The sequence below is a fragment of the Enterobacter cloacae complex sp. P24RS genome, from assembly GCF_014982165.1.
Taxonomy (GTDB): domain Bacteria; phylum Pseudomonadota; class Gammaproteobacteria; order Enterobacterales; family Enterobacteriaceae; genus Enterobacter; species Enterobacter quasihormaechei.
The window spans coordinates 57,672-113,197 of record NZ_JADCKU010000011.1 but is presented as its reverse complement, the minus strand read 5'-3'; the positions used below and the strand labels follow the sequence as shown (position 1 = coordinate 113,197).

Here is a 55,526-nt window from a genome sequence, read left to right as displayed (position 1 = left end):
ACCCTTCACCCGGCAGCGGCGCCAGCGCACAATGCTCGATGAACGGCTTCACGCGGATAATGGCGTTGTGGCCCCAGTAGTGAGACTCGCCCAGCTGCCAGAAGTGCAGACCGGCGGTAAACAGCGGCCCGTAGACGCGGGTCGCAAACTGCTGGCAGCGCGCATACAGCGTGTCCATACCGGAGGCTTTTGGCGAAGACTGAATGATACCCGCGTTCGGGTTAGCTTCCATCAGACGCACCAGACCGCTCAGGCAATCGCCGCTCATGACGGAGTCTGCATCCAGTACCACCATATAGCTGTACTGGTTACCCCAACGACGACAGAAGTCATCAATGTTCCCGCTTTTACGCTTCACGCGACGACGACGACGACGGTAGAAGATCTGTCCTTCGCCCTGCACTTCGGCAATCAGCTCCATCCAGGCTTTTTGCTCTGCCACGCAGATATCCGGGTTGTAGCTGTCGCTCAGGATGTAGACGTCGAAATGCGCCGCGTTACCGGTCGCCTTCACGGACTCCCAGGTTGCACGCAGCCCTGCGAATACGCGGTCAACGTCTTCGTTACAGATAGGCATGATCAGCGCGGTACGGTGCTCGGGATTCAGGGGTTCATCCCCGACCGTTGACGCGGAAATGCTGTATTTGTCACGTCCCATCAGCAGTTGCAGGAAGCCCATCAGCGCGGTCCAGAACCCGGCGGAGACCCAGCAGAACAGCACGGCGAACAGCAGAAGGATGCCGCTCTGTAAAATGTACGGCAGCAGCTGCATGAAGGAGACCCAGATATCCTGGCCAATCATGTCAGCAGGGTTAATCAGCGCCCAGCCCTGGTACGGCAGAATGGTTTTCATGTACCAGGTGGCGACGACCGTTTGCGCCAGCGTCAGCAGCAGCAGAATGTAACGACGAATCGTTCCCACGGTACGCCATTTCTGCTCGGACGCCTGCTGTTCTTTGGTCAGACGTGACAGATAGCGCGGCGTTACGTCACGCCCACGCAGGCGATCCCAGAAGCGGCCCACCGGGTTGGTGCGCCACGGGTCGGGGAACATAGAGGAACGCGTGGCCTTCGGCATTGCCTGTAGCTGGTCACGCCCTTCGTCATCCTTGATCAGCTGCCCTTCAGCCAGCGAGTCCGGCCATGCCTGCTCCAGACGTGCCTTCACTGACCCCAGCGGCGTATCATCATCACGGGAAAAGTGACGGTGTTCGCCATCCAGCGCGGTGTGAACCGCGCGGATGTCGCTCGCAGGGAGTGCCGCTTTTTCAATGTCCGTCAGCGGCATGGCATCAATATATTCAGATGTATTATTCATTGGCAGGTAGCTGATAGCTCCAGGTTTCACTCAGCGGCTTATCGTTACTGACCAGCGCGGCGCGCATTTCAGTGGTCTGTTTCGGATCTTTCACCTTCACGCGCAGGGTCAAACGCCACCCTTTGGTCACCGGATTGTAGCGCACGGCGTTCTCAACGATTTCACCGTTATCGCCAATGCTCGCCTGTGACGTCACGGCAGTATCCGGCGCCAGTTTTTTCATATCCTGCCCGGTGAAGTCCACGATAAACGCCAGCGTGCCATCCGGCTGACGAATCAGGTTGGACTGCTTCACGTCACCCGTCGAACGACGCGTCTGCATCACGTACGCGTTATCCGGCGCGTGCAGTTTGTCTTCGTCACGGCTAAAGGTGATCGCATACTTGAAGTTCATCTCTTTACCGGCTTCCGGCAGCTGATCCGGTGTCCAGTACGCCACGATGTTATCGTTGGTTTCATCGTTGGTTGGAATTTCAACCAGCTCAACCTTGCCTTTACCCCAGTCGCCTTTCGGCGTAACCCAGGCGCTTGGGCGCAGATCGTAGCGGTCATCCAGATCTTCGAAGCGGGAGAACTGACGGCCACGTTGCAGCAGACCAAAGCCCTGCGGGTTTTCCATCGCAAAGCTGCTGACCGCGAGGTGTTTCGGGTTGTTCAGCGGACGCCAGATCCACTCGCCGTTACCGGCATGGATGGAGAGGCCATTAGAATCATGCAGTTGAGGACGGAAGTTGGTTGCCGGAGACGGCTGATTCGGCCCAAACAGGAACATACTGGTCAGCGGCGCAACGCCCAGCTTGCCCACTTTATCGCGCAGGTAAACTTTAGACTGCACGTCAACCACCGTGTCACGCCCAGGCATGATCACGAAGCGATAAGCGCCGGTCGCACGAGGGGAGTCCAGCAGCGCATAAATTGTCAGACGTTTGTCGGTTGGTTTTGGACGTTCGATCCAGAACTCGCGAAAACGAGGGAATTCTTCACCTGATGGCAGCGCGGTATCAATCGCCAGACCGCGCGCAGAAAGCCCGTACACCTGCCCCGCGCCAATCACGCGGAAGTAGCTGGCGCCAAGCATGCTGACGATTTCGTCGTTTTTATCTTTGCTGTTAATCGGATAAAGCACCTTGAAGCCTGCGAAGCCGAGGTCTTTCACCGTGTCTTTATCGTGTTGCACATCGCCAAAATTGAAATAATCCGGGCTGTACTTGATTTTGCGTACCGCGGTCGCCGTCACTTCATTGATGGCAACCGGCGTGTCGAAGTACATACCCTGGTGGTAAAATTCAAGCTTGAACGGGGTTTTAATATTGTTCCAGTACGCTTTATCGTGATTGAACTGGATCTGCTGATAGTCCGCGTATTTCATGTCGCGGAAAACGGAGGGCAGGTTACTTTTTGGCGCTTCATAGCTCTTGCCCGCCATCGATTTTGCCTGTTTTGCGACATCATCGATGTTAAAGGCCAGTGCAGATGAGGTATACAGTGACAACAGCACTGCAACACCCAACCAACGCATTTTCATCATTTGTGGTTTATGTTTCATAATAAGTAAGCACTTCCCCCTTTGTGTGCTTATATCGATCCGATCCATTTTAATGGAAACTCAGGCAATCCGACAACATTATCACTGCTTTGTTCAGCTCGCTGGCTCATGGATTAAGCAAATGAAAGAACCCGCTTTTCACTTTGCGTGCTTATCCTGGAGACAGGGTGTCGGTCTTGGTGTAGGGTTGGCTCCGAATGTAACCATTATGAGCCTTAGGGATAAGGCGAAAAGTCTGAGAATGCGCAAAGTTATATGAGCACAACCCCTGTACAACGTGAATATTTCCTCGACTCGATCCGCGCATGGCTCATGCTATTGGGGATCCCTTTTCATATTTCACTGATTTATTCCAGCCACACCTGGCACGTGAACAGTCAGATGCCTTCCTGGTGGCTTACGCTGTTTAATGATTTTATTCATGCCTTCCGCATGCAGGTGTTTTTTGTCATTTCTGGATATTTCTCCTACATGCTCTTTTTGCGCTATCCCCTGAAGCGTTGGTGGAAAGTGCGCATGGAGCGCGTGGGCATACCGATGTTGACGGCCATCCCGCTGCTGACGCTGCCGCAGTTCATTATGTTGCAGTATGTTAAAGGCAAGACGGAAACCTGGTCGAATCTCTCCCTTTATGAGAAATACAACACCCTGGTCTGGGAGCTGATTTCCCACCTCTGGTTCCTGCTGGTTCTGGTGGTGTTAACCACGGTGAGCTTGCTGATCTTCAGCCGGCTGCGCCAGCGCGCAAGTTCAACATCCTCTGCCTTTTTCGCCAACATCACTCTGGGCAAGCTGTCGCTGCTGTTTCTTGCGCTGGGGATTGCGTATGCCGCCGTCAGGCGTACCCTGTTCGTTGTCTATCCCCCTGTTCTGAGCGATGGGCTGTTTAATTTCGTGGTGATGCAGACGCTGTTCTACATTCCTTTCTTCCTGATTGGCGCGCTGGCGTTTATTCATCCGCGGCTTAAAGCGCTGTTTACCACCCCCTCCCCCTGGTGTGCAGTGGGTGCTGCGCTGGCCTTTGCAGCCTATCTTCTCAATCAGCGCTACGGCAGCGGGGACGCGTGGATGTATGAAACCGAGAGCGTGATAACGATGCTGATGGGCCTGTGGATGGTGAACGTGGTGTTCGCGCTGGGCCATCGCCTGCTGAATTTTAAATCCAGCCGCGTAACCTATTTCGTTAATGCTTCGCTGTTTATCTACCTGGTTCACCATCCGCTGACGCTGTTTTTCGGGGCATACATTACGCCACATATTGCCTCGAATGCGCTGGGCTTCTTCACCGGTCTGGTCTTTGTGGTTGGCATTGCCATCGTGCTGTATGAAATCCACCTGCGGATCCCGCTTTTGCGTTTCCTTTTTTCAGGCAAACCTCAGGTTAAAGCGGGATAACAAAACGGCGCCATCAGGGCGCCGTTTTTGCATCTCAGACATCAAAATAGCTGGCTGCGCTCGGTTAAAATCCGCTGATAGAGGTCGGCGGTGTGCTCATCGAAACAGACAAAAATAACTTTTTCCGGCATGGGCTTAAGGGAAAGGTAGTGATAAACGGTATTTACGGCGATATTTGCTGCCGCTTCCTTTGGATAACCGTAAACCCCCGTGCTGATGGCAGGAAACGCCATGGTCTTATAGCCGTTATCGGCCGCAAGCCGCAGGCAGTTACGATACGCCTGCTCCAGAATCTCAGCTTCATGATGGTCGCCGCCGTGCCAGACGGGGCCAACGGTATGGATCACCGCTTTGGCCGGGAGATCCCCCGCCAGCGTAATGACGGCATGCCCCGGGGGGCACTCTCCCTGCTGCTGGCGCACGGTTTTGCATGCTTCCAGAAGCTGTGGGCCTGCGGCCCGGTGAATGGCGCCGTCCACTCCCCCTCCGCCCAGCAAGGAGGAATTGGCTGCGTTGACGATCACGTCAACGTGCACCGTCGTGATATCGCCATGAATAACGTCGATTTGCGGTCTCATAAACACCCTCTGCAACCCGCCCTTTTCTTAAGTGTATCGCAGAGGGAGAGGGAGAAAAACCGTCGTGAAAGATACGACTGCTAGCGGTAGTCCACCTGAACAACCGCGAGCGTTTTCTCTTCATTCAGGTATTTCATGGTGACAGCGGCCAGGTTTGAATGAGGATGATGTCCCCGGAGCGCCTCGTCATAACTGATGGTATGCGTTTTCATGCGGTTATTTTCCGGGCAGGAAATCGCAAACTGCTGATGCTGAGGAGCGACTTCGCACGGATCGGCCACCACCGCGCCACGAAAATGAATAACCCCACCATTTTCAATGGTTGCGGAATAAGCCGGAGAAAAAAAAGAGGACAGGATCAGTCCCAGACCAGAAATAATACACGCTGCGGATTTGAACATTATTTGTACTCCTCAATGAAATTCGTCCATGAGGGGTAAAAACGCTCCGTTATGACCTGTGAAGTATCAATTCAAGCAACCCGATTACCGGGTTCTTGATATCAGCATAGCTTACCTGCGCAGCGCCGCCACTTTAATAAATGATTGATTTCATGAATGATTAAAGCGTACTGGCCGGTGCATTCCACTGCTGCGATAAATGGAGCGAATTTTCATCAGAAACGGTGACAATCATTTTTACCGCATCCCCTGAGTGAATATTTAAACCGATCCGCGTTAAATCAATCGGCTGATTAACGGGTATAAGAAGGGTATTTTTCTGCCGCGCCGCCGCCGAACTGTTTTACGTTGATCGACAGTGCAACAAAAAGGCGAGATTTCCGTCTCGCCTTTTTTTATTCACTTACCGCCGAAACGTTCTGGCTCTTCTCGCGTCGGGCTGCCAGCCAGAGGCCGCTGTTCTTCATGGCATAGCCAAACAGTAAACCCAGCATGAGTGAAGGAACCACCAGCTTCCAGTCCCCCTGCCCTGCAAAGGTCGCGCAGGCGCCCATGAACGTGCCGGGCACAAAGGACAACAGCAGATGTTTTGCCTGAACGCACATCAGGAAGGCCACAATACCGGTCATGACGTAACCCAGGATTTCCATATGCGGTGCCAGCGCGCTGCCTTTCATAATGACCAGCGCCCAGACCACGCCACTTAGCAACGTGCAGCCTGAAATAAACAGCCCTTTGAGACCGCCCTGCGGGCAGGCGAAGTAGGCCGTGCAGCCAAGGAAACCGGCCCAGCTCAACAAACCGAGCGACACCGCCACCCAACCCCAAAGGCCGGAAAGGATGCCAGTCGTGATTGCAATACAAAGTAATATATTCATGGTGCGCATCTTAGCAGATGCGCACCCGGGAAATGAGATCGGAAGCACATTACGTGCAAGTTGAAATGTATCGTTGCAGGATTTTTGTGATCTAAATCACTCTTCGTTCTCTTCTTCCAGCTCATCCCACATGGCAGCGATAGCGTCACGCGTCAGCGGAGCCAGCGTTCTCCAGAATGGTGACGTTGCGTGCGCTTCCACTTTGCCCAGGAAGGTTCCAACCCACGGCAGGAGATACGTTTCGAACAGGGTTTCAATCGCCTCGTTCTCATCGTCACCAGCATTATCTTCAATCCAGGAGGCCGCCAGCAGCAGCGTACCGATATGATCGGCTGGCATATCCGTCAGCGGCATACCGCGTTCTGAGAGAAATGCCCGCACTTCCGCTTCGGTTGCCCCTTCCTGCCAGGCAGAACGATACGGTGACACGCGACACTCTTCTCCCACGAACAGCGCGTTGTAATCGGTGGAAATCTGCTGCATATCGCAGCTTTTTTGCAAGCGTTCCAGCAGCTCATCCTGTTCCAGCGGCCAGTTCTGCGCCAGCTTACCTTCACGGATCAGGGTAAACAGCGGAACCAGAAGCGGATCCTGCGGCTGGCGGTAATATAAAGTGCCCAGCACGCGGCAAAGGATGGAAAACTCATTCATGTTTTTATTCCATTAGTCATTAAAGATCGGCAAATTCATCAATCGGCGCCATGCCGCGCGACTCAAGGAAGTCGAGCATACGACGCGGCGTGACGTTCAGGATGCGTTCTTCCGGGAAATTCACGTCCTGCAATATTTTCAGGCATTCGCTGAAATCACCCAGTGTAAATGCCGTGTGAGAATCAGAGCCCAGCGCCACCATTCCGCCCGCGTCACGCACGGCAGCCGCCACGTCGCGACAGTTGGCTTCACTGCCCTTACGCGAGTGCACGAACGAAGAGTTGTTGATCTCCAGCGCCACGCGGTGCTTCGCCGCCGCCTGCGCCACGGCCTGAATATCAATCGGGTATTTAGGGTTACCCGGGTGGCTGATAATGTGCACGTTGCCGCTGGCGATGGTGGCAATCATCGCTGCGGTGTTGGTCTCTTTATCCTGGGGCGCAAAAACCGGCTCATGGAAACCGGCGAGGATCAGATCTAACGAGGTCAGCATCGGGCCGGTGCAGTCAATTTCACCGTCGGTGTTTTTGATGTTCGCTTCGATGCCGCGCAGTATCCCGATGCCGTCCACCAGACGTGGCCAGATACGCATATTCACAAAATGCCAGTAGTGCGGCGCATCCGCCATATCCGGGCCGTGATCGGTGATCGCAAACAGTTTGATGCCTTTCAGCTTCGCCTGAGCGATATAATCATGGAGGTTACTGTAAGCGTGAGTACTGGCGACGGTGTGCATATGCAGGTCAACGGGATACATCTTTCTCTCCTCTGCGATTTTTCCAAAGGATAGCAGTTATCAGCGGCGAATATTAGCAAAAACCCGGCGAACGCCGGGTTTATCTCAGTAGCCTCGCTGTCTGTCGACCTGCCCGGTCACCGCGTTGCCCTTCTCTATTTCGCTGATGGTATGCGAGATGTACGCCACGGCCTCCGCCGGTCGCGTTACGGCCGCAATATGGGGGGTCATCGCCACGCGAGGGTGAGCCCAGAGCGGGCTTTCTGTCGGCAGCGGTTCGCGGCTATAGACATCGAGCATTGCGCCTTTAAGCTTACCGCTGTCCAGCGCTTTCAGCAGATCGTCTTCCACCACGTGCACCCCGCGCGCCAGGTTCATTAAGTAGCTATCGTCTGCCAGCTGGTTGAGGAGCGCGCCATTGATTATGCCCACCGTTTCCGCGGTATTTGGCAACAGGTTAATGAGTACCCGTGTCTCTTTCAGGAACGCCGGAAGTTCGTCCATTCCCGCAAAGCTCTCGACGCCCGGATAATCCTTACGGCTGCGGCTCCAGCAGCGCAGCGGGAAGCCCCACGGGGCGAGCGCTTCTGCAACTTTCGAGCCCAGGACGCCCGCCCCGAGGATGCCGATGGTGAAATCTTCGCGCTGATAATCCGGGAGCGGTTCCCAGTGGGATTGCTGCTTAAAGGCCTGATAATCGTCGAAGCGGCGGAACCAGTGCAGCACCTGACTCACGGCATATTCCTGCATCTGCTGTCCCATACCGGTATCCTCCAGTCGGAACAGGGGAATAGTTTCCGGCAGCATTTCAGGGTGAGCCTTCAGCTTGCTCAGGATGGAGTCTACCCCCGCACCAAGGGCAAACACCGCCTTCAAACGGCGCCCCTGTAGCATTTCGACCGGGGGATGCCAGACCAGCGCGTAGTCGGCATGTTCATTATCGCCCCGCTTCCATTCGCGAACGCGTGCGCCAGGCAGTGCCGCCGTGAGCGCGTTGATCCAGTAAGCCGTATCAAAAGTGGGGTGATAGAAGATAATATCCATAGTCATTCCTGCCTTTTATTGCGCTGTTTTATTTTCATTTTCAACTGGATTGCCAGCATAACAAATTTATCAGCGAACCGCGTTGCTGATAAAAGAGGCGCTTTTCGCACATTTCGGAATCAGGTTGCCTGAAGTTTGTATAAACGCGCTAAATTATTGAAAAAGTGGGTTGACGGCAGTACGGCTTTTCCTTACATTAGCGCCCGTCCCGGCAACAACGGGATGACAATATGGTGAGGTGTCCGAGTGGCTGAAGGAGCACGCCTGGAAAGTGTGTATACGGCAACGTATCGGGGGTTCGAATCCCCCCCTCACCGCCATATTCAAGATGAGAGCTCGTACGAAAGTACGGGCTTTTTTCTTTTATATTCTCCGCAAGGGGATTCGAACTTTGCTTCCTCTGCGGTGAATGTGTCGGGTGGCGCTTCGCTTACCCGACCTACAGGGACTTTACTCCTCCACCATCCGTGCGTACTCTTCGGTGAGAAAATCCACCAGCGTCCTGACCGACGGCAGCAAACCTCGTCTGGAAGGATACACCGCATGGATCACCTCCCGTTTGGGTTCCCATGCATTTAGCACTCGAATAAGTTCACCTGACGCCAGCTGATCCTTCACCATCAAAATGGGCAGCTGCACCAGGCCTACCCCCGCCATCGCCGCTTCCCGCAGCGCCAGCATGTCAGTGGTCACCAGGCGCGGCGTGAAGTGAACTTCTGCTTTCGCGCCTTCCGGCCCGCTTAACTCCCACTTATGCAGATACTTACCCGCACCCATACTTAAACCCGGCCATGCGCTGAGTTCAGAAGGCGCCGTCGGGTTGCCCATCCGTTCCAGCAGTGCCGGCCCGGCAACCAGACAGTGTCCCCTGTCCGCCAGTACCCTTAATACCAGATCGCTGTCATCAAACGGGCGCGGACGAACGCGGATCGCCACGTCCACCCCCTCCGCCACGAGATCCACCCGGCGGTTGGTCGCTTCAAGCTGGAGGTTGATCCCCGGATAGCGCGCCATAAATCTCGCCAGCATCGGCCCCACGTGAACATGCAGCAGGGTCACGGGGCAGGTGATCCTGACCATACCGCGCGGTTCAGCCTGTAAAGCCGCCACCGCCTCCTCCGCCGCTTCGGCCTCAACCAGCATGGCTTTACAGTGCTGGTAGAACGTTTGCCCCACCTCCGTCACCGTAAACTGCCGCGTGGTTCGCTGTATCAGCCGAACGCCCAGGCGTTCTTCCAGCTGCGCGATCCGACGGCTTAGTTTTGACTTAGGCTGATCGAGCGCCCGACCTGCCGCAGCAAAGCCGCCATGCTCCACCACCTTCACAAACCATACGAAATCATTGAGATCCTGCATACGCCTCCATTGTTCCATTTAAGGAACAGTGAATGTCATTTTCGCTATCTACCGGGATATTAACCGTGAATATAAGCTAATTACATCAACAGAACATCAGGAGTTAATCATGAAAAACGTAACAGGCGTCTATACCGCCCCTCGTCCGCACTGGGTCGGTGACGGTTTCCCGGTTCGTTCAATGTTTTCTTACCAGACGCACGGCGAACCGCTGAGCCCGTTCCTGCTGCTGGACTATGCCGGTCCCTACACCTTTCCGGCGGACGGCGCGAAACGCGGGGTGGGCGAGCATCCTCATCGTGGTTTTGAAACGGTGACCATCGTCTACTCAGGTGAAGTGGAGCACCGTGATTCCACCGGCAGAGGCGGCGTAATCGGCCCGGGCGACGTGCAGTGGATGACGGCAGGCGCCGGCATTTTGCACGAAGAGTTCCACTCCAGCGCGTTCTCGCAGAAAGGCGGTGAACTGAAAATGATGCAGCTGTGGGTCAACCTGCCCGCCAGGGACAAAATGGCGACGCCAGGCTACCAGAGCATCACTAAAGCAGATATCCCGGTGATCTCCCTGCCGGATAACAGCGGAACATTGCGCGTGATTGCTGGCCGCTTTGACGATGTCACCGGCCCGGCGCATACCTTCTCACCGCTGAACGTGTGGGATCTCGCGCTGCACCAAGGCAGCCACCTGACGCTCAATCAGCCCGAAGGCTGGAGCACGGCGCTGGTTGTACTTGAGGGGAGCGTGACGGTGAACGGTACCACGCCCGCCGGTGAGGCGCAGCTGGTCGTGTTGAGTCAGAGCGGTGACAAACTGCATCTCGAAGCCAGCAGCGATGCCAAAGTGCTGCTGATGGCCGGTGAGCCGCTGAATGAACCGATTGTGGGCTACGGCCCGTTTGTGATGAACAGTAAAACCGAGATCGCCGAAGCTATACGCGATTTTAACTCCGGCCGCTTTGGCCAGATCTAAACCTGATAAAGGAGAGCATTATGTCTACACCTGCTAACTTCAACGGTGCGCGTCCCGTCATTGACGTTAATGATGCCGTTATGCTGCTTATCGATCACCAGAGCGGGCTGTTCCAGACCGTTGGCGATATGCCGATGCCTGAGCTGCGCGCCCGTGCGGCGGCGCTGGCAAAAATCGCCACGCTGGCGGAGATCCCGGTGATCACCACGGCGTCGGTTCCACAGGGGCCGAACGGCCCGCTTATTTCGGAGATCCACGCCAACGCGCCGCACGCCCAATACGTTGCACGCAAAGGTGAGATCAACGCCTGGGATAACCCGGAGTTTGTGGCGGCGGTAAAAGCCACCGGGCGCAAAACGTTGATTATCGCCGGTACGATCACCAGCGTCTGCATGGCATTTCCGTCTATCAGCGCGGTGGCGGACGGATATAAAGTGTTTGCGGTGATTGATGCCTCCGGCACGTACAGCAAAATGGCGCAAGAGATCACCCTGGCACGTGTGGTACAGGCAGGCGTTGTGCCGATGGACACGGCAGCCGTTGCCTCCGAAATTCAGCGGACATGGAATCGTGAAGATGCGGCGGCGTGGGCGGAAGTCTACACCCATATCTTCCCGGCCTATCAGCTGCTGATCGAAAGCTACGGCAAAGCGCAGGAGGTGGTGAAAAACAGCGAAGTGCTCGATTCGCAGCGTTAATCCTGCGCGGTGCGCCATAAGCTGATTAAGGCTTAACCGAACAGGCACGAATGCAGAAAATCTGCTTGACCGCTTTCGCGCAACTCCCTATAGTAGCGCCCCGTTGCCCCCCAAGCGGTCAGGCAGCAAAACAATATGGTGAGGTGTCCGAGTGGCTGAAGGAGCACGCCTGGAAAGTGTGTATACGGCAACGTATCGGGGGTTCGAATCCCCCCCTCACCGCCATATTCTAGATAAGAGCTCGTACGAAAGTACGGGCTTTTTTCTTTTATATTCTCCGAAAAGGGGGGATGAGAATCCCCGACCGGGGTTAGACAACTGGCGCAGCCAGTTGGACAGACTGAGAGTGAAGCGAACAGGCTGCCCGCAGGGCGAGCGAAGCGAGTCAATCCCCCCCGGGGCAGACTGAGCCGCCTCACCTATAAAAGAAAGCCCGTACAAAGTACGGGCCCGTCTTAACCATTCCTCAGCTATTCAGCTTTCCAGCCGGTTGCTTTCCCTCGGGAGCAGGACTCTGGCCGCTATTCAGACCCTCTTCATCCCTGCGATCCTCCAGCCAGTAATCGGCATTTTTTATCCCAAGCCGAACCGGGTCAAACTGGGGATCCAACCCCTGCGCGTTCTGGGTTTCATAGTCTTTCAGGCTGGCAAACGCTTTTTTATGCAACAGAACAATGGCGATAATGTTGAGCCATGCCATCAGCCCTACCCCAATATCGCCTAATCCCCATGCCAGATCCGCAGTGCGGACGGTGCCATAGACGGTGGAAGCCATCAGACATAATTTCAGCAGGAACGTCAGCCACGGGCGGTGAATTTTACGGTTGATGTAGGCGATATTGGTTTCAGCGATGTAGTAGTAGGCAATGATTGTGGTGAAGGCGAAGAAGAACAGCGCGATGGCAACAAAGTAATTACCAAAGCCAGGCATCATACTTTCCATCGCCGTCTGCACATAGCCAGGACCGGCCGCCACGCCAGCAATACCGGTATAGAGGGCAGCACCATCGACACCCTGGACGTTATACAGCCCGGTAATCAACAGCATAAAGCCGGTCGCGGAGCAGACAAACAGCGTGTCGATATAAACGGAGAACGCCTGAACCAGCCCCTGCTTCACCGGATGGCTTACGGCCGCCGCGGATGAAGCATGCGGCCCGGTACCCTGCGCCGCTTCGTTAGAATAGACGCCGCGCTTCACGCCCCACATGATAGCCTGGCCCAGAATAGCGCCAAAGCCAGCTTCAAGCCCGAAAGCGCTTTTCCAGATCAGCAGAATAACCGCGGGAAGCTGATCGATATTGATAGCGATAATCACGCAGGCGACAATAATATAGCCCAGCGCCATAAACGGAACCACCATACTGCTAAAACTGGCGATCCTTTTCACGCCACCAAAAATAATAAAACTTAACAACAGGGCAAGTAATGCCGCCGTGACGTTCGGACTCAGGCCAAAGGCAATATCCAGACTCGCACCAATAGAGTTTGCCTGCACGCCTGGCAGTAATAATCCGCAGGAGAAAATGGTTACGATAGCAAATAACCATGCGTACCACTTCACGCCTAACCCTTTTTCAATATAAAAGGCAGGGCCACCACGATATTCGCCGTTAATTTTTTCTTTATAAACCTGACCTAAGGTGGATTCGACAAAAGCAGAACTGGCCCCTAAAAAAGCCACAACCCACATCCAGAAAAGCGCACCCGGTCCACCAAAAGTAATGGCGGTTGCTACCCCCGCGATATTCCCCGTCCCCACGCGACCGGCCAGCGTCATCGTCAGCGCCTGAAACGATGATACGCCTGCCTCGGTAGGGCGTCCCTCAAACATCAGGGTAATCATATGTTTAATATGGCGTAATTGCAGAAAGCGACTGCGTAGTGAGAAATAGAGGCCGACACCCAGACATAAAAATATTAACGCCGGGCTCCAGATAACACCGTTAATTGCACTAACCAGTTCGTTCATATATGACCCTCAGCGTGATGTTCCAGAGGAAACGATCCCCCGGCGTGTTTCTTGTTAGAATTTTGTTTGAACAAGTACGAAACATAGATAATTACCCAGAAGACACCAACTTAATTTTTGCTGCTTAGTCATGTTCTGTGACAACATTCACGTTTGATTTTAACGAACAATTAGCGCGATCATTATATTCATAGATATTTTGTGGGTATTATAAATACATATCACACTTTTTCTTTTTGTATAAAAAACGCGCATAACTAATGGGCGGTAATATTATTAATACCGCAAAACGATTTCTAAATCCCGTTGAATGCTATAGGAAATAAATATGATTCAAACAAACGTCACTGTTTCAGTGGGAATAAACGAAGCTTCCCGGCATGACGCCGGGAAGAAATGGCTTAAAAAGAATGATCTTAATCGGAATAGACTTCCAGCGTACGTTGACACAGCGCTGAGCGGACGCAGTCTTCTTTGGTGAAGCGGACCACCCCAATCATCTCATCTTCCGCAAAACGTGACATGGCATCGCTGAGGCCAGACTTCACGCCCGACGGCAGGTCACACTGGGTAATATCGCCGTTGACGATCACCGTCACGTTCTCCCCGAGGCGCGTTAAAAACATCTTCATTTGCGCAGCGGTCACATTCTGAGCCTCGTCGAGAATAACGACCGCATTTTCAAATGTACGTCCGCGCATATAGGCGAACGGCGCGATTTCCACCTTGCCAATCTCTGGTCGCAGGCAGTACTGCATAAAGGAAGCGCCCAGCCGCTTCACCAGCACGTCATAGACGGGCCTGAAGTATGGGGCAAACTTCTCCGAAATATCGCCGGGCAGGAAGCCCAGATCTTCATCAGCTTGCAGTACCGGACGGGTAACGATGATCCTTTCCACGTCCTTATGAATCAGCGCCTCCGCCGCTTTGGCGGCACTGATCCAGGTTTTCCCGCATCCGGCTTCACCGGTTGCAAAGATGAGCTGCTTACTCTCGATAGCATTCAGGTAGTGCGCCTGAGCCTCATTGCGCGCCGCAATTGGCGATGCGTCGCGGCTGTCCCGCGCCATGCCAATGGATTCTACGCCGCTCAACTGCACAAGCGAGGTGACCGATTCTTCTTCACGCTGTTTATGGCTACGTGAATCCCGTCTCAGCACACGTTTTGCTTCACGACGAGCTTTGATCACTGCTTTTTGTCTTCCCATGGATAGCACCTTGAGTTGTTGGTATTCATCACACGCGCCAGCATCGGCACGATTATGCGCACGAACATCAGAGGGTTGGCTTCCTTGTAAGCCATTGCTTGCATTACCGGATGACGATACAGAACGGCTACGCGCACCGCTATGCACGTCGGTCGAAACAGGTTCTTGAGGAGAAGGAGAGAATTTAGTGGTGAGGAAATCGCTGCCGGAGTCTGAGCCTCCGCGCCGGGTACTGCGGTTGTTGTGTTTACCTTGTCCAGTACAGGACGCAACCATTCGCGATCTCCATAGTGAGTAACATCACTGCCGGGAACTACCGCTGTCTTAACTTAAGTACATCAGGGATTATCATAAATGCAACATTTATTTTACCTGAATGCAACTTTTCAGACTGCCCCTACATGGAAAATCAGTCTCATATAGAAATATTACAGAAATATAACAATAAGATAGTCCAGGAAAAAAATAATGTCCCCGCGAACTGTCGCAGGGACGATTATCAGGCTTCTATCAGACCCTGAGCGAGCCAGGCGTTCGCGTCGCGCGCTCCGGGCAGAGCAAAGAAATAGCCGCCGCCGATGGGCTTAATGTACTCCTCCAGCGCTTCGCCGTTCAGCCGCTTCTGAACGGTGAGAAATCCTTTTTCCAGGTCATGCTGATAGCAGACAAACAGCAGCCCCATATCAAGCTGACCGGAGTGGGTCACACCCAGCGAGTAGCTGTAACCCCTTCGCATCATCAGGCTGGATTGCGTCTCCCGGGTGCGAGGATTGGCGAGACGAATATGGCTGTCCAGGGCGATGACATCGCCGTTTGGATCGCGCGTGTAGTCGGGTTCATCGTGCTCATGCTTCATGCCGAGCGGCGCCCCGGTTTGCTTATCGCGACCGAAAATTGTCTGCTGCTCTTTCAGCGGCGTGCGGTCCCAGAACTCCACGTGGAACTGGATAATGCGCACCGCCTGGTAGCTGCCGCCCACGGCCCAGGCCGGTTCGCCCTGATCCGCCGTCACCCAGACCACGTTTTTCATCAGCGCGGCATTGCTGCTGTCCGGGTTGGCGGTGCCGTCTTTGAAGCCCAGCAGGTTCACCGGCGTCTCTTTCCCTTTACTGCGCGCGGCGTGGTCAGAGATAAATCCTTCCCGCTTCCAGCGCACGCTGAGCAGATCCGGCGTGTGCTTGATGATATCGCGCAGGGCGTGGATCACCGTATCCTGGGTATTGGCGCAAATCTGCAACAGCACATCGCCGTGGCACAGCGCCGCGTCGAGAGAGTCATTGGGAAAACGGGTCATTTTTTGCAGCGCTTTCGGCTTCTGCTTTGCCAGGCCGTAGCGGTCATCAAACAGCGATTCCCCCACCGACACGGTGATGGTCAGGTTATCGGGAGCAATAAACGCCCCAAGGATCCCGGAATCCATCGGTGGCAGGCGCGGATTTGGTGTTTCCGGCGCCGGACCGCCCGCGGTGAGGAAGGCAATACGCGTGGTCAGCAGCCTGAACAGACGCTCCAGGTCGGCTTTATCGCTCGCCAGCGAATCGAAAGCCACCAGCATCATCGAGGCCTGCTGCGGCGTCAAAATCCCTGCCTGGTGCTCGCCATAAAACGGCTGCGTCTCCCTGCGCGCATCCGGCGACAGCGTGCCGGGCGCGCTTTGCGGTTTTGCCGCGTGCGCCACCGGGCAGCCACCTGCCAGGGCAAACGCGCCGCCCAGCGCCCCTACCCCTTTTAACAACCGACGCCGTGAAGGCTCAGCGACGTCGTACTCGTCATGCTTGTTCATCGTGCTTAATCCAGACCCAGAACGCCGCGCAGCAGGGAGAGATCTTCCGCCAGCGTTGTAATCGGGCCTTTCAGCGCGTTACGGTCGGCGTCGGTCAGCTTGTCGTAGGTTTCGAACCCGTCTTTGGTGCGGTACTTCGCCAGGATGGTATCGACCTTTTTGAAATTGGCATCCACTTTCGCCAGCAGCTCGCCGTTCTCTTTTTGCAGCTGAGGACGCAGCAGATCGACAATTTTCTGCGCGCCGTCAACGTTCGCCTGGAAATCCCACAGGTCGGTGTGGCTGTAGCGATCTTCCTCACCGCTGATTTTGCTTGCGGCCACTTCTTCAATCAGGCCCGCCGCGCCGCCCACCACTTTCGACGGCGGGAAGGCCAGCTCGCTGATGCGCTTTTGCAGCTCCAGCACGTCGGTGTTCAGCTGAGCGGCATATTTCTCCATTCCTTTGGTGGAGTTATCGCCAAACAGCGCTTTTTCCAGACGGTGGAAGCCGGTGAATTTCGGATCGGCGGCCTTCTGCTCGTAGTCGTCTTCGCGGGCATCAATGCTGCCGTCGAGATCGGAGAACAGCTCGGCAATCGGCTCGATGCGCTCGTAGTACTGACGGGTAGGTGCATACAGCGATTTCGCTTTTTCGATATCGCCCGCTTTCACCGCGTCGGTAAAGGCTTGGGTGCCCGCCACCAGGTCCGCCGTCTCTTTAGTGACGTAGGCTTTATAGGCGGTAATGGCGTCGCCAAGGCTTAACAGCGCCGTGCCTTTGGCCGCGTCTGCCGTCGCTGCGCCTTTGACGATCAGCTTACCTTTCGGGTTCGTCAGCAGGCCGCAGGTCATATCATATTCGCCCGGCTGTAGATTAGCGGTCATCTTCTGGCTGAAGCCCGGCGCGATATTTTCGCGCTCTTCCACCACCATCACGCCTTTCAGGATCTCCCACTCCAGCGCCTTCTGGCTGTGGTTCTGAATAATAAACTGGGTTTTACCGCTGTTAACCGTAATGGTCATCGGCTCGCACTGTTTATCGTTGACGGTGACTTTTACCTGCGGGATATCTGCTGCCTGAGCGGCGAAGGCAGACACGAACAGCGCGGCAATGCCTGCGCCTGACGCACTACGACGGAACTGACTGGTCATGACTCTTCCCTTAAAAAGTATGTTGTAACTAATACAGCACTTACGGCGCAACGCGCGACGCCTGCGAGCCGGTACGCGGCGGCATAGCGAACAGGATCAGCGCCGGAACCAGATAGATAAAATAAACTGCCACTTCGCTGACGGTCGGCGTTTCCTGGTAGCCGAAGATCCCTTCAAGCAGGGTGCCGGTCAGCGAATGGGTGGACAGAACGTTACTGAGATCGAACGCCACGTCCTGGAAATGGTTCCACAGGCCCGCCTCGTGGAAGGCGCGGATCGCCCCTGCCGCCAGGCCCGCGGCCACCAGCAGAATAAACAGGCTGGTCCACTTGAAGAACGCGCCCAGGTTAAGCCGAATGCCGCCCCAGTAGAGCAGGAAGCCAAGCACAACCGCCGTGACCAGCCCGAGCATCGCGCCCAACGGCGGCCAGATGCCCACATCCTGCTGAAACGCCGCGAGCAGGAAGAAAACGGACTCCAGACCCTCACGCGCCACGGCGAAAAAGACCATCAGGATCAGCGCCCAGCCGTGGTGGTTGCCTTTTTGCAGGGCGTTATCCACCGCCTGCTCCAGCTGCACCTTCACGTTACGGGAGACTTTGCGCATCCAGAACACCATCCAGGTGAGGATCACCACGGCTATTACGGCGACAATGCCTTCAAAAAGCTCTTGTTCTTTCTGAGGAAATTCACCGGTGGTTTCGTTGATAAGAATACCCAGCCCCAGGCACAGCGCCGCGGCAAGGAAAACGCCAACCCACATCACGCCGATCCAGCGACCGCGCTGGGTGCGCTTAAGATAACTGGCGATAAGGCTCACGATCAGGGCCGCTTCAAGGCCTTCACGTAACATAATGAGAAAAGGAACAAACATGCCGACACCTTAAATGTTTATCGCGGTCAACTGATGCAAAGAAACGTAAATTCTAGTGATAGTGATTATCATTACAGCACAAAGAAAAACAAGCGAAATATGTGGAGTTTTGATGACCAGATGTAAACGCATTGCGGAGTAATAATTGCCTGAGTAACCGTTACGTTTATAAGGTATAACGAAAATGCCCATTTACGGTTAACCGGGGCTGTGGCTAAATGTCCGCCTCGAAAACCAACTGAAAATAACCCATGTTTAAAATTGTTCATTTCCTGCTGGCGCTGGTGATTATTCTTGCGCTTGCCTGGCTGGTGAGTTTCGACCGCCGAAAAATTCGTATTCGTTTCGTCTTGCAGCTGATTGTGATTGAAATCGTGCTGGCATTCTTTTTTTTGCATGCGCAAAGCGGCCTGTTCATTATTAAATATGTCTCAGGTTTCTTTGAGTCTCTGCTTAAATTCGCTGCCGAAGGGACGAATTTTGTCTTTGGCGGGATGGGTGAGAAAGGGCTGGCGTTCATTTTCCTGGGTGTACTCTGCCCCATTATTTTTATCTCGGCACTGATTGGTATTCTTCAGCACTGGCGCATTCTGCCGATTTTTATTCGGGTTATCGGAACGCTCCTGTCAAAGCTCAACGGCATGGGCAAGCTGGAATCCTTCAACGCGGTGAGCTCGCTGATCCTCGGTCAGTCTGAAAACTTCATTGCTTATAAGGGCGTGCTGGGCGATCTCTCCTCGCGTCGCCTGTTTACGATGGCCGCAACGGCGATGTCGACGGTTTCGCTGTCGATTGTTGGCGCCTACATGACCATGCTCGACGCCAAATTTGTCGTCGCGGCGCTGATCCTGAACATGTTCAGCACCTTTATTGTTCTTTCGGTCATTAACCCGGCCCGCCCGGAAGCCGAACCCGATATCAAACTGGAAAAGCTGCATGAATCCCAGAGCTTCTTTGAAATGCTGGGCGAATATATTCTGGCGGGCTTTAAGGTGGCGATGATTATTCTGGCGATGCTGATTGGCTTTATCGCCCTTATTAGCGCCGTTAACGCCCTTTTCTCCAGCGTATTTGGCATGAGCTTCCAGCAGATCCTGGGTTACGTATTTTATCCGCTGGCGTGGCTTATCGGTATTCCACTGAGCGATGCCTTAAACGCGGGGAGTATTATGGCAACGAAACTGGTGGCGAATGAATTTGTGGCGATGATTGAGCTGCAAAAAATAGCCCATCAAATGTCCCCGCGCGGTCTGGGTATTTTGTCCGTGTTCCTGGTGTCGTTCGCTAACTTCGCCTCGATTGGCATTGTAGCGGGGGCAATAAAAGGCCTGAACGAGCAGCAGGGCAACGTGGTGTCGCGGTTTGGTCTGCGCCTGGTATACGGTGCGACGCTGGTGAGCCTGCTGTCGGCGAGCTTTGCGGGGTTAGTGCTCTGATGCAATGCCGGGTGGCGCTTCGCTTACCCGGCCTACAAAACAACAACGGCGGGAATTCCCGCCGTTTTCATTAAAACTGTACGCACACCGGCTGGTCGACCCGCATCACCGATTCCTGCGCGAAACGAGACTTATAGATCCCGCGCAACGCTTCGATGTTCTTCTCGCTCTGCGCGTCTTTACCGTGGATGAGCATTAACGCTTTGCTGGGTTCACGCGCCACTTTTCCGTCGTTCCCCAGCCACTGCCCGCGGGCATCAACCACCGTTAAGCCATCGCGAAAACGCGGCGTCACGTCCTGGTCAACAAACTGCTGCCACTCACTGCCGGTAATCTGTGCCCCTGCCGGGCGATTCAAGCCAAAATAGAGCGTGGTCTGCTGCATCTGGTTATCCGCTTTGCAGGTCTCCAACGCCGCATGCTGCGTGGGAGCGTTACACCCCGCCAGCAGCAGTAATGCTGCCATCATCAACCCTGTTTTAATCATCATTCTCATCTCGAACGGGTGAACGGTCTGTCCCCTCTCCCCTTTGGGGAGAGGGTTAGGGTGAGGGGAAAATTACTCAGCCTGAAGCTTCGTTGGCGGTGCAGAGTGATAGTGCGCATCCGCTTCCGCAAAGCGTTTCTGCATAGAGGCAGACGGCGCTTTACCCAGCAGGCTGAACACCACGATACCGAGGCTGCCGAAGATGAAGCCCGGGATGATTTCGTACAGGCCCAGCCACGCGAACTGTTTCCAGACGATGACGGTCACCGCACCGATGATCATCCCCGCCAGCGCGCCGTTGCGGGTCATGCGTGACCACAGCACGGAGAACAGCACTACCGGACCAAACGCGGCGCCAAAGCCCGCCCACGCGTAGCTTACCAGCCCCAGCACGCGGTTTTCCGGGTTGGCCGCCAGCGCAATGGCAATCAGCGCCACCAGCAGCACCATAAAGCGCCCTACCCACACCAGCTCTTTCTGGCTCGCGCCCTTACGCAGGAATGCTTTGTACAGGTCTTCCGTAATGGCGCTGGAGCACACCAGCAGCTGGCAGCTCAGGGTAGACATCACCGCCGCCAGGATCGCGGAGAGCAGGATACCGGCAATCCACGGGTTGAACAGGATCTGCGCCAGCTCGATGAACACGCGCTCGGCGTTCTGGTTCACCGCGCCAGCCTGCGCCGGGTTGTTGTTAAAGTACGCAATGCCGAAGAAGCCAACCGCGCAGGCGCCCGCCAGACACAGGATCATCCACGTCATGCTGATGCGACGCGCGTGAACGATGGTATGGTGAGAATCCGCCGCCATAAAGCGGGCCAGAATGTGCGGCTGACCGAAGTAGCCCAGGCCCCAGCCCATCAGGGAGACGATGGCCACGAAGTTCAGCCCTTTCAGCATATCGACGTTTTCAATGCTCTTCTGCTTGATCACTTCCAGCGATTCGCCAAAGCCGCCGACGGTGAAAATGACAATCACCGGGGTCAGGATCAGGGCGAAAATCATCAGGCTCGCCTGCACGGTGTCGGTCCAGCTTACCGCCAGGAACCCGCCCACGAAGGTATAAAGGATGGTCGCCGCCGCACCGGCCCACAGCGCCGTTTCGTAGCTCATGCCGAAAGTGCTTTCGAACAGGCGTGCGCCCGCTACGATGCCGGAGGCACAGTAGATGGTGAAGAACAACAGGATCACCACCGCAGAGATAATACGCAGAACGCGGCTGTTATCCTCAAAGCGCCCGGTGAAGTAGTCCGGCAGCGTCAGGGCGTTGTTGTTGGCTTCGGTATGCACGCGCAGACGGCCTGCCACCAGCTTCCAGTTGATCCACGCGCCGACGGTCAGGCCGATGGCGATCCAGCTTTCGGAGATACCGGAGATGAAAATCGCGCCCGGCAGCCCCATCAGCAGCCAGCCGCTCATGTCGGATGCGCCCGCAGAGAGCGCGGTAACCATTGGGCCTAAGCTGCGCCCGCCAAGGATGTAGTCGTCAAAGTTTTTAGTAGAACGCCATGCCAAAAACCCTATCAGGATCATGCCAAAAATATAAACGAGAAATGTCACCAGCATCGGTGTGCTAATAGCCATTCAAATTCTCCAAAATGTCGAGCGACAACCGTCCGGGTTGCCTTGTTATGTCATCACCGGAACGTAGTGATGTGTGTATGTGTTTCCGTTGGGCGCGCTATCCTGCCGTATACGCTTCCCACTGACAAACGATTTAACACTGCATTTACATGAATTTCATCCCTGGTTTTATACGTCTTTCCTATAGGTTGCACTCGCTCACGCTTTTACGGGTTGCACCTTTAAAAAGTGTTAAGCACCGCATAAAAACTGGCTTCGTAAACCGCTGCGCGTTCTTTTTCTGAGCTAACTAATCGTTAACAATCCATTCATTTTCCAGCTTGCAGCCCAAGTCACATTTAACACGGTTGCACAAAGTTGCAACATGGTGGATATTTCACGCTATCAACAGAACGCTATTACAGAACAACAGGAGTTTTGGCATGGGGATGACCACCATGGGGGTTAAGCTGGATGACGCTACCCGCGAACGGATTAAAACCGCTGCGACCCGCATCGACCGCACACCGCACTGGTTAATCAAGCAGGCGATTTTTAACTATCTGGAAAGACTGGAGAGTGAAGAAGATCTGCCGGAGCTGCCTGCCCTGCTAGCGGGCGCAGCGAACGAAAGCGAAGAGGCCGTAACGGCCGTTGAAGAGAACCACCAGCCCTTCCTCGACTTCGCCGAGCAGATCCTGCCGCAGTCCGTCAGCCGTGCCGCCATTACCGGCGCCTACCGCCGTGCCGAAACCGACGCCGTGCCGATGCTGCTGGAGCAGGCACGCCTGCCGGAAGCCGTGGCCGCTCAGGCGCACAGCCTGGCGTATCAGCTCGCCGACAGGCTGCGTAACCAGAAAACCGCCAGCGGACGCGCCGGCATGGTTCAGGGCCTGTTGCAGGAGTTCTCTCTCTCTTCTCAGGAAGGCGTGGCGCTGATGTGTCTGGCAGAAGCGCTGCTGCGTATTCCGGATAAAGCCACCCGCGACGCGCTGATCCGCGACAAAATCAGCAACGGCAACTGGCAGTCCCACATTGGCCGCAGCCCCTCGCTGTTCGTTAACGCCGCCACCTGGGGCCTGCTGTTTACCGGCAAGCTGGTTTCTACCCATAATGAAGCCAACCTGTCACGCTCGCTAAACCGCATTATCGGCAAGCGCGGCGAGCCGCTGATCCGCAAGGGCGTGGACATGGCGATGCGCCTGATGGGCGAGCAGTTCGTCACCGGGGAGACCATTGCTGAAGCGCTGGCAAACGCCCGCAAGCTGGAAGACAAAGGTTTCCGCTACTCCTACGACATGCTGGGTGAAGCGGCGCTGACCGCCGCCGACGCGCAGGCCTACATGGTCTCTTACCAGCAGGCGATCCACGCCATCGGTAAAGCGTCTAACGGCCGCGGTATTTATGAAGGTCCGGGCATCTCCATTAAACTTTCTGCCCTGCACCCGCGCTACAGCCGTGCGCAGTATGACCGGGTGATGGAAGAACTCTATCCGCGCCTGAAATCCCTGACCCTGCTGGCGCGTCAGTACGACATCGGCATCAACATCGACGCCGAAGAGGCTGACCGTCTGGAGATCTCCCTCGATCTGCTGGAAAAACTGTGCTTCGAGCCGGAGCTGGCGGGCTGGAACGGGATTGGTTTCGTTATCCAGGCCTACCAGAAACGCTGTCCGTTCGTCATTGATTACCTGATTGACCTGGCCAGCCGCAGCCGTCGCCGCCTGATGATCCGCCTGGTGAAAGGCGCCTACTGGGACAGCGAAATCAAACGCGCCCAGATGGAAGGGCTGGAAGGTTATCCGGTCTATACCCGCAAGGTGTACACCGACGTCTCTTACCTCGCCTGTGCGAAAAAACTGCTCGGCGTGCCGAACCTGATTTATCCGCAGTTCGCCACCCACAACGCCCACACCCTGGCGGCTATTTACAGCCTGGCGGGACAGAACTACTATCCGGGCCAGTACGAGTTCCAGTGCCTGCACGGTATGGGTGAGCCGCTGTATGAACAGGTGACCGGGAAAGTGGCCGACGGCAAGCTGAACCGTCCGTGCCGTATCTATGCCCCGGTGGGCACCCACGAAACCCTGCTGGCGTACCTGGTGCGTCGTCTGCTGGAGAACGGGGCGAACACCTCCTTCGTTAACCGGATTGCCGACACCACGCTGCCGCTCGACGAACTGGTGGCCGATCCGGTACAGGCCGTAGAGAAGCTGGCGGCGCAGGAAGGCCAGATTGGTCTGCCGCATCCGAAAATTGCCCTGCCGCGCGAGCTGTACGGCGCGGGCCGCGTCAACTCGGCGGGCCTGGATCTGGCGAACGAACACCGCCTGGCCTCGCTCTCTTCTGCCCTGCTCAACAGCGCATTGCAGAAATGGCAGGCCAAACCGATCCTTGAGCAGTCCGTTGAGGACGGTGAAATGCAACCGGTGATCAACCCGGCAGAGCCGAAGGATATCGTCGGCTACGCGCGTGAAGCCACGGAAGCGGAAGTGGATCAGGCGCTGGAGAGCGCGGTGAATAACGCGCCAATCTGGTTTGCCACCCCGCCGCAGGAGCGTGCCGCCATTCTGGAACGTGCCGCGGTGCTGATGGAAGATCAGATGCAGCAGCTCATCGGCATTCTGGTGCGTGAGGCGGGGAAAACCTTCAGCAACGCCATCGCCGAGGTGCGTGAGGCGGTCGACTTCCTGCACTACTATGCCGGTCAGGTGCGCGATGATTTCGATAACGAAACGCACCGCCCGCTCGGTCCGGTGGTCTGTATCAGCCCGTGGAACTTCCCGCTGGCGATCTTCACTGGCCAGATTGCCGCGGCCCTTGCCGCAGGCAACAGCGTGCTGGCGAAACCGGCGGAGCAAACCCCGCTGATTGCCGCTCAGGGCATTAACATTCTGCTGGAAGCGGGCGTACCGGCGGGCGTGGTGCAACTGCTGCCAGGGCGCGGTGAAACGGTGGGTGCCAAACTGACCTCCGATAACCGCGTGCGCGGCGTGATGTTTACCGGTTCGACCGAAGTGGCCTCCCTGCTGCAACGCAACATTGCTACCCGTCTGGATGCACAGGGCCGTCCGACCCCGCTGATCGCCGAAACTGGTGGCATAAACGCCATGATCGTGGACTCCTCGGCGCTGACCGAACAGGTGGTTGTTGACGTGCTGGCCTCCGCCTTCGACAGCGCAGGCCAGCGCTGTTCCGCCCTGCGCGTGCTGTGCTTACAGGATGACGTGGCTGACCACACCCTGAAGATGCTGCGCGGCGCAATGGCGGAATGCCGTATGGGCAACCCGGGCCGTCTCACCACCGACATCGGGCCGGTGATCGACGCGGAAGCCAAAGCCAACATTGAAAACCACATTCAGACCATGCGTGCCAAAGGCCGTCCGGTGTTCCAGGCGGTGCGCGAGAACGGTGAAGATGCCCGCGAGTGGCAGACCGGCACCTTCGTGCCGCCAACGCTGATTGAGCTGGCAAGCTTCGACGAGCTGAAAAAAGAGGTCTTCGGCCCGGTGCTGCACGTGGTGCGCTACAGCCGTAACAACCTCAACGCGCTTATCGATCAGATTAATGCTTCGGGTTATGGCCTGACGCTCGGCGTGCATACCCGTATCGACGAAACCATTGCCCAGGTAACCGGCAATGCCAAAGTGGGCAACCTGTACGTCAACCGTAACATGGTTGGCGCAGTCGTGGGCGTACAGCCGTTCGGCGGCGAAGGTCTTTCCGGAACGGGTCCGAAAGCGGGCGGTCCGCTCTATCTGTACCGTCTGCTGGCGAACCGTCCGGAAAATGCGCTGGGCGTGACGCTGGCGCGTCAGGACGCTGAATATCCGGTGGACGCGCAGGTGAAAGCCGTGCTGACCCAGCCGCTGGACGCGCTGATTAAGTGGGCTGATAACCGTCCTGAACTGCATGCAATTGCGCAGCAGTACGGCGAGCTGGCGCAGGCCGGTACGCAGCGTCTGCTGCCGGGTCCTACCGGCGAGCGCAACACCTGGACGCTGATGCCGCGCGAGCGCGTGCTGTGCGTGGCGGATAACGAGCAGGACGCGCTGGTGCAGCTGGCTGCCGCGACGGCAACGGGCTGTGAGGTGCTGTGGCCGGAAGATGACCTGCATCGCGACCTCGCCAAACAGCTGCCAAAAGCGGTCTCGGCGCGCATTCGCTTTGCCAAGGCTGACGCCCTGCTGACCCAGCCGTTTGACGCGGTGATCTACCACGGTGATTCCGACCAGCTGCGCGAATTGTGCGAGCAGGTCGCGGCCCGCAGCGGTGCGATTGTTTCGGTGCAGGGCTTCGCCCGCGGGGAAACCAACCTGCTGCTGGAGCGCCTGTACGTTGAACGTTCTCTCAGCGTCAACACGGCGGCGGCGGGCGGTAACGCCAGCCTGATGACAATCGGATAATCGTGTAAACTCCCCGGTGGCGCTACGCTTACCGGGGCTGCACAATAACCGCAGGCCGGATAAGCACAGCGCATCCGGCTTTTTTACATGGAGGGGATGATGAAAAGAGTATTTCTCGCAGGGGCAGCACTGTTGCTCAGCACCAGCGCGCTGGCCAACGAGTGCGACAACGCCACTACGCAGCTTGAACTGAACACCTGTAGCGCGCAGCAGTATCAGGCCGCCGATAAAAAGCTTAACGAGACGTATCAGGCCGCCATCAAGAGGGCGGCAGCACCCCAGCGCGACCTGCTGAAAAAGGCGCAGCAGGCGTGGATTAGCCTGCGCGACGCGGACTGCGCGTTTATCGGTTCGGGCACGGAAGGCGGGAGCGTTCAGCCAATGATTGTAAACCAGTGCCTGGCGGAGAAAACCGTGGAGCGTGAAGCGTTTCTGGCCTCACTCATGCAGTGTGAAGAGGGCGACCTAAGCTGCCCTCTCCCGCCGGGCAATTAACGCGCCCGGATCCCTTCGATAATCATCCGCTGCACGTTTTCGAGGGTGCTCTGGAAAAATGCCTCGTCCTGAAGCGTTTTACCGGTCACCGCCTCAACCTGGGCCGCGAAGTCAGCGTAGTGCTGGGTAGCGGCCCAGATCATAAAGATCAGATGCTGAGGGTCGACCGGCGCCAGCTTTCCGCTGGCGACCCATCCGGCAATAATGGCCGACTTTTCGTCCACCAGCTGCTTTAAATCGCCGGTCAGTTCCGCCTGCAACAGCGGCGCGCCCTGTAACATCTCCAGACAGAACAGCCTGGATGCCTGCGGATAATCACGCGACACCTCCAGCTTCAGGCGTATGTACTCCTCGATCGCCACCAGCGGGGCCAGCTCTTCGCGAAATGCCTTGAGCGGCGCGAGCCAGATATCGAGGATCTGCTGCATCACCGCCACATACAGCGCCTCTTTCGACGGGTAGTAGTAGAGCAGATTGGTCTTGGAGACCCCGGCCTGCTCGGCCACCTGCTCAAGACGCGTCCCGTGAATACCAAACTGCGAAAAGGTCTCCAGCGCGGCGCTGAGGATCGCCTGTTTCTTGGCGCTCACCGCCTGCGAACGTTTTCCGGGTGTTTTCACTGCGCCTTGTGTCATTTCCGCTCTCCATTTTCTTTCCTGCGCTCAGCATAGCAAAACCCCCGCCTCGCCACGACCTTCTGCACTCCCATCGCGCATGAGCGCCTGTTTTCTGTGCAATGTTTTTGACCAGTCAGTCCACATTTTTAGCACCCAGTTAATCACCTAATAGTTAACACATTAATAACAAAGCAGATTTTAAAACTGGCACTCCCTTTGCAAAAACGCCGTTACACCTGCGACGTAATGAAGAGAGGTTAGTGATGAAAATTGGCGTATTTGTACCGATCGGCAACAACGGCTGGCTTATCTCGACCACTGCCCCGCAGTACATGCCGACCTTTGAGCTGAACAAAGCTATCGTGCAGAAGGCGGAACACTACCATTTCGATTTTGCGCTCTCGATGATTAAGCTGCGCGGTTTCGGCGGCAAGACCGAATTCTGGGACCATAACCTGGAGTCCTTTACCCTGATGGCGGGCCTGGCGGCGGTAACCTCCCGCATCCAGATTTACGCCACCGCCGCCACCCTCACCCTGCCCCCGGCGATCGTGGCGCGGATGGCCTCCACCATTGACTCCATTTCCGGCGGACGCTTTGGCGTTAACCTGGTCACCGGCTGGCAAAAGCCGGAGTACGAGCAGATGGGGCTCTGGCCGGGGGATGATTACTTCTCCCGCCGCTACGACTACCTGACCGAATACGTACAGGTGCTGCGCGATCTGTGGGGCACCGGCAAAAGCGACTTCAAAGGCGACTTCTTCACCATGAACGACTGCCGCGTCAGCCCGCAGCCGTCGGTGCCGATGAAGGTGATCTGCGCCGGGCAGAGCGACGCGGGGATGGAATTCTCCGCGAAATATGCTGACTTCAACTTCTGCTTCGGCAAAGGCGTTAACACCCCTGCCGCCTTCGCCCCGACCGCCGCGCGCATGAAAGAGGCCGCCGACAAAACCGGGCGCGACGTGGGCTCGTACGTGCTGTTCATGGTCATTGCCGACGAAACCGACGACGCCGCACGCGCCAAATGGGAGCTGTACAAGGACGGCGCTGACGACGACGCCCTGAGCTGGCTTACCGAGCAGAGTCAGAAAGACACCCGCTCCGGCGCGGACACCAACGTGCGCCAGATGGCCGACCCGACCTCCGCCGTCAATATCAACATGGGCACCCTGGTGGGCTCGTATGCCAGCGTCGCCAGAATGCTCGATGAAGTGGCTGCCGTGCCCGGCGCGGAAGGCGTGCTGCTGACCTTCGATGATTTTCTTAGCGGCGTGGAAACCTTCGGCGAGCGCATTCAGCCGCTTATGCAGTGCCGCGCCCACATCCCTGCCGTCACGAAGGAGGTGGCGTAATGACGACGTTAAACGCTCGCCCGGAAGTTATCACCTTTGCGCCGCAGCAGAGCGCGCTGATCGTGGTGGACATGCAAAACGCCTACGCCAGTAAAGGCGGTTATCTCGATCTGGCGGGGTTTGACGTCTCCGCCACGCGGCCAGTGATCGAGAACATCAAAACCGCCGTGCACGCCGCGCGCGCTGCGGGCATGCTCATCGTCTGGTTCCAGAACGGCTGGGACGACCAGTACGTCGAAGCCGGCGGCCCCGGCTCACCCAACTTTCACAAATCCAACGCCCTGAAAACCATGCGCAAACGGCCTGAACTCCAGGGCACGCTGCTGGCGAAAGGCGGCTGGGATTATCAGCTGGTGGATGAGCTGGTACCGGAAGCTGGCGATATCGTGCTGCCGAAACCGCGCTACAGCGGCTTTTTCAATACCCCGCTCGACAGCCTGCTGCGCAGCCGGGGCATTCGTCATCTGGTCTTTACGGGCATTGCCACCAACGTGTGCGTGGAGTCGACCCTGCGCGACGGCTTTTTCCTCGAGTATTTTGGCGTGGTGCTGGAAGACGCCACCCATCAGGCCGGACCGGATTTCGCCCAGAAAGCCGCCCTGTTCAATATTGAAACCTTTTTTGGCTGGGTCAGTAACGTCAATAATTTCTGCGACGCGCTGGATCCCCCGCTCGCCCGTATCGCCTGAGGAGAACCGCTATGCCGAAATCCGTGATTATTCCGCCGGGCACCAGCACTCCGATTGCCCCGTTCGTTCCCGGCACCCTCGCCGACGGCGTGGTGTATGTCTCAGGCACGCTGCCCTTTGATAAAGACAACAACGTGGTGTTTATCAACGACCCAAAGGCGCAAACCCGCCACGTGCTGGAGACGATCAAAACCGTGATCGAAACGGCGGGTGGCACCATGGAGGACGTGACCTTCAACAGCATCTTTATCACCGACTGGAAAAACTACGCCGCGATTAATGAAATCTACGCGGAGTTTTTCCCCGGCGATAAACCGGCGCGGTTTTGCATTCAGTGCGGGCTGGTGAAGCCGGACGCGCTGGTTGAAATCGCCACCGTGGCGCACATTGCACAGTGAGGCGGCCATGAAACTGTCCATTTCACCGCCCCCCTTCGAGGGCGCGCCCGTGGTGGTGCTGATTGCCGGGCTCGGCGGCAGCGGGAGCTACTGGCTGCCCCAGCTCGCCGTGCTGGGGCAAGAGTATCAGGTGGTGTGCTATGACCAGCGGGGCACGGGAAATAACCCGGATACCCTGCCGGAAGACTACACCCTGGCGCAGATGGCCGACGAGCTTGCGCTGGCGTTAGCCGGGGCCGGGTTCGCCCGTTACTGCGTGGTGGGCCACGCGCTGGGGGCATTGGTGGGCCTGCGGCTGGCCATCGATAAGCCCGACGCCCTTACCGCGCTGGTCTGCGTCAACGGCTGGCTGACCCTCAATGCCCATACCCGCCGCTGTTTTGAGGTTCGCGAACGCCTGCTGCATGCGGGTGGCGCACAGGCGTGGGTCGAGGCGCAGCCGCTTTTCCTCTACCCGGCAGACTGGATGGCCGCCCGCGCCCCGCGCCTGGAGGCCGAAGAAGCGCTGGCGCTGGCCCATTTTCAGGGCAAAGCCAACCTGCTGCGCCGGCTGCATGCGCTGAAACAGGCCGATTTTAGCCGCCACGCTGAACGCGTTCGCTGCCCCGTGCAGATTATCTGTTCCACCGACGATCTGCTGGTGCCGTCCGTCTGCTCTGCTGAACTGCACGCCGCCCTTCCGCATGCCCGTAAAACGGTTATGCGCCAGGGCGGGCATGCCTGCAACGTGACCGAGCCGGACACCTTTAACACCCTGCTGCTGAACGGGCTTGCCAGCCTGCTGCACAGCCCTGAACCCGCTTTGTAAGGAGTTTTAATGAGCGAAGCCATTACGCCCGCCGCGCTGGAAACGCTGTTTACCGGCGCGCGCACCCATAACGGCTGGCTGGATATACCGGTCAGCGACGAGACGCTGCGCGAGATATATGACCTGATGAAATGGGGCCCAACGTCTGCCAATTGCTCACCGGCGCGCATTGTCTTTGTGCGAAGCGCTGAGGGGAAAGCGAAGCTGCGCCCGGCGCTCTCCAGCGGCAACCTGGAAAAAACGCTCACTGCCCCGGTCACGGCGATTGTCGCCTGGGATAGCGAATTCTATGAGCGCCTGCCCGAACTGTTTCCGCACGCCGATGCAAAGCGTTGGTTTACCTCCAGCCCCGCACACGCCGAAGAAACGGCCTTTCGCAACAGCGCAATGCAGGCCGCCTACCTGATTTTCGCCTGCCGCGCGCTGGGGCTGGACACCGGGCCGATGTCCGGCTTTGACCGGCAAAAGGTCGACGATGCTTTTTTCACCGGCACGCTGCTGAAAAGCAACCTGCTGATCAACATCGGCTATGGCGATATGAGCAAAGTCTATGGACGCTTACCGCGTCTGACCTTCGAAGATGCCTGCGGGCTGGCGTAAGGAGCCATCATGACGACACCCGACCAACAAACGTTCCGCGACGCCATGGCCTGCGTCGGTGCGGCGGTCAATATCATCACTACCAACGGCCCGGCGGGAATGGCGGGCTTTACCGCCAGCGCGGTATGCAGCGTGACCGATTCGCCGCCGACGCTGCTGGTTTGCCTCAACCGCGGCGCGTCCGTCTGGCCGACGTTTAGCGAAAACCGCACCCTGTGCGTAAACACGCTCAGCGCCGGACAGGAGCCGTTATCCACTCTTTTTGGCGGCAAAACCCCGATGGAGGAACGCTTTGCCGCCGCGCAATGGCAGACGGGTGAGACGGGCTGTCCGCGTCTGGAGGCGGCGCTGGCCTCGTTCGACTGCCGCATCAGCCAGGTGGTCAGCGTCGGCACCCACGACATTCTGTTCTGCGACATTGTGTCCATTGTTCGCCACCCTGCGCCGCAAGGGCTGGTGTGGTTCGACCGCGGCTACCACGCGCTTATGCGACCCGCCTGTTAACCCGTACGAGGAGACAGATCATGTTCGGACTTCCCCACTGGCAGTTGAAATCGACCTCCACAGACGCAGGCGTGGTCGCGCCGGATGAAAGGCTCCCGCTCGGGCAGACGATGGTGATGGGCGTACAGCATGCGGTCGCGATGTTTGGCGCGACGGTGCTGATGCCCATGCTGATGGGGCTGGATCCTAACCTCGCCATTTTGATGTCGGGTATCGGTACCCTGCTGTTCTTTTTTGTCACCGGCGGGCGCGTGCCCAGCTATCTGGGCTCCAGCGCCGCCTTCGTGGGGGTGGTCATTGCAGCGACCGGATTTAACGGCCAGGGCATTAACCCCAACCTGAGCGTGGCCCTCGGCGGCATTATCGCCTGCGGGCTGGTCTACACCCTGACCGGTCTGGTGGTAATGAAAGTCGGCACGCGCTGGATCGAGCGGATGATGCCCCCCGTCGTCACCGGGGCGGTGGTGATGGCGATTGGCCTGAACCTGGCGCCGATAGCGGTGAAGAGCGTTTCCGGCTCGCCGTTTGAAAGCTGGATGGCGGTGATGACGGTGCTGTGCATCGGCGTGGTGGCGGTCTTTACGCGCGGGATGTTCCAGCGGCTGCTGATCCTGGTCGGGCTGATTGCGGCCTGTCTGATCTACGCGCTGCTGACGAACGCGTTCGGTCTTGGCAAGCCGGTCGATTTCACGCTGATTCATCAGGCCGCCTGGTTCGGCATGCCGCAGCTGAGCTCGCCTACCTTTAACGCTCAGGCGATGATGCTCATCGCGCCTGTCGCAGTGATTCTGGTGGCTGAAAACCTGGGTCACCTGAAAGCCGTAGCGGGAATGACCGGGCGCAATATGGACCCGTATATGGGACGGGCGTTTGTGGGCGACGGTCTGGCGACCATGCTCTCCGGCTCGGTCGGCGGCAGCGGCGTCACGACCTACGCGGAAAATATCGGCGTCATGGCCGTGACCAAAGTCTACTCCACGCTGGTTTTCGTGGCGGCAGCGGTCATGGCGATGCTGCTAGGCTTCTCACCGAAATTCGGCGCGCTGATCCACACCATTCCGGCCCCCGTCATTGGCGGCGCCTCGATTGTGGTATTTGGTCTGATTGCCGTCGCGGGAGCACGCATCTGGGTGCAGAACCATGTTGACCTGAGCCAGAACGGTAACCTGATCATGGTGGCGGTGACGCTGGTGCTGGGTGCGGGGGATTTCGCCCTGACGCTGGGCGGATTTACGGTTGGCGGGATTGGCACGGCGACGTTCGGCGCGATCCTGCTCAACGCCCTGCTTTGCCGCCGGAAAAGGGATGTACCGCAAGCGGAAGCCATCACCCCCTGAACCTGAAATAGCCGGGTGACGCTACGCTTATCCGGCCTACATGCCAATTGTAGGCCCGTGCAAGCGAAGCGCCGCCGGGCTAAACGGGCAGAATGCGCATTGTTAGCTATCAGCCCCTTGTTCAGCGCTCAATCCGGCAGTCGCCTTACGTCGTTTTTTTAACTTCAACTCACTCACCAGCACCCCGGCGATAATAAACGCCGCGCCCAACAGCGCCAGCAGCGGCAGACGCTCCCCGGCAATACGCCCGAATATCCCCGCCCACACCGGTTCACCGGTGTAAATGACCGTCGCCCGCGTCGGCGACACGCTGCGCTGCGCCCAGTTCATGGTGACCTGAATAATGGCGCTGAAAATGCCCAGTCCCAGCGCCACCACGATCAGTCCGGTGGACATCGGCGGGACAGACTCCCCCGCCGGTACCATTGTCGCGAACGCCACCAGCGACGCGGTGGCAAGCTGCACAACGGTCACCCGCTTGACGTCCACTTTTCCTGCCCAGACGCTAATCAGAATAATTTCTGCCGCAATGGCAACGGCCCCCACCAGGGTGATGATCTCCCCCGGCCCCAGCGCCAGCAGATTATTTTCCGGCCCGGCTAATAAAATCAGACCGATGAACGCCAGCACGATGCCGATGCACGACATCAGGCCCGGGATCCTGCCGAGGCACAGCCACTGCAATAGCGGCACCAGCGGCACGTACATGGCGGTGATGAAGGCGGATTTACTGCTGGAGATAGACTGTAGTCCCCACGTTTGCAGGCTGTAGCCCATGGCAATCGCCACGCCTATGGCCACGCCGGCTTTAAGCTCCCGCAGGGTCAACCCGCGCAGGGTTTTCAGCGAGATAAGCGCCACGGCAATGGCCGCCGTTGCAAAGCGCAGCCCGACGAAGAAAAAGGGATCGCTGAGCGTGACCGCGTACTGAACGGCGAGAAAGGTTCCGCCCCAGAACATGGTGATCAGGATCAGGATCGCTTCCTGAGGCTTTATGGAGAAGGTAAAACGGGAAACGGACATGAGACACCAGCACGAAGATTCAATCCTGTAGTGTGCGATGCCTTTGGCGACAGTTCAATGTGACAGACATAAAAAAACCGCCGGGAAACCCGGCGGCAGAGAGTTAACCCGGCGTACTACTTGTTGCTGCCGTGGCTATTTTTACCCCCTTTTTTACCAGCCTCTGATGCGCGCTGAGGGTCATTTTTGAAGTTGCCCCCGCTGGACTGGCCACCTTTACGACCTGCTTCTGATGCTCTTTCACGGTCTTCAGCGAAATTACCTGAACCACCACGATGGTTTGCCATCTCTAACCTCCAGAGTGTGAAACATTAGACATCATATTGCATTCAGTAAAAGAGGATTCTTTCACCTCGCGGCTCAAGGACAGTGCCTTTATCTGTGCCGCGTGAAGTTAAGCTTAGTGTAATGCGGCTATCCGGCAAGCGAAAGGTAATATTCTGCAACATGATCTCAGCCTTTCGTATGAAATATTGCGCGGGTTATTCATAAGCCGTTCTTATATTTTGAAAAATCCGCGCTGCGAAAGTTGTTTCATTTTGCTACAAAGCACGTATACAGAAGATATTGTTATATATCAAATAAATGCCGTTCATTTTTGCAGTCTGGCCGTGATGTCATATCTTTAAAGTAACGCAGCGATCCGCTGTCAGAAAAACCAACGAGGAGTGATGCAAAATGGCAAAAGTTCTGGTGCTCTATTATTCCATGTATGGACACATTGAAACCATGGCTCACGCTGTAGCAGAAGGCGCTAACAGAGTAGACGGCGTTGAGGTCGTGGTTAAACGCGTACCGGAAACCATGCAGGCGGAAGCCTTCGCCAAAGCCGGCGGGAAAACACAAAATGCCCCGGTGGCCACCCCGCAGGAACTCGCGGACTACGATGCCATTATCTTCGGCACCCCAACCCGCTTCGGCAATATGTCGGGCCAGATGCGCACCTTCCTCGACCAGACAGGCGGGCTATGGGCCTCCGGCGCGCTGTACGGCAAGCTGGCCAGCGTGTTCAGCTCTACCGGCACGGGCGGTGGCCAGGAGCAGACGATCACTTCCACCTGGACAACGCTTGCGCATCATGGGATGGTCATTGTGCCGATTGGCTACGGCGCGCAGGAACTGTTTGATGTCTCCCAGGTCCGTGGGGGTACGCCCTATGGCGCAACAACGATTGCCGGTGGGGATGGTTCACGTCAGCCAAGCAATGAAGAACTTTCAATCGCCCGCTACCAGGGTGAATACGTCGCGGGTCTTGCCAAAAAACTGAACGGCTAACCCAACAGGAGGACAAGTATGCCAACTCAAGAATCCAAAGCTCATCACGTGGGCGAATGGGCAAGTTTACGCAATACCTCTCCGGAGATTGCCGAAGCCATCTTTGAAGTCGCCAATTATGACGAAAAGCTGGCCGAGCAGATTTGGGAAGAAGGCAACGATGAGGTGCTGATTCGTGCCTTCGAAAAAACCGACAAAGACTCGCTGTTCTGGGGCGAGCAAACCATCGAACGTAAAAACGTCTGAACGTATCCCCCCGCTCGCGCGGGGGGTCTCTTCTATTTCGCCGCGTTATTCATCACCGCATTGAATTTATCAATCGGACAGAAGCCGTTTCCGTCAACCGGACACCCCTTCAGCTCCAGCGTTACGCGCTGAGCAGGGGATTGCAGCGACAGTACGCTGGCGTTCCGCAACTGGGCTGAACTCTGGTAGACATACTCAATTTTCATCAGCTCCTGGTTGCTGTTTTTGTCATGCCAGCGCTGGAAAACAATTTTGCCGCCAATCGGGGTGCGTTCCTGCTGGTCGTGCAGCTGATACGGCCTGAAGTCCAGCGCGGTCAGCAGCGAGGCGATGTTGGAGTCATGTCCCACCAGCAGGGTGATTCTGGGCGCGTTTGCCTGTTCGGTCACCAGCGTTTTATCAATGTACTTCACCAGCGGTTTCGCCACGTTTTGCGCCACCTCCGTCGAGGTAAACAGCGAATCCTGATAGCCGTTTTTCAGCTTCGACAGCACCCGCCACTGCTGATCGGTTTTGATCTCTCCCCAGGCCACCCGATCGGCCGGGAAGCCTTCGTAATATTGCAGGGTGAAAGCATCCACCAGTGAGTTACCCACCTTCAGCGGCCCCGATACGCCCGGCTCTTTTTCATAGTCGGCGCTGAACGTATTTTTTGCCTCCGTCAGGGAGCAGACGTTTTTCTCCTTGCAGGACGGCGAGTCGCTGTAGTTTGTCAGCTGTTCCAGCAACTTATAACTCTCATCCAGCTGCATTTTCTGCCGTTCCGTCTCCATCGCCTTCAGCGCTTTCTCACGAAACTCAGGGGAGTTATCGGTAATGACCGGATTGAAGGTGGGGTCCATGGTGCCCATTTTTTCCTGATGATGCACAGGAACGTCGCACCCCGGGAACGCGCCGGTGATAAAGAACTGCGCGGTCGCCACGGTGCGCTGAAGGCTATTTGCGTAGGCAAAGACGGTATCCGCTGGCGGGCACTCTCCCGTCTTCACCATCCCCTGCTCTGCCAGCCACTCGCGCATATAGTGGCCCATGTACACTTCCAGCACGCCGCCTTTGGTGGTCAGCTGTCCACCGGGTACGTCCCATTCCGGCCACTGCTTCGGCGTGGACTGCTCCAGCACGCTGCCGTTATTGGCGAGCGGCGCGCGCAGGTTATGGCGGCTCATGATGAGTACCTGTTGTAACTGATAACCTTCCGGCGCGTCCTGTGCCTGCGCCCCAAACGTCACTGAAAGCGTTCCTGCCACGGCGACAGCGAGTAGTGCTTTTCTCATCCCTTTTTCCTCATGCGTTTTTATCGTTACGCTGAGTGTGACAGACTGGTGACCGTTTTTTCGGGAAGCATTTCTCAAACTGATGAATACGTTCAGACGCTGATGCCGGTGACGATGCCGACATACAGCACCGCCCATGCGCAGGCTGACAGCAGGCTAACGACGTAAACCTTCATCGCGCTCATCCTGAGCATGCCGGCCGCCAGCGGCACGATATAGCGCAGCACCGCCAGGAAACGCGACGTGAACAGCGCGACTACGCCGTTCTTTTGCAGCTGATGCTGTACCCGCAGAAACTTATCGGCATGTTTTGCGGTGAGGCGTGACACCAGCCGGGTATGCCCCATTAGCTGGCCGATATGGTAATTCAGCACCGAACCTGCCGTAGCGCCCATCACCACCGCCAGCCACGTCATGCCGGGATGCAGACTCGACTGGCTGACGGCTATCCCCGCCATCAGCATGACCGATGCGGGCGGCAGCACCGAGGGGACCAGCACCGTCGATTTACTCAACGCCATAACAACGAGCAGCGCGAACAGATGCGTCGGATAATGCGCAAAATGATCCAGCAGCGTGTCCAGCCATGCCATTTCACTCTCTCCGGTAACAAATGAATTCTCCATTTAAAAAGAAAACAGTTAAATAAAACCTCAACATGCGTTTAATACTATTCTTTTAAACCGTTCTTAAACATTATTAAAATTCCTCAGCAGCGGTTTTAAATAAGCGTATTATCCCTCACGTTTTACAACGATCTCGTTATGGCGAGGCTCCTGTACAAATACACGTTATCGCTCTGGTGGGTTCGAGAGAACCGGCACAGGGTAAAACAGGCACTGTCGAATCAAGGCTTTGTCAGTATAACTTCCCTTATGGGATACGGTGTACAGTGCTGAACCCAGGACGTGGGGATCTCCTTTCCGACATGCCCTGTCTTGCTCGCCCCTGAGAGATTTTATTATTCAAAGGGAATTTACTATGTCTTACGCTATTCACAACCAAAACCCGGCTTTTAATGACAGCGCCATCGCGCAATATATGAATACCGATTTTATTGTTATCGATATTTCATTATGCGTGGCTCTGGCACGCGAGCAGTTTTTCGAAAAATTAAAAGACGATGATATTCCTTCACATATTTTTATCGAGGATAACGGTCGCCTGGCGGGTTTGATTGCCGTTCGCAAATTATTGCAGGCCACGGATACCGTGCAGCCGGTTAAGCGACTGATGATATCGGATTTTATTCAGCTTAAACCGGAAGATGAGCGGGCGGATGTCGCCGGGGTGCTGGCGCACGCGGGTGCGGATGTCGTGCCGGTGGTCACCCACGGCAAGCTGGTGGGCTGCCTCACCGAGCGCGAAATCGCCCACCTGCTGGAAGATGACGTCACCGAAGATGCGCAGCTTCAGGGGGCGACCCTGCCGCTGGAAAAACCCTACCTGGAAACCAGCGCCTTCAGCCTGTGGAAGAAGCGCTCTGTCTGGCTGCTGCTGCTGTTTGTTGCGGAAGCGTATACCAGCTCGGTGATCCAGCATTTTGAAGAGGCGCTGGAATCCGCCATTGCGCTGGCGTTCTTTATTCCGCTGCTGATTGGCACGGGCGGGAACAGCGGAACGCAGATCACCTCCACGCTGGTGCGCGCCATGGCGTTGGGTGAAGTCCACCTTCGCGATGTGGGCCGCGTGCTGCGCAAAGAGATGAGCACGTCGTTGATGATTGCCGCCACGCTGGGTCTGGCGGGCTGCGTTCGCGCCTGGATGATGGGGATCGGGATGGAAATCACGCTTATCGTCAGCCTGACGCTGGTCTGCATTACGCTGTGGAGCGCCATCGTCTCGTCGGTGATCCCGATGGTACTGAAACGCTGCAAAATCGACCCGGCGGTCGTCTCCGCGCCGTTTATCGCCACGCTGATCGACGGTACCGGGCTGATTATCTACTTCAAAATCGCGCAGTATACGCTGGGGCTGGAATAACGAAAAAACCCTGCGATATTGCTATCGCAGGGTTTCTGAATTTGGCGGAAGCGTAGAGATTCGAACTCTAGAACCCTTTCGGGTCGCCGGTTTTCAAGACCGGTGCCTTCAACCGCTCGGCCACGCTTCCAAAGTGAGGCGCACTATAAACATCTCTGAGCATGATGTAAAGCAGGAAATTGCATTACCTTGAGCATCTTGCGTCGTTCCCTTCCGCCCAGATGATTTCTTCGTCATCGTCTGGCTAAAATGTAAACATTTATTTTTACATTCATTACTTTTATCAGTTTTACCGGGTGTGATTTAGACTTTTTTTCGTACAACACCCGTTAACCCAGCCTCACTGCGATAAGTGAGTCCCCATGACTTTATTCAACGGCAATTATGAATTTTATTTTTATCAGTGATAACTATTACCTGTGCCGCGGGGTCTCAAGCGCCATGACATCCACCCATTTAATTCGCGATAAGAAAGATATTCACGATCTTGATGAGGTCGATCCGACGCTGGATTTTATCATTGCGATTGAACAGGATACGTTACGCAATAGCACTATCCAGCAGGTCAAAAAAATCAGGCGTGATTACATTGTCCTGATGCATGAGATAGAAGCGAATCGCGCGGTGAGAATCGACAATATTATCTATTCATCGATGCATTTTAGCGTTCATCCTTTTCAGCAGCTGATGCGATTTTATCGGGCGCTCCGCACACACTCGTTTACGCGACGCGAATATGACGTGCTGAAGCTTTTTCATCTGGAAAACCATGAAATTGCAAAAAAGCTGCAACTGTCACAAAAAACGACCAGCACCTACCGCGTGAAGATCCTCGAAAAATTAAATATGCGCGCTAAAAACATTCTGGCGATGTCCCGGGTGAAATCGGCGATTGTCGATCAGAAGCTGTGACCCGATCTGCCCGTAAAATTCCTTAAACGCACCCTGTCTCCGGCTATGCAGTTCATTGCGGGCAACTGCGGTTGCTCTCAATCACAATACATGTATTATGTTATAACATAACAATTACTGGATTGCGTTCTATGTTTCTTAAAAAAGGGTTATTACTGGCATCGCTGCTTTCCATTGCGCCTGCCGCTTTTGCAGTGACCTCCTGGCCCCTTACGGTTGAAAATTGCGGCATAAAGCAGACTTTTGCGAAGGCTCCTCAGCGCGTCGTGACCGTAGGTCAGCATGAAACAGAATTACTGCTCGCTCTGGGGCTGGAGAAAAAGATAGCCGCGACGTCGGTCTGGTTTGGCAAGCTTCCGGCTCCGCTGGCGGAGGCCGGGAAACACCTTCCCCGGCTTGCGGATAACTCACCATCATTTGAAGCCGTAGTGGGGCAGAAGCCTGAGCTCGTTCTCGCGCAGTATCACTGGCACATTGGTCCGCAGGGCGAAGTGGGGACACGTGAGCAGTTTGCGTCGCTGGGGATTAACACGTGGATCTCCCCTGCCGACTGCACGGATAAAGCGGTGACGGAAACGTCAAACGCAGACGGGGCACGAAGCGCGCCGTTTTCGCTGGCGGAAATCACGCGGGAAGTGACAGAGCTGGCGACGATTTTTGATGTTTCCGCACGGGGTGAACAGCTCAACCGCGCCCTGACGGCACGTATCGAAAAGGCCCGGGCGCGCGTCTTTGCGAAACCGCTTAGCGTCGTTTTCTGGTTCTCCAGCAGCCGTCTGAATGGCGATCCCTGGGTGGCGGGAAATTATGGCGCGCCGGGCTGGATCAGCCGTACGCTGGGGTTAAAGAACATTATTGACTCCCACGACGAATGGCCTGCCGTAACGTGGGAACATATTGCCCAATCGCAGCCGGACGTGATTGTCATCGCAGAGATGTCCCGCAGGCTCTACCCTGCCGATGACGTTGCGGTAAAACAGGCGTTCTTACGAAGTGACCCGGTGACAAAGAACCTGCCTGCGGTCAGGAACAACCACATTATTGTGGTGCCGGCGATGTCGTTAAACCCTTCAATGCGTAACGTCGATGCGGTTGAGCTTATCAGCGATCGGCTGGCTTCATTTCAGGACGAATAATGCGTCATTTCTTCACTGACCGCCGCCAGCAGGGGTTACTGGCGGCAGGCCTCCTGGCGCTGCCGCTGATGCTGGTTTTTGCCGCGAGTCTCGGCGATATGCCGGTATCGTATGCCATTACCGGAAAAGCGATCCTCAACGGCCTGGGATTGACGTCATACGATCTGCCGCAGCCAGAGGAAGGCATCGTCTGGCAGTACCGCATGAGCCGGGCGCTGATGGCTGCGTGCAGCGGCGGCGGCCTGGCGCTGTGCGGGCTGGTGTTACAGTCGATCCTGCGTAACCCCCTGGCGGAACCTTATCTGCTGGGCATTTCCGCGGGCGCCTCGCTGGGGGCCGTCTGCGTGATGCTTCTCGGCATCGGAGGAAGCGTGATTGGCGTGAGCAGCGGTGCGTTTGTGGGCGCCTGCGCCGCCTTTGCGCTCATCATGCTGATTACCAACGGCATGAGTGAAAGCCCGTCGCGCATTTTGCTGGCCGGCATTGCGGGCACCCAGCTCTTCAACGCTATGACCGCTTATATCGTCAGCACCTCCGCGAATGCCGAGCAGTCCCGTAGCGTTATGTTCTGGTTAATGGGTAGCCTGAGCGGCGTGCGCTGGCCGGACGCGCTGCTGGCCCTGACCGTGACGCTTGCGGGTTTACTGGTGGTACTTCTCTTTTCGCGTGCGCTGGACACCTTTACCTTCGGGGATGAGGTCTCTACAACGCTGGGCATACCGGTCACCGCCGTGCGTATTCTTTTGTTGCTGACCTGTGCCGTCGTTACCGCAACGCTGGTGAGCGCTATTGGTGCAGTCGGCTTTGTGGGGCTGGTCATTCCCCATGTGACGCGCATGCTGAGCGGTCCGGGCCATCGGCGCACGCTCCCGCTAACGTTTCTTATTGGCGCACACTTTATGATCCTGGCCGATATCGTGTCGCGCACGCTGATTGTGCACCAGGTGCTGCCCATCGGCGTGGTGACTGCGCTGGTGGGTGCCCCCGTCTTTATGGCGTTGCTTTATCAGAACCGGAAGGAGCATAGATGAATATTACCGTGGCCGGGTTAACCGTAACCCGACAAGCGCAGACGGTGCTTAAGGAGATCGATCTCAAACTGTCATCCGGGCAGATTGTCGGCCTGTTAGGACCAAACGGCTCGGGCAAGTCTACGCTGCTGCGCTGTCTTGCCGGGCTGTTTCCGCGACTGAGCGAATGTGTTGCGCTTAATGGCACGACGCTTGACATGTTGCCGCTGAAAAAACGTGCGCAGCACATGGCGTTTGTCCCGCAACATGCTGAAGTCGATGGGGAACTGACCGTCGAAGAAATCGTACGGCTGGGACGTACCCCTTACCGAAAGGCGTTTCAAAGAAGTACACGCGAGGATGATGAGGCGGTTGAAGAGGCGATAAGCCTGATGCAGCTGGGCGGATTACGCCAGCGGTGCTGGCAGCATTTGTCCGGCGGGGAACGTCAGCGAAGCCAGATTGCCCGCGCGCTGGCACAGCAGCCGCAGGTGCTGCTGCTCGATGAGCCGACAAACCACCTGGACATACAGCACCAGCTGGAGCTGATGCGGCTGATTTCGCGCCTGCCGCTTACCGTCGTGGTTGCGTTGCACGATCTCAGTCTTGCGGCCAATTTCTGCCAGCGGCTGATCCTCCTGAAAGCCGGACAGATATCAGCCATGGGCGTGCCCGAAGAGGTGTTGACCCCAGCGAACATCGAGAACACCTGGTGCGTAAAAGCTCAGGTCTACAAGACCGACGACGGGATAACGATCAGCTACAGCATGGGTGGCATGGCAGAGACCAGGCGCAAAGGCAAAAAACCCTGCGATATTGCTATCGCAGGGTTTTCGAATTTGGCGGAAGCGTAGAGATTCGAACTCTAGAACCCTTTCGGGTCGCCGGTTTTCAAGACCGGTGCCTTCAACCGCTCGGCCACGCTTCCTAAGTGAGGCGAACTATAAACACCTCACCGCGCGCTGTAAAGAGTGCGGGCATTCGTTCGCTTTAAAAATAGCCAATATGCGTTTAATCGGTTGAATTGACGACAGATTGGCCATTTTGGCAGCATACTATCCCCGGCTTAGCCCGAGTGCTTTTTGATGTACATATCTTTGGTGTAGTAGTACCCAAGCTTGTCCGGCGTGAATCCCCCTACCCACGGTTTCACCAGGTGCGTGCGCACGTAGTGATAGACAGGGATCGCCGGTACGTCACGTCCCAGCAGATCTTCTGCCTGCTGGTAGAACTTACCGCGCTCCTGAGCCGTTTTCGATTTCGCCGCATTCACTAAAGCCCGATCGTAGTCCGGATTGCTGTACTGAGTGGTGTTTTGGCTGTCCCCGGTACGGAAGGTGTTCAGGAAGGTTGCCGCATCATCGTAATCGGCAATCCAGGCGTAGCGCACCGCGTCAAAGTTGTGGGTGTGCATGGTATCGAGCATGGTTTTCCATTCCTGGTTTTGCAGCTTCGCCTCCACGCCGAGGTTCTTCTTCCACATTGAGCTGGCGGCAATCGCAATGCGCTGGTGCGATTCCGAGGTGTTATAGAGGAGATTAAAGCTGAGCGGATGGCTATCGTTAAATCCGGCTTCGGCCAGCAGCTTTTTCGCCTCGGCAATGCGTTTATCCATCGGCCAGCTGGCGTAATCCGGGTTCTGTAGCTTGACGCCGCCAATGTCCGGCTGGCTGATCAGCCATGCCGGCCGCTGCCCCTGCCCTAACACTTTCCCGGCGATAATGTCTTTATCCAGCGCCAGGTTCAGCGCCCTGCGCACGCGGGCGTCGTTGAACGGCGGCCGGGTGGTATTGAACTGATAGTAATAGGTGGCAAGCTGCGGTGAAACGTCCAGCTCGCTCCCCAGCGTTTTCTTCAGCTGAGCAAACTGGTTGATCGGTACCGTGTAAACAATGTCGATTTCCCCCGCTTTGTAGCGGTTAACGTCTGCGGCTTCAGAGGAGATGGGCAGATAGGTCACCTTGTTGATGACGGTATGTGCATTATCCCAGTAATGTGGGTTCCGCACCGCCACGATGCGTTCGTTAACCACCCACTGTGACAGCGTATAGGCCCCGCTGCTGACGAAGTGCTCCGGTTTAGTCCACTTCTCACCGAAACGACCGACCAGGACTTTATCTATCGGCACCAGAGACGGGTGAGCCAGCATCGCCAGGAAAGCGGCATTTGGCTGCGTGAGCGTAACTTCCAGCGTGGCGTCATTGATGGCTTTCACGCCCAGCGACTCGGGGGCTTTTTTGCCTTCTGCGATATCGGTGCCGTTAACGATACGCATGCTGCCGGGATAGCTGGCATACGGTGAAACGGTTTTCGGGTCGACCAGTCGCTGCCAGCTCCAGACGATATCTTCTGCGGTGATGGGGGTTCCATCGCTCCAGGTGATGCCCGGACGCAAATGAAAGGTCCAGACGGTGTTATCTTTATTTTCCCATTTCTCCGCCAGGCGCGGCTGGATTTCACCTGTTGGAGAGACGCTGACCAGCCCGTCGAATAAATCGCTGATAATATTAAATTCGACATCGCTTTCGACTTTATGCGGGTCGAGCGAGGCGGGTTCACTGCCGTTGTTCCTGACCAGTTCCTGCTTATCTGCCAGCTGGGTTCCTGCCGGCACGTTAGCCGCCCAGGTTGCCGTGCTGGCGCACAGGATCCCCGCGGTTAACAAAGAGAGCGTAAAGTGCGTGCGTGTTTGTGGTTTCATTTCCTTCGCCTTATTGTCTGTTTTTATGACGATCCGGAAATAACTCTTAGCGGCCTTAGGGAAATAACGCAATATTTTTCAGTAACCTATAAGAGATTGATCTGCATCCGCTTTGCAAACCGCACTTCGCTCTGAGGACTAGCGATTTTTCAGAAGAAAAAACCAGCATAATCCCTAAGGGGTTGAGTAAAGATGGGTAAAACCACTTTGCGTCTGCCGCGCCGTTTCTTATTCTTTGAGCTAATTACATCTGTCATAAGAGAGTGACTCATGGATCGTATAATTTCTTCTTCACGCGACCGCACATCGCTACTCAGCACGCATAAGGTGCTGCGCAATACCTATTTCATGCTCAGCCTGACGCTGGCGTTTTCAGCCATCACTGCGACGGCCAGCACCGTGCTGATGCTGCCTTCTCCGGGCCTGATCCTGACGCTGGTGGGTATGTATGGTCTGATGTTCCTGACCTATAAAACCGCGGATAAGCCGGTGGGTATTCTTTCCGCGTTCGCCTTTACGGGCTTCCTGGGCTACATCCTGGGGCCAATCCTGAACGCCTATCTGTCTGCCGGAATGGGCGACGTGATCGGTATGGCGCTTGGCGGCACCGCGCTGGTGTTCTTCTGCTGCTCGGCCTACGTGCTGACCACCCGTAAGGACATGTCCTTCCTCGGCGGTATGCTGATGGCGGGTATCGTGATTGTGCTGGTCGGTATGCTGGCGAACATCTTCCTGCAATTGCCTGCTCTGCATCTGGCAATCAGCGCGGTGTTCATCCTGATTTCATCCGGCGCGATCCTGTATGAAACCAGCAACATCATTCACGGCGGTGAGACCAACTACATCCGCGCCACCGTGAGCCTGTACGTGTCGCTGTACAACATCTTCGTCAGCCTGCTGAGCATCCTGGGCTTCGCCAGCCGCGATTAACCCACCGTGCTATGAACATGGCCCCGCTTATGCGGGGCTTTGTTTTTTTGGTAAACTGATGCGGTTTTTGACTAACGCGTGAATGATTATGTTGAGTTTTGAAGGCAAAGAGATCGAAACCGATAACGACGGTTATCTGAAAGAGAGCCGCCAGTGGAGCGAAGCGCTGGCGGAGAAAATTGCGGAAAACGAAGGAATCACCCTCTCCCCTGAGCACTGGGAAGTGGTGCGCTTTGTGCGCGAGTTTTACCTTGAATTCAACACGTCGCCGGCGATCCGCATGCTGGTCAAAGCCATGGCGAATAAGTTTGGCGAAGAGAAAGGCAACAGCCGTTATCTGTATCGCCTGTTTCCGAAAGGCCCGGCAAAACAGGCGACAAAAATTGCCGGCCTGCCAAAACCGGTAAAATGCATTTAATAGCGAATACTGAAGTCAGCGTATTCCCGGCCGGGTTGATGCGGTTCCGTTAAGAACTTATCAACCCGCGCGCTTCGCGGTCCGCCCGCTTTTAGCCACGCCACCAGCTTCTCAACCTTATCCGCATCACCGCAGGCGACTACCTCCACGCTGCCATCATCCATGTTACGCGCATACCCCGTCAGCCCGAGCTGAAGAGCTTCGCGCTGGGTGCTGTAGCGGAAACCGACGCCCTGTACGAGGCCGTGGACCCAGGCAATGGTGCAAACATTTGACATCATCCTTCTCCTTATCCGACTGGCGCGTTGCATTTCCTCACTGAAGTCGGGAAAATGGCGGCCATTTTACTGGAATCGACAGAATAGCAAATTATGAGCGTACGTTTAGTGTTAGCCAAAGGGCGCGAGAAGTCATTACTGCGCCGTCATCCCTGGGTCTTCTCCGGCGCGGTTGCCCGCATGGAAGGCAAAGCCAGCCTCGGCGAAACCATCGATATTGTTGACCATCAGGGGAAATGGTTAGCGCGCGGCGCATACTCGCCCGCCTCTCAGATCCGCGCGCGCGTCTGGACGTTCGATAAAGATGAAACCATCGATATCGATTTCTTTGTCCGCCGTCTGCAACAGGCGCAGCAGTGGCGCGAGTGGCTGGCAAAGCGCGACGGACTGGACAGCTATCGTCTGATTGCCGGTGAGTCTGACGGCCTGCCGGGCGTGACCATCGACCGCTTCGGCAATTTCCTGGTGTTGCAGCTGCTGAGCGCCGGGGCGGAATACCAGCGTGCTGCGCTGATCAGCGCCCTGCAAACGCTGTTCCCGTCATGCGCCATTTACGACCGCAGCGACGTGGCGGTACGTAAAAAAGAGGGCATGGAGCTGACGCAAGGCCCGGTCACCGGCGAATTGCCGCCTGCCCTGCTGCCTATCGAGGAGCACGGCATGAAGCTGCTGGTGGACATCCAGGGCGGCCATAAGACCGGTTATTACCTCGACCAGCGTGACAGCCGTCTGGCAACACGCCAGTACGTTGCCGATAAGCGCGTGCTGAACTGCTTCTCCTATACCGGCGGCTTTGCGGTCTCTGCTCTGATGGGCGGCTGTGCCCAGGTTGTCAGCGTCGACACCTCCCAGGAAGCGCTGGACGTGGCGAAGCAGAACGTCGAGCTGAACAAGCTGGATCTGAGCAAAGCGGATTTTGTGCGCGACGACGTGTTTAAGCTGCTGCGTAAATACCGCGACCAGGGCGAGAAATTTGACGTCATCGTAATGGATCCGCCGAAATTTGTGGAAAACAAAAGCCAGCTGATGGGCGCCTGCCGTGGCTATAAAGACATTAACATGCTGGCGATCCAGCTGCTGAACCCGGGCGGCGTACTGCTGACATTCTCCTGCTCTGGACTGATGACGACAGATTTATTCCAAAAAATCATCGCCGATGCCGCAATAGATGCGGGTCGTGATGTACAATTTATAGAGCAGTTCCGTCAGGCCGCCGATCACCCGGTGATCGCCACCTACCCGGAAGGGCTGTATCTGAAAGGGTTTGCCTGTCGCGTCATGTAACTTGAAAAGAGAAATATTGCCCGCACATAGTGTGTATGTGATGTTTCCCGGGAGGTGACTATGATTGCCAGCAAATTTGGTATCGGCCAGCAGGTCCGCCACACCTTGCTTGGATATTTGGGTGTGGTCGTGGATATCGACCCGGAGTATTCCCTTGATGAACCGTCAGCAGACGAACTGGCGGTTGACGCAGAGCTTCGCGCCGCGCCCTGGTATCATGTGGTCATGGAGGGCGACGATGGTCAGCCTGTCCATACCTATCTTGCCGAAGCGCAGTTGAGTGGTGAATTACAGGATGAGCATCCGGAACAACCCACTATGGACGAGCTTGCTCAGACCATCCGCAAACAGTTACAGGCACCAAGACTGCGAAACTAAAGGTGTAAAAAAGCCCGTCAAGCGGGCTTTTTTTTATTTTGCGAGCCCCAGACGGGGAATGTCGATTGCCGGACAGCGATCCATCACCACCTTAAGCCCGGCATCGCGTGCCAGCACGGCCGCCTGCTCATTGATCACGCCCAGCTGCATCCACAGCGTTTTCGCACCAATGGCGATCGCCTCCTGCGCCACGCCCCAGGCCGCCTCTGAATTGCGGAACACGTCCACCATATCCACCTTTTCCGGCACATCCGCGAGCGTCGCATAGCCCTGCTGGCCTAGCAGCGTTTTTCCCGCCACCTTCGGCGAGACCGGGATCACGTGATAACCCTGATCCAGAAGGTATTTCATTACCCGATAGCTTGGGCGATCCGGTTTGTCGCTCGCGCCAACCAGCGCGATAGTGCGCGTGGACGTCAGGATCTCGACAATGTCGTTCTCTTTCATGCTCTTCCTCCTGGTTTTTTTCAAAGTGTACGTCAAAGCAGCCATCTCAACCACGCTGTCCCTACAGAAGTATGAGGGCAAAACGGCAGAATATGTCTATATGTTAGTAAACGTGATTATCGAAAAATTTTGATACATTCTTACATGGGTAGCTTGTCTACAGGAGTCTGCTATGAAAACCGGCATTGCCTCGGCTGTGGTTGCGTTGATCATGCCGGTGTGTGTTTTCGCAACCACCCTCAGACTCTCACCGGACGTTGACCTGCTGGTGCTGGACGGGAAAAAAGTCTCCAGCTCCCTGCTGCGAGGCGCAGACAGCATCGAGCTGGATAACGGTCCGCATCAGGTCGTTTTTCGGGTGGAAAAGACGATTCGCCTCGCCGACAACGAACAGCATATGTACATTTCTCCGCCGCTGGTCGTCAGCTTTAACACGCAGCGTATCAGTAAGGTCAACTTCAGGCTTCCGCGTCTCGATACAGAGAAAGAGTCACAGGCCTTTGACGCTTCGCCACGCCTTGAACTGGTGGACGGGGGTTCCATGCCCATCCCGGTAAAGCTGGATATCCTGGCGCTGACAAACAGGCCCAAAGGAACGGATTACGAAGCAGACACGGCGATCTATAACAGAGCCAGCCGGCCCGCCTCCCTGCCTCAGTTCGCTACCATGATGGCAGACGACAGCACCCTGCTTTCGGGCGTATCGGAGCTGGATGTGCTTCCCCCTCAGTCGCAGACGCTCACCGAGCAACGCCTCAGGTTCTGGTTCCAGAATGCCGATACGGATACGCGGGCCCGTTTTCTGCAATGGGTGAAACGACAACCGTCGTCGTAAGCCACATTTTTTCGTCCTTTCTCTTGCAGCATCAGTCTGTTCCCGTCATCGTGTAGCGAGGTAACTTCACGGATAAGATTATGGAACTGACAACACGCACACTTCCGGCGCGCAAGCACATTGCTCTGGTTGCGCACGATCACTGTAAACAAATGCTGCTTAACTGGGTTCGTCGCCATCAGCCTCTTCTCCAGCATCATGCCCTTTCCGCCACGGGGACAACCGGTAATCTGATCCACCGCGAAACCGGTCTGGAAGTGAATGCCATGCTGAGCGGCCCGATGGGGGGTGACCAGCAGGTCGGCGCTCAGATTTCGGAAGGCAAAATCGACGTACTGATTTTCTTCTGGGACCCGCTGAACGCGGTGCCGCATGACCCGGACGTTAAGGCGCTGCTGCGTCTGGCGACAGTGTGGAACATTCCGGTGGCGACAAATCTTTCAACGGCCGATTTCATCATTGAATCACCGCAGTTTAACGATCCGGTAGAGATTTTGATCCCGGATTACCCGCGCTATCTTGCGGAGAGACTGAAGTAGTTTTTTGCCCGGTGGCGCTGCGCTTACCGGGCCGACATGTTACGGCTTTCTCGCTACCGGCACGTCAATACTCTTCAAAATATCGACAAACACCGACGGCTCCTCTTTGTTGAACAATAGCCACACGCGATGCCGCGCGCGGGTTATCGCCACGTACAGCAAACGCCGCTCTTCGGCATCCGGGAAATCTTCGGGAACCGGCAGTAACGCCTCTTCCATCACGGATTCCCGCGCGGGTGCCGGGAAACCGTCGCTCCCCTCTTTTAGCCCCACCACAATCACGTAATCAGCCTGCTGCCCTTTACTGGCGTGAATGGTCATAAAATCGAGCTGTAGTTTTGGCCAGCGCGTCGCCGCTTTTTCCAGCGCCGCGGGTTTGAGGTGGTGGTAACGCGCCAGCACCAGGATCCGCTCATCGGGTTTCGCATAGCCGCTCAGTTTGTCCAGCAGCGGCTCCAGCTGATCCTCCGCCAGCAGGGTGACGGCCTTTTTATCCCCCGGCGTCAGGCTGTTAAGCGGCTTCGACAGCTGATGCGGGTTCTGCTGAATAAAGCGGTTGGCAATTTCACCAATCCGCGCGTTAAAGCGGTAGGTGGTGTCAAGATCGCTGCGGTCGCCTTCACCAAAATAGTGGTGGAAGGCCGTGGTGAGGGAAAGCTGCGCCCCGCTGAAACGGTAGATAGCCTGCCAGTCATCGCCCACGGCAAACAGCGACGTGTGTTTATTCTGCGCCCGCAGCGCCGAAAGCAGCGCAGCGCGCTGCGGCGAGATATCCTGAAACTCATCCACCAGAATGTGTTTCCACGGACTGACGAAGCGCCCTTTTTCCAGAATGAGAATGGCCTGATGGATCAGCCCGGAAAAATCGACCGCGTTTTCCTCTTTCAGCGCGCTTTTCCACGCTTTGAGCATCGGCGCCATCAGCTTAACCCGCTTAGAGAAGACGGCGCGGATCGCTTCCGGTGCGCTTTCTATCATCTCGGCCTGAGAGCCGCCGTGCATCCGCATCAGGCTTACCCACCGGTCGAGACGGGAACCCAGCCGGCGCGCCAGCTTTTCATCCTGCCAGAAGCTGCCCTCCGGCACCGCCCAGTTCAGCTCCTCTTCAAGCCACTGACGCCAGCCTTTCGCCTGCGCCTTTTTCTCGCTGCACTGCTGACGCCATGTCTTGATAAACAGCGCCTGGCGAGCCTGAGCATCACTCTCCAGCTTGCTGACAACAGGGACTTTTTTGCTGCCCTGTTGAATGATATGTAACGCGAGAGAGTGGAACGTGCGCGCCGAGATATCCTGAGTATGCAAACGCGCCTGAATGCGCTCGTCCATTTCCTGCGCCGCTTTGCGGCCAAAGGCCAGCAGCAAAATCTGGTCGGCAACCGCCTCGCCCGTCGTCAGAAGCCAGCCCGCGCGCGCCACCAGCACCGATGTTTTGCCGCTACCGGCCCCTGCCAGCACCAGCAGAGACTGCTCGCCATTCACTACGGCGCGCGCCTGGGCAGGATTGAGGGGCGATGATTCCACCGTGCTGAAGAAATCGGCATATTGCGTAAGCATCGCATCGGTCCAGGCCTGGTTGTGCGCCAGACGGCTTTTCTCGATATCGCTGAGCCATGCCTGACACTGCCGCCACGCGTCACGGCAGTTATCAAATTCCTCCAGCCGCGCCACGGGTAAAGGTAACGCCGTCAGCGCCTGGGTGATTTTTTGCTGAAGCCCGGCGGTTTGCTGACGCGTTAGCCACTTCTGCTGGGTATTGCTTAACGCGATATCGTCCAGCACCTGGTGCAGTACCTGTGCGGCAATCACGCTCATCTCCTGACTCCACTGCTGCCAGCGCGCGTTCAGATGATGATGGAAGCGCTGGGTTTCAGCCCACTCCGTCCCGTGGAGTCGCACCACTTTCTCTGCCGGCAGGACGAACTCCAGCTCGCCCCACACCAGCCCACGCTTGCAGTGGATGGCGAGCAGCTGATTAAACGGAATAAGGTATTCGTGGCGTTCACCGGAGACTTTCACTCCCGCATTGAGGAGGACAACCTTGTCGTAAGGGTGCTGCGCCAGGCGTTTGCCCATTGAAGTAGCTTTCAGTTCCATATCCTGCCGGATCCAAGAGGTAATAATTTGTCAGACAGTTTAACTGCCAGTTTTAAGGTGCTCCAGCCCAAAAAAACGTTACAATCACCAGGCGTTAATCATATCGAAGGAAATGAGGGTTTATGCGTACCGTTCTGAATGTGTTGAATTTTGTCCTTGGCGGTTTTGCCACCACCCTTTCCTGGCTTTTCGCCACCCTGGTGAGCATTGTGCTCATCTTTACGCTTCCGCTGACGCGCTCCTGCTGGGAAATCACCAAACTGTCCCTCGTTCCTTATGGAAATGAAGCCGTACACGTGGATGAGCTGGAGCCGGAAAGAAAAAACGCCCTGATGAATACCGGCGGCACGCTGCTGAATATTCTGTGGCTGATCTTCTTTGGCTGGTGGCTGTGTCTGATGCATATCTTCGCCGGTATCGCCCAGTGCATTACGATTATCGGCATTCCGGTTGGCATCGCTAATTTCAAGATTGCCACCATCGCCCTGTGGCCGGTCGGACGCCGCGTTGTCCCGGTCGAAGTGGCGCAAGCCGCGCGTGAAGCCAATGCCCGTCGTCGTTTTCAGTAATAAGGACTGGCCGCTCTCATGCTAAGCCCCCTGATTCGTCGCTATACGTGGAACAGTAACTGGCTGTATAACGTCAGGATCTTTATCGCTCTCTGCGGCACCGTGGCGCTGCCGTGGTGGCTGAATGACGTTAAGCTCACCATTCCCCTCACGCTTGGGGTGGTGGCCGGCGCGCTGGCCGATCTCGACGACCGCCTGGCCGGACGTTTGCGTAACCTGGTCATCACGCTGGTCTGCTTCTTTATTGCCTCCGCCTCCGTGGAGCTGCTTTTCCCCTGGCCCTGGCTGTTTGCCTTAGGGCTGACGGTGTCGACCAGCGGCTTCATTTTGCTCGGCGGCCTCGGGCAACGCTACGCCACTATCGCGTTCGGCGCCCTGCTGATTGCCATTTACACCATGCTGGGCGTCTCCCTTTACGATCAGTGGTATCAGCAGCCGGTCCTGCTGCTGTTGGGCGCTATCTGGTATAACCTGCTGACCTTAACCGGGCATCTTATTTTTCCGGTCCGTGCTTTGCAGGACAACCTTGCCCGCAGCTATGAGCAGTTGGCCCACTATCTGGAGCTGAAGTCGCGGCTGTTCGATCCGGATATCGAAGAGGATAGCCAGGCGCCGCTGTACGATCTGGCGCTGGCAAATGGCCAGCTGGTCGCTACGCTGAACCAGACCAAAGCGTCTCTGCTCACCCGTCTGCGCGGCGATCGCGGTCAGCGCGGTACCCGACGCACCCTCCACTACTACTTTGTCGCCCAGGATATTCACGAGCGCGCCAGCTCCTCGCATGTGCAGTACGCTGACCTGCGCGAGAAATTCCGCTACAGCGACGTGATGTTTCGCTTCCAGCGCCTGCTGTCGATGCAGTCTCAGGCCTGCCAGCAGCTTGCGCGCTCAATACTGCTGCGCACGCCCTATCAGCATGACCCTCGCTTTGAGCGCGCATTCAGTCACCTTGATGCGGCGCTCGATCGCGTTCAGGCCAGCGGAACCTCGCCGGAACAGTTCAAAGCCCTGGGATTCCTGCTCAACAACCTGCGAGCCATTGATGCCCAGTTGGCCACCATTGAGTCTGAACAGGCGATGGCGATGCCGGCCAACGATGCTGACAACCGGCTTGCGGATGACAGTCTGAACGGCTTCAGCGATATCTGGCTGCGCCTGAGCCGTCATTTTACGCCGGATTCCGCACTCTTTCGCCATGCGGTGAGGATGTCGCTGGTGCTGTGCGTGGGCTATGCGTTTATCCAGATAACAGGGCTGCATCACGGATACTGGATCCTGCTGACCAGCCTGTTCGTCTGCCAGCCGAACTATAACGCTACCCGCCATCGACTTGCGCTGCGTATTGTCGGGACGTTAGTCGGGGTCGCCATCGGTCTGCCGGTGCTCTATTTTGTGCCTTCTGTAGAAGGACAGCTTATCCTTATTGTGATCACCGGCGTGTTGTTCTTCGCCTTCCGCAATGTGCAGTACGCTCACGCCACAATGTTCATCACGTTGCTGGTGCTGCTCTGCTTCAATTTGCTGGGGGAAGGGTTTGAAGTTGCCCTCCCCCGCGTGATCGACACGCTAATCGGCTGCGCCATTGCCTGGGCAGCGGTGAGCTTCATCTGGCCTGACTGGCGTTTTCGAAACTTACCGCGCGTCTCCGACAGAGCAATGAACGCCAACTGCCGCTATCTGGACGCCATTCTTGAGCAGTACCATCAGGGTCGCGATAACCGTCTGGCCTATCGCATTGCCCGCCGCGATGCGCATAACACTGACGCAGAGCTGGCTTCTGTCGTCTCTAATATGTCAACAGAGCCGCGCGCCACGGCAGAAATTCGCGAAACGGCCTTTCGGCTGCTGTGCCTGAACCATACGTTCACCAGCTATATCTCTACCCTGGGCGCCCACCGTGAGAAGCTGACCAATCCGGGGATCCTGGCGCTGCTGGACGATGCCGTTTGCTACGTTGATGATGCGCTTCATCATCAACCTGCGGATGAGCCGCGGGTGCACCAGGCACTGGATGAACTGGTGCAGCGTATCGCACACCTGGATCCGGGCACCGACAACAAAGCTCCGCTGGTCCTACAGCAAATTGGCCTGCTTATCGCTTTGCTGCCGGAAATTTGTCGACTGCGACAGCAGATTGCTACCTGGCGGAATGATGCCCCTGCGACTCAGGCAGCGCATTAAACCACTCCGTAAGCTCCCGGCGAATATCCGCCGGGAGTGCCGCTTCGTGAAGCCCTTCGATGGCGCCTTCAAGCGCGAACAAAACCCGGATGCTCAGCGCCTTATTCCTGGAGCGCATTTTCAGCCAGCTCGTCTTCGCACCCAGCTGTCGTAGCGTCTCTTCATTGGTGATGCCCGCTTCCATCAGCAGGACCTCAATCTGAAAAGTCAGGTTTGGCAGGTCTTTTAGCCGGTTACGCTGATGGCGCTGGTAGCGCTCTTTCCTGGCAGCATCGAGCGCAAACGAGGAGAGCTGAAGCAACTTTTCCCTGTTTTGCCAAAGCCCCTCATCCACACGATAGTAATTAAGCAGAACAGGACGTCCTCGTTTCATCAGCGTCAGAAAAGAGGAGGCATTTTTTACACAGTATTTTGCACTCTGCTCACAGGCGCGAAGATAAAGCTCACCGTCAGACACCATTGCAAACACCGCTTCATCCACGGCCAGGGTATAACCGCCAAACAGCGCTCGATGGTGAATTTCACCCAGCGGAGAGAGGTATTCCTGCGATTGATAAATCCGCTCATAGGATATCTTTTTCATGATAATTCCATTTAAAATCATACAGTAAACACGATATTTCTTACTAACGGATCCGTTAGCAGGAAAATAGGCAACTTATTGCCGTTGGGCAAGATGATTTTTTCAGGTTCACCGGGAATGGATGAAATTTGCGAGTCGCTTTCCGAAAATGAGGTTGATCTTTATGCACACAGGGGTTACTGTATATCCATACAGTA

General features: G+C 56.3%; 54 protein-coding genes, 4 tRNA genes, 1 pseudogene and 1 riboswitch (1 of these 60 only partly in view). Of the genes and pseudogenes, 30 read left to right on the top strand and 29 right to left on the bottom strand.

Annotated elements, in window-relative coordinates; genetic code table 11:
- Window positions 1-1,318: the 5' portion of a glucans biosynthesis glucosyltransferase MdoH gene (gene mdoH / locus INF58_RS13420; protein ID WP_063449092.1), read on the bottom strand. Its footprint begins 1,211 nt before the window's first position; only the first 1,318 of its 2,529 coding nucleotides appear in the window; the start codon lies at window positions 1,316-1,318; its stop codon lies beyond the left edge, outside the window.
- Window positions 1,311-2,864, bottom strand: a complete 1,554-nt coding sequence (gene mdoG, locus INF58_RS13415; RefSeq protein WP_063866342.1) for a glucans biosynthesis protein MdoG — start codon at window positions 2,862-2,864, stop codon at window positions 1,311-1,313. The genes mdoH and mdoG overlap by 8 nt, the downstream gene beginning before the upstream one ends.
- A 255-nt stretch (window positions 2,865-3,119) precedes the next feature.
- Here mdoG and mdoC point away from each other — a divergent pair, with 255 nt between their 5' ends.
- Entirely contained in the window at window positions 3,120-4,259 is a 1,140-nt protein-coding gene (gene mdoC / locus INF58_RS13410) for a glucans biosynthesis protein MdoC (protein WP_193527863.1), read from the top strand.
- A 41-nt stretch (window positions 4,260-4,300) separates the two neighbouring features.
- On the opposite strand, the gene ymdB is transcribed toward mdoC, so the two are convergent.
- The 7 genes and pseudogenes from ymdB to ghrA all read right to left on the bottom strand — a co-directional run bounded on the left by ymdB (window position 4,301) and on the right by ghrA (window position 8,547).
- Complete coding sequence (gene ymdB / locus INF58_RS13405; RefSeq protein ID WP_107535098.1) at window positions 4,301-4,837, bottom strand: O-acetyl-ADP-ribose deacetylase; 537 nt, start codon at window positions 4,835-4,837, stop codon at window positions 4,301-4,303.
- Between the two features lie 80 nt (window positions 4,838-4,917).
- Window positions 4,918-5,238, bottom strand: a complete 321-nt coding sequence (locus tag INF58_RS13400; RefSeq protein ID WP_063449096.1) for a type 1 fimbrial protein — start codon at window positions 5,236-5,238, stop codon at window positions 4,918-4,920.
- A 160-nt stretch (window positions 5,239-5,398) separates the two neighbouring features.
- Window positions 5,399-5,563 (bottom strand): annotated as a pseudogene (locus INF58_RS13395) (curli assembly protein CsgC); the annotation flags it as partial.
- Window positions 5,564-5,633: 70 nt separating this feature from the next.
- Window positions 5,634-6,116, bottom strand: a complete 483-nt coding sequence (locus tag INF58_RS13390) for a DUF1097 domain-containing protein (protein WP_074177697.1) — start codon at window positions 6,114-6,116, stop codon at window positions 5,634-5,636.
- Window positions 6,117-6,212: 96 nt separating this feature from the next.
- Entirely contained in the window at window positions 6,213-6,767 is a 555-nt protein-coding gene (locus INF58_RS13385) for a molecular chaperone (RefSeq protein WP_063449098.1), read from the bottom strand.
- Between the two features lie 19 nt (window positions 6,768-6,786).
- Window positions 6,787-7,524, bottom strand: a complete 738-nt coding sequence (locus tag INF58_RS13380) for a phosphatase (RefSeq protein ID WP_193035338.1) — start codon at window positions 7,522-7,524, stop codon at window positions 6,787-6,789.
- 84 nt (window positions 7,525-7,608) lie between these two features.
- Entirely contained in the window at window positions 7,609-8,547 is a 939-nt protein-coding gene (gene ghrA, locus INF58_RS13375) for a glyoxylate/hydroxypyruvate reductase GhrA (protein WP_193032945.1), read from the bottom strand.
- 232 nt (window positions 8,548-8,779) lie between these two features.
- On the opposite strand from ghrA, the gene INF58_RS13370 reads away from it, so the two are divergent.
- Window positions 8,780-8,867, top strand: a tRNA-Ser gene (locus INF58_RS13370).
- 130 nt (window positions 8,868-8,997) lie between these two features.
- On the opposite strand, the gene INF58_RS13365 is transcribed toward INF58_RS13370, so the two are convergent.
- Window positions 8,998-9,903, bottom strand: coding sequence for a LysR family transcriptional regulator (locus INF58_RS13365; RefSeq protein ID WP_193527862.1), 906 nt, complete (start codon window positions 9,901-9,903; stop codon window positions 8,998-9,000).
- 109 nt (window positions 9,904-10,012) lie between these two features.
- Here INF58_RS13365 and INF58_RS13360 point away from each other — a divergent pair, with 109 nt between their 5' ends.
- The 3 genes from INF58_RS13360 to INF58_RS13350 all read left to right on the top strand — a co-directional run bounded on the left by INF58_RS13360 (window position 10,013) and on the right by INF58_RS13350 (window position 11,796).
- On the top strand, window positions 10,013-10,873 hold the full coding sequence (locus INF58_RS13360; RefSeq protein ID WP_193527861.1) for a pirin family protein: 861 nt from the start codon (window positions 10,013-10,015) through the stop codon (window positions 10,871-10,873).
- Window positions 10,874-10,893: 20 nt separating this feature from the next.
- Window positions 10,894-11,571, top strand: a complete 678-nt coding sequence (locus tag INF58_RS13355) for an isochorismatase family protein (protein ID WP_193527860.1) — start codon at window positions 10,894-10,896, stop codon at window positions 11,569-11,571.
- A 137-nt stretch (window positions 11,572-11,708) separates the two neighbouring features.
- Window positions 11,709-11,796: transfer RNA gene (locus INF58_RS13350), tRNA-Ser, on the top strand.
- Window positions 11,797-12,037: 241 nt separating this feature from the next.
- Here INF58_RS13350 and INF58_RS13345 read toward each other — a convergent pair.
- From INF58_RS13345 to efeU, 5 genes are all read right to left on the bottom strand, one after another.
- Window positions 12,038-13,543 (bottom strand): sodium:alanine symporter family protein, encoded by a 1,506-nt coding sequence (locus INF58_RS13345; protein WP_063866332.1) that lies wholly within the window; start codon window positions 13,541-13,543, stop codon window positions 12,038-12,040.
- Between the two features lie 416 nt (window positions 13,544-13,959).
- Window positions 13,960-14,751, bottom strand: a complete 792-nt coding sequence (gene phoH / locus INF58_RS13340) for a phosphate starvation-inducible protein PhoH (protein WP_193527859.1) — start codon at window positions 14,749-14,751, stop codon at window positions 13,960-13,962.
- A 499-nt stretch (window positions 14,752-15,250) separates the two neighbouring features.
- Window positions 15,251-16,534 (bottom strand): iron uptake transporter deferrochelatase/peroxidase subunit, encoded by a 1,284-nt coding sequence (gene efeB / locus INF58_RS13335; RefSeq protein ID WP_193527858.1) that lies wholly within the window; start codon window positions 16,532-16,534, stop codon window positions 15,251-15,253.
- A 5-nt stretch (window positions 16,535-16,539) separates the two neighbouring features.
- Complete coding sequence (gene efeO / locus INF58_RS13330) at window positions 16,540-17,667, bottom strand: iron uptake system protein EfeO (protein ID WP_193527857.1); 1,128 nt, start codon at window positions 17,665-17,667, stop codon at window positions 16,540-16,542.
- Between the two features lie 40 nt (window positions 17,668-17,707).
- Window positions 17,708-18,541, bottom strand: coding sequence for an iron uptake transporter permease EfeU (gene efeU / locus INF58_RS13325; protein ID WP_063866328.1), 834 nt, complete (start codon window positions 18,539-18,541; stop codon window positions 17,708-17,710).
- A 251-nt stretch (window positions 18,542-18,792) separates the two neighbouring features.
- Here efeU and INF58_RS13320 point away from each other — a divergent pair, with 251 nt between their 5' ends.
- Entirely contained in the window at window positions 18,793-19,977 is a 1,185-nt protein-coding gene (locus INF58_RS13320) for a NupC/NupG family nucleoside CNT transporter (RefSeq protein WP_193527856.1), read from the top strand.
- A 70-nt stretch (window positions 19,978-20,047) separates the two neighbouring features.
- Here the strand turns inward: INF58_RS13320 and INF58_RS13315 are convergent, their stop codons facing one another.
- Both INF58_RS13315 and putP read right to left on the bottom strand, forming a co-directional pair.
- Window positions 20,048-20,467, bottom strand: coding sequence for a DUF3574 domain-containing protein (locus INF58_RS13315; RefSeq protein ID WP_193527855.1), 420 nt, complete (start codon window positions 20,465-20,467; stop codon window positions 20,048-20,050).
- A 69-nt stretch (window positions 20,468-20,536) separates the two neighbouring features.
- Window positions 20,537-22,045 carry a sodium/proline symporter PutP gene (gene putP, locus INF58_RS13310; RefSeq protein ID WP_063866325.1) on the bottom strand — a complete coding sequence of 503 codons (1,509 nt, stop codon included), beginning with the start codon at window positions 22,043-22,045 and terminating at the stop codon, window positions 20,537-20,539.
- A 422-nt stretch (window positions 22,046-22,467) separates the two neighbouring features.
- Here putP and putA point away from each other — a divergent pair, with 422 nt between their 5' ends.
- Window positions 22,468-26,430, top strand: coding sequence for a trifunctional transcriptional regulator/proline dehydrogenase/L-glutamate gamma-semialdehyde dehydrogenase (putA, locus tag INF58_RS13305; RefSeq protein WP_193527854.1), 3,963 nt, complete (start codon window positions 22,468-22,470; stop codon window positions 26,428-26,430).
- 99 nt (window positions 26,431-26,529) lie between these two features.
- Window positions 26,530-26,925 carry a lysozyme inhibitor LprI family protein gene (locus INF58_RS13300; protein ID WP_063866323.1) on the top strand — a complete coding sequence of 132 codons (396 nt, stop codon included), beginning with the start codon at window positions 26,530-26,532 and terminating at the stop codon, window positions 26,923-26,925.
- Here INF58_RS13300 and rutR read toward each other — a convergent pair.
- The gene (gene rutR / locus INF58_RS13295) at window positions 26,922-27,560 is read right to left on the bottom strand and encodes an HTH-type transcriptional regulator RutR (protein WP_193527853.1); all 639 of its coding nucleotides are present in this window, start codon (window positions 27,558-27,560) and stop codon (window positions 26,922-26,924) included. The two genes, INF58_RS13300 and rutR, sit on opposite strands and share 4 nt — an antisense overlap.
- Window positions 27,561-27,805: 245 nt before the next feature.
- On the opposite strand from rutR, the gene rutA reads away from it, so the two are divergent.
- Genes rutA through rutG form a run of 7 tightly spaced genes read left to right on the top strand, consistent with a single transcriptional unit; the run spans window position 27,806 to window position 33,233 of the window.
- On the top strand, window positions 27,806-28,897 hold the full coding sequence (rutA, locus tag INF58_RS13290; RefSeq protein WP_193527852.1) for a pyrimidine utilization protein A: 1,092 nt from the start codon (window positions 27,806-27,808) through the stop codon (window positions 28,895-28,897).
- Entirely contained in the window at window positions 28,897-29,586 is a 690-nt protein-coding gene (gene rutB, locus INF58_RS13285) for a pyrimidine utilization protein B (RefSeq protein WP_193527851.1), read from the top strand. The genes rutA and rutB overlap by 1 nt, the downstream gene beginning before the upstream one ends.
- Before the next feature lie 11 nt (window positions 29,587-29,597).
- Window positions 29,598-29,984, top strand: a complete 387-nt coding sequence (gene rutC / locus INF58_RS13280; protein ID WP_063449116.1) for a pyrimidine utilization protein C — start codon at window positions 29,598-29,600, stop codon at window positions 29,982-29,984.
- A gap of 7 nt (window positions 29,985-29,991) precedes the next feature.
- Window positions 29,992-30,792, top strand: a complete 801-nt coding sequence (gene rutD / locus INF58_RS13275; RefSeq protein WP_193527850.1) for a pyrimidine utilization protein D — start codon at window positions 29,992-29,994, stop codon at window positions 30,790-30,792.
- 9 nt (window positions 30,793-30,801) lie between these two features.
- Window positions 30,802-31,392 carry a malonic semialdehyde reductase gene (locus tag INF58_RS13270; RefSeq protein WP_063449118.1) on the top strand — a complete coding sequence of 197 codons (591 nt, stop codon included), beginning with the start codon at window positions 30,802-30,804 and terminating at the stop codon, window positions 31,390-31,392.
- Between the two features lie 9 nt (window positions 31,393-31,401).
- Window positions 31,402-31,896: an NADH-dependent FMN reductase RutF gene (rutF, locus tag INF58_RS13265; RefSeq protein ID WP_193527849.1), complete on the top strand. Its 495-nt coding sequence runs from the start codon at window positions 31,402-31,404 to the stop codon at window positions 31,894-31,896.
- A gap of 20 nt (window positions 31,897-31,916) precedes the next feature.
- The gene (gene rutG, locus INF58_RS13260) at window positions 31,917-33,233 is read left to right on the top strand and encodes a pyrimidine utilization transport protein G (protein WP_193527848.1); all 1,317 of its coding nucleotides are present in this window, start codon (window positions 31,917-31,919) and stop codon (window positions 33,231-33,233) included.
- A 102-nt stretch (window positions 33,234-33,335) separates the two neighbouring features.
- Here rutG and INF58_RS13255 read toward each other — a convergent pair whose 3' ends face one another.
- On the bottom strand, window positions 33,336-34,256 hold the full coding sequence (locus INF58_RS13255) for a DMT family transporter (RefSeq protein WP_193527847.1): 921 nt from the start codon (window positions 34,254-34,256) through the stop codon (window positions 33,336-33,338).
- Window positions 34,257-34,372: 116 nt separating this feature from the next.
- Window positions 34,373-34,543 (bottom strand): general stress protein, encoded by a 171-nt coding sequence (locus tag INF58_RS13250; RefSeq protein WP_001273664.1) that lies wholly within the window; start codon window positions 34,541-34,543, stop codon window positions 34,373-34,375.
- 391 nt (window positions 34,544-34,934) lie between these two features.
- Here INF58_RS13250 and wrbA point away from each other — a divergent pair, with 391 nt between their 5' ends.
- Together wrbA and INF58_RS13240 are read left to right on the top strand one after the other, a co-directional pair.
- A complete protein-coding gene (gene wrbA, locus INF58_RS13245; RefSeq protein ID WP_006809323.1) occupies window positions 34,935-35,531 on the top strand; it encodes an NAD(P)H:quinone oxidoreductase in 597 nt (198 codons plus the stop codon).
- A gap of 18 nt (window positions 35,532-35,549) precedes the next feature.
- Window positions 35,550-35,777, top strand: coding sequence for a YccJ family protein (locus INF58_RS13240; RefSeq protein ID WP_028012649.1), 228 nt, complete (start codon window positions 35,550-35,552; stop codon window positions 35,775-35,777).
- Between the two features lie 32 nt (window positions 35,778-35,809).
- Here the strand turns inward: INF58_RS13240 and agp are convergent, their stop codons facing one another.
- Both agp and INF58_RS13230 read right to left on the bottom strand, forming a co-directional pair.
- Window positions 35,810-37,051 carry a bifunctional glucose-1-phosphatase/inositol phosphatase gene (agp, locus tag INF58_RS13235; protein WP_193527846.1) on the bottom strand — a complete coding sequence of 414 codons (1,242 nt, stop codon included), beginning with the start codon at window positions 37,049-37,051 and terminating at the stop codon, window positions 35,810-35,812.
- 92 nt (window positions 37,052-37,143) lie between these two features.
- The gene (locus INF58_RS13230) at window positions 37,144-37,644 is read right to left on the bottom strand and encodes a DedA family protein (protein WP_193527845.1); all 501 of its coding nucleotides are present in this window, start codon (window positions 37,642-37,644) and stop codon (window positions 37,144-37,146) included.
- Window positions 37,645-37,802: 158 nt separating this feature from the next.
- Window positions 37,803-37,972, top strand: a riboswitch (M-box (ykoK) riboswitch).
- A gap of 60 nt (window positions 37,973-38,032) precedes the next feature.
- On the opposite strand from INF58_RS13230, the gene INF58_RS13225 reads away from it, so the two are divergent.
- The gene (locus tag INF58_RS13225; RefSeq protein WP_102749645.1) at window positions 38,033-39,034 is read left to right on the top strand and encodes a magnesium transporter; all 1,002 of its coding nucleotides are present in this window, start codon (window positions 38,033-38,035) and stop codon (window positions 39,032-39,034) included.
- Between the two features lie 42 nt (window positions 39,035-39,076).
- Here INF58_RS13225 and INF58_RS13220 read toward each other — a convergent pair.
- A tRNA-Ser gene (locus INF58_RS13220) sits at window positions 39,077-39,164 on the bottom strand.
- Window positions 39,165-39,475: 311 nt separating this feature from the next.
- On the opposite strand from INF58_RS13220, the gene INF58_RS13215 reads away from it, so the two are divergent.
- The 4 genes from INF58_RS13215 (at window position 39,476) to INF58_RS13200 (ending at window position 42,946) form a co-directional block, all read left to right on the top strand.
- Window positions 39,476-39,946, top strand: a complete 471-nt coding sequence (locus tag INF58_RS13215; protein ID WP_226842023.1) for a LuxR C-terminal-related transcriptional regulator — start codon at window positions 39,476-39,478, stop codon at window positions 39,944-39,946.
- A 131-nt stretch (window positions 39,947-40,077) separates the two neighbouring features.
- Complete coding sequence (locus INF58_RS13210) at window positions 40,078-41,082, top strand: ABC transporter substrate-binding protein (RefSeq protein ID WP_193527844.1); 1,005 nt, start codon at window positions 40,078-40,080, stop codon at window positions 41,080-41,082.
- Window positions 41,082-42,113, top strand: a complete 1,032-nt coding sequence (locus tag INF58_RS13205) for an iron ABC transporter permease (protein WP_112792849.1) — start codon at window positions 41,082-41,084, stop codon at window positions 42,111-42,113. Before INF58_RS13210 ends, INF58_RS13205 begins: the two co-directional genes overlap by 1 nt.
- The gene (locus INF58_RS13200) at window positions 42,110-42,946 is read left to right on the top strand and encodes an ABC transporter ATP-binding protein (protein WP_193527843.1); all 837 of its coding nucleotides are present in this window, start codon (window positions 42,110-42,112) and stop codon (window positions 42,944-42,946) included. The genes INF58_RS13205 and INF58_RS13200 overlap by 4 nt, the downstream gene beginning before the upstream one ends.
- On the opposite strand, the gene INF58_RS13195 is transcribed toward INF58_RS13200, so the two are convergent.
- Together INF58_RS13195 and INF58_RS13190 are read right to left on the bottom strand one after the other, a co-directional pair.
- Window positions 42,933-43,020, bottom strand: a tRNA-Ser gene (locus tag INF58_RS13195). The two genes, INF58_RS13200 and INF58_RS13195, sit on opposite strands and share 14 nt — an antisense overlap.
- A gap of 138 nt (window positions 43,021-43,158) precedes the next feature.
- Complete coding sequence (locus INF58_RS13190) at window positions 43,159-44,793, bottom strand: ABC transporter substrate-binding protein (RefSeq protein WP_193527842.1); 1,635 nt, start codon at window positions 44,791-44,793, stop codon at window positions 43,159-43,161.
- A gap of 270 nt (window positions 44,794-45,063) precedes the next feature.
- Here INF58_RS13190 and yccA point away from each other — a divergent pair, with 270 nt between their 5' ends.
- The gene (gene yccA / locus INF58_RS13185; RefSeq protein ID WP_047726838.1) at window positions 45,064-45,723 is read left to right on the top strand and encodes an FtsH protease modulator YccA; all 660 of its coding nucleotides are present in this window, start codon (window positions 45,064-45,066) and stop codon (window positions 45,721-45,723) included.
- A gap of 88 nt (window positions 45,724-45,811) precedes the next feature.
- Window positions 45,812-46,141, top strand: a complete 330-nt coding sequence (gene tusE / locus INF58_RS13180) for a sulfurtransferase TusE (protein ID WP_193035300.1) — start codon at window positions 45,812-45,814, stop codon at window positions 46,139-46,141.
- Here tusE and yccX read toward each other — a convergent pair.
- Entirely contained in the window at window positions 46,138-46,419 is a 282-nt protein-coding gene (gene yccX / locus INF58_RS13175; RefSeq protein ID WP_193527881.1) for an acylphosphatase, read from the bottom strand. The genes tusE and yccX overlap by 4 nt on opposite strands.
- Before the next feature lie 93 nt (window positions 46,420-46,512).
- Between yccX and rlmI the strand changes: the two genes are divergently transcribed.
- On the top strand, window positions 46,513-47,703 hold the full coding sequence (gene rlmI, locus INF58_RS13170; RefSeq protein WP_193527841.1) for a 23S rRNA (cytosine(1962)-C(5))-methyltransferase RlmI: 1,191 nt from the start codon (window positions 46,513-46,515) through the stop codon (window positions 47,701-47,703).
- A gap of 60 nt (window positions 47,704-47,763) precedes the next feature.
- Window positions 47,764-48,081 carry a heat shock protein HspQ gene (gene hspQ / locus INF58_RS13165; RefSeq protein ID WP_006809336.1) on the top strand — a complete coding sequence of 106 codons (318 nt, stop codon included), beginning with the start codon at window positions 47,764-47,766 and terminating at the stop codon, window positions 48,079-48,081.
- Between the two features lie 33 nt (window positions 48,082-48,114).
- Here the strand turns inward: hspQ and INF58_RS13160 are convergent, their stop codons facing one another.
- Entirely contained in the window at window positions 48,115-48,528 is a 414-nt protein-coding gene (locus INF58_RS13160) for a CoA-binding protein (protein ID WP_006809337.1), read from the bottom strand.
- 172 nt (window positions 48,529-48,700) lie between these two features.
- Here INF58_RS13160 and INF58_RS13155 point away from each other — a divergent pair, with 172 nt between their 5' ends.
- A complete protein-coding gene (locus INF58_RS13155) occupies window positions 48,701-49,363 on the top strand; it encodes a DUF2057 family protein (protein ID WP_193527840.1) in 663 nt (220 codons plus the stop codon).
- 80 nt (window positions 49,364-49,443) lie between these two features.
- Entirely contained in the window at window positions 49,444-49,902 is a 459-nt protein-coding gene (gene mgsA, locus INF58_RS13150) for a methylglyoxal synthase (protein WP_006809340.1), read from the top strand.
- A 39-nt stretch (window positions 49,903-49,941) separates the two neighbouring features.
- Here the strand turns inward: mgsA and helD are convergent, their stop codons facing one another.
- The gene (helD, locus tag INF58_RS13145; RefSeq protein ID WP_193527839.1) at window positions 49,942-51,996 is read right to left on the bottom strand and encodes a DNA helicase IV; all 2,055 of its coding nucleotides are present in this window, start codon (window positions 51,994-51,996) and stop codon (window positions 49,942-49,944) included.
- A gap of 122 nt (window positions 51,997-52,118) precedes the next feature.
- Here helD and INF58_RS13140 point away from each other — a divergent pair, with 122 nt between their 5' ends.
- Together INF58_RS13140 and yccS are read left to right on the top strand one after the other, a co-directional pair.
- A complete protein-coding gene (locus tag INF58_RS13140) occupies window positions 52,119-52,565 on the top strand; it encodes a YccF domain-containing protein (RefSeq protein ID WP_003858149.1) in 447 nt (148 codons plus the stop codon).
- Between the two features lie 18 nt (window positions 52,566-52,583).
- Entirely contained in the window at window positions 52,584-54,746 is a 2,163-nt protein-coding gene (gene yccS / locus INF58_RS13135; protein ID WP_112792843.1) for a YccS family putative transporter, read from the top strand.
- On the opposite strand, the gene INF58_RS13130 is transcribed toward yccS, so the two are convergent.
- The gene (locus tag INF58_RS13130) at window positions 54,703-55,329 is read right to left on the bottom strand and encodes a TfoX/Sxy family DNA transformation protein (RefSeq protein ID WP_063449134.1); all 627 of its coding nucleotides are present in this window, start codon (window positions 55,327-55,329) and stop codon (window positions 54,703-54,705) included. The two genes, yccS and INF58_RS13130, sit on opposite strands and share 44 nt — an antisense overlap.
- Window positions 55,330-55,526: the final 197 nt, after the last annotated feature.

Excerpts from the sequence above, each read along its gene's own strand:
- mdoG (WP_063866342.1), bottom strand. The coding sequence starts at position 2,864 with ATGAAACATAAACCACAAATGATGAAAATGCGTTGGTTGGGTGTTGCA.
- mdoC (WP_193527863.1), top strand. The coding sequence starts at position 3,120 with ATGAGCACAACCCCTGTACAACGTGAATATTTCCTCGACTCGATCCGC.
- ymdB (WP_107535098.1), bottom strand. The coding sequence starts at position 4,837 with ATGAGACCGCAAATCGACGTTATTCATGGCGATATCACGACGGTGCAC.
- INF58_RS13400 (WP_063449096.1), bottom strand. The coding sequence starts at position 5,238 with ATGTTCAAATCCGCAGCGTGTATTATTTCTGGTCTGGGACTGATCCTG.
- INF58_RS13390 (WP_074177697.1), bottom strand. The coding sequence starts at position 6,116 with ATGAATATATTACTTTGTATTGCAATCACGACTGGCATCCTTTCCGGC.
- INF58_RS13385 (WP_063449098.1), bottom strand. The coding sequence starts at position 6,767 with ATGAATGAGTTTTCCATCCTTTGCCGCGTGCTGGGCACTTTATATTAC.
- INF58_RS13380 (WP_193035338.1), bottom strand. The coding sequence starts at position 7,524 with ATGTATCCCGTTGACCTGCATATGCACACCGTCGCCAGTACTCACGCT.
- ghrA (WP_193032945.1), bottom strand. The coding sequence starts at position 8,547 with ATGGATATTATCTTCTATCACCCCACTTTTGATACGGCTTACTGGATC.
- INF58_RS13365 (WP_193527862.1), bottom strand. The coding sequence starts at position 9,903 with ATGCAGGATCTCAATGATTTCGTATGGTTTGTGAAGGTGGTGGAGCAT.
- INF58_RS13360 (WP_193527861.1), top strand. The coding sequence starts at position 10,013 with ATGAAAAACGTAACAGGCGTCTATACCGCCCCTCGTCCGCACTGGGTC.
- INF58_RS13355 (WP_193527860.1), top strand. The coding sequence starts at position 10,894 with ATGTCTACACCTGCTAACTTCAACGGTGCGCGTCCCGTCATTGACGTT.
- INF58_RS13345 (WP_063866332.1), bottom strand. The coding sequence starts at position 13,543 with ATGAACGAACTGGTTAGTGCAATTAACGGTGTTATCTGGAGCCCGGCG.
- phoH (WP_193527859.1), bottom strand. The coding sequence starts at position 14,751 with ATGGGAAGACAAAAAGCAGTGATCAAAGCTCGTCGTGAAGCAAAACGT.
- efeB (WP_193527858.1), bottom strand. The coding sequence starts at position 16,534 with ATGAACAAGCATGACGAGTACGACGTCGCTGAGCCTTCACGGCGTCGG.
- efeO (WP_193527857.1), bottom strand. The coding sequence starts at position 17,667 with ATGACCAGTCAGTTCCGTCGTAGTGCGTCAGGCGCAGGCATTGCCGCG.
- efeU (WP_063866328.1), bottom strand. The coding sequence starts at position 18,541 with ATGTTTGTTCCTTTTCTCATTATGTTACGTGAAGGCCTTGAAGCGGCC.
- INF58_RS13320 (WP_193527856.1), top strand. The coding sequence starts at position 18,793 with ATGTTTAAAATTGTTCATTTCCTGCTGGCGCTGGTGATTATTCTTGCG.
- INF58_RS13315 (WP_193527855.1), bottom strand. The coding sequence starts at position 20,467 with ATGATGATTAAAACAGGGTTGATGATGGCAGCATTACTGCTGCTGGCG.
- putP (WP_063866325.1), bottom strand. The coding sequence starts at position 22,045 with ATGGCTATTAGCACACCGATGCTGGTGACATTTCTCGTTTATATTTTT.
- putA (WP_193527854.1), top strand. The coding sequence starts at position 22,468 with ATGGGGATGACCACCATGGGGGTTAAGCTGGATGACGCTACCCGCGAA.
- INF58_RS13300 (WP_063866323.1), top strand. The coding sequence starts at position 26,530 with ATGAAAAGAGTATTTCTCGCAGGGGCAGCACTGTTGCTCAGCACCAGC.
- rutR (WP_193527853.1), bottom strand. The coding sequence starts at position 27,560 with ATGACACAAGGCGCAGTGAAAACACCCGGAAAACGTTCGCAGGCGGTG.
- rutA (WP_193527852.1), top strand. The coding sequence starts at position 27,806 with ATGAAAATTGGCGTATTTGTACCGATCGGCAACAACGGCTGGCTTATC.
- rutB (WP_193527851.1), top strand. The coding sequence starts at position 28,897 with ATGACGACGTTAAACGCTCGCCCGGAAGTTATCACCTTTGCGCCGCAG.
- rutC (WP_063449116.1), top strand. The coding sequence starts at position 29,598 with ATGCCGAAATCCGTGATTATTCCGCCGGGCACCAGCACTCCGATTGCC.
- rutD (WP_193527850.1), top strand. The coding sequence starts at position 29,992 with ATGAAACTGTCCATTTCACCGCCCCCCTTCGAGGGCGCGCCCGTGGTG.
- INF58_RS13270 (WP_063449118.1), top strand. The coding sequence starts at position 30,802 with ATGAGCGAAGCCATTACGCCCGCCGCGCTGGAAACGCTGTTTACCGGC.
- rutF (WP_193527849.1), top strand. The coding sequence starts at position 31,402 with ATGACGACACCCGACCAACAAACGTTCCGCGACGCCATGGCCTGCGTC.
- rutG (WP_193527848.1), top strand. The coding sequence starts at position 31,917 with ATGTTCGGACTTCCCCACTGGCAGTTGAAATCGACCTCCACAGACGCA.
- INF58_RS13255 (WP_193527847.1), bottom strand. The coding sequence starts at position 34,256 with ATGTCCGTTTCCCGTTTTACCTTCTCCATAAAGCCTCAGGAAGCGATC.
- INF58_RS13250 (WP_001273664.1), bottom strand. The coding sequence starts at position 34,543 with ATGGCAAACCATCGTGGTGGTTCAGGTAATTTCGCTGAAGACCGTGAA.
- wrbA (WP_006809323.1), top strand. The coding sequence starts at position 34,935 with ATGGCAAAAGTTCTGGTGCTCTATTATTCCATGTATGGACACATTGAA.
- INF58_RS13240 (WP_028012649.1), top strand. The coding sequence starts at position 35,550 with ATGCCAACTCAAGAATCCAAAGCTCATCACGTGGGCGAATGGGCAAGT.
- agp (WP_193527846.1), bottom strand. The coding sequence starts at position 37,051 with ATGAGAAAAGCACTACTCGCTGTCGCCGTGGCAGGAACGCTTTCAGTG.
- INF58_RS13230 (WP_193527845.1), bottom strand. The coding sequence starts at position 37,644 with ATGGCATGGCTGGACACGCTGCTGGATCATTTTGCGCATTATCCGACG.
- INF58_RS13225 (WP_102749645.1), top strand. The coding sequence starts at position 38,033 with ATGTCTTACGCTATTCACAACCAAAACCCGGCTTTTAATGACAGCGCC.
- INF58_RS13215 (WP_226842023.1), top strand. The coding sequence starts at position 39,476 with ATGACATCCACCCATTTAATTCGCGATAAGAAAGATATTCACGATCTT.
- INF58_RS13210 (WP_193527844.1), top strand. The coding sequence starts at position 40,078 with ATGTTTCTTAAAAAAGGGTTATTACTGGCATCGCTGCTTTCCATTGCG.
- INF58_RS13205 (WP_112792849.1), top strand. The coding sequence starts at position 41,082 with ATGCGTCATTTCTTCACTGACCGCCGCCAGCAGGGGTTACTGGCGGCA.
- INF58_RS13200 (WP_193527843.1), top strand. The coding sequence starts at position 42,110 with ATGAATATTACCGTGGCCGGGTTAACCGTAACCCGACAAGCGCAGACG.
- INF58_RS13190 (WP_193527842.1), bottom strand. The coding sequence starts at position 44,793 with ATGAAACCACAAACACGCACGCACTTTACGCTCTCTTTGTTAACCGCG.
- yccA (WP_047726838.1), top strand. The coding sequence starts at position 45,064 with ATGGATCGTATAATTTCTTCTTCACGCGACCGCACATCGCTACTCAGC.
- tusE (WP_193035300.1), top strand. The coding sequence starts at position 45,812 with ATGTTGAGTTTTGAAGGCAAAGAGATCGAAACCGATAACGACGGTTAT.
- yccX (WP_193527881.1), bottom strand. The coding sequence starts at position 46,419 with ATGTCAAATGTTTGCACCATTGCCTGGGTCCACGGCCTCGTACAGGGC.
- rlmI (WP_193527841.1), top strand. The coding sequence starts at position 46,513 with ATGAGCGTACGTTTAGTGTTAGCCAAAGGGCGCGAGAAGTCATTACTG.
- hspQ (WP_006809336.1), top strand. The coding sequence starts at position 47,764 with ATGATTGCCAGCAAATTTGGTATCGGCCAGCAGGTCCGCCACACCTTG.
- INF58_RS13160 (WP_006809337.1), bottom strand. The coding sequence starts at position 48,528 with ATGAAAGAGAACGACATTGTCGAGATCCTGACGTCCACGCGCACTATC.
- INF58_RS13155 (WP_193527840.1), top strand. The coding sequence starts at position 48,701 with ATGAAAACCGGCATTGCCTCGGCTGTGGTTGCGTTGATCATGCCGGTG.
- mgsA (WP_006809340.1), top strand. The coding sequence starts at position 49,444 with ATGGAACTGACAACACGCACACTTCCGGCGCGCAAGCACATTGCTCTG.
- helD (WP_193527839.1), bottom strand. The coding sequence starts at position 51,996 with ATGGAACTGAAAGCTACTTCAATGGGCAAACGCCTGGCGCAGCACCCT.
- INF58_RS13140 (WP_003858149.1), top strand. The coding sequence starts at position 52,119 with ATGCGTACCGTTCTGAATGTGTTGAATTTTGTCCTTGGCGGTTTTGCC.
- yccS (WP_112792843.1), top strand. The coding sequence starts at position 52,584 with ATGCTAAGCCCCCTGATTCGTCGCTATACGTGGAACAGTAACTGGCTG.
- INF58_RS13130 (WP_063449134.1), bottom strand. The coding sequence starts at position 55,329 with ATGAAAAAGATATCCTATGAGCGGATTTATCAATCGCAGGAATACCTC.